General features: G+C 29.9%; 45 protein-coding genes, 1 tRNA gene and 1 rRNA gene. 33 read left to right on the top strand and 14 right to left on the bottom strand.

Features of this window, described 5'->3' with window-relative positions; genetic code table 11:
• From G594_RS0118020 to G594_RS0117990, 7 genes are all read left to right on the top strand, one after another.
• Window positions 1-281 (top strand): 23S ribosomal RNA (locus G594_RS0118020); the annotation flags it as partial.
• Window positions 282-337: 56 nt separating this feature from the next.
• Window positions 338-412, top strand: a tRNA-Asn gene (locus G594_RS0118015).
• 258 nt (window positions 413-670) lie between these two features.
• Window positions 671-1,363, top strand: a complete 693-nt coding sequence (locus tag G594_RS0118010) for a response regulator transcription factor (protein ID WP_027099820.1) — start codon at window positions 671-673, stop codon at window positions 1,361-1,363.
• Between the two features lie 3 nt (window positions 1,364-1,366).
• The gene (locus G594_RS0118005) at window positions 1,367-2,779 is read left to right on the top strand and encodes a sensor histidine kinase (protein WP_027099819.1); all 1,413 of its coding nucleotides are present in this window, start codon (window positions 1,367-1,369) and stop codon (window positions 2,777-2,779) included.
• Window positions 2,763-4,253, top strand: a complete 1,491-nt coding sequence (locus G594_RS0118000) for a hypothetical protein (RefSeq protein ID WP_027099818.1) — start codon at window positions 2,763-2,765, stop codon at window positions 4,251-4,253. The genes G594_RS0118005 and G594_RS0118000 overlap by 17 nt, the downstream gene beginning before the upstream one ends.
• 10 nt (window positions 4,254-4,263) lie before the next feature.
• Window positions 4,264-5,646, top strand: coding sequence for a TldD/PmbA family protein (locus tag G594_RS0117995; protein WP_027099817.1), 1,383 nt, complete (start codon window positions 4,264-4,266; stop codon window positions 5,644-5,646).
• A 9-nt stretch (window positions 5,647-5,655) separates the two neighbouring features.
• Complete coding sequence (locus G594_RS0117990) at window positions 5,656-6,999, top strand: TldD/PmbA family protein (RefSeq protein ID WP_027099816.1); 1,344 nt, start codon at window positions 5,656-5,658, stop codon at window positions 6,997-6,999.
• Between the two features lie 41 nt (window positions 7,000-7,040).
• Here G594_RS0117990 and G594_RS0117985 read toward each other — a convergent pair whose 3' ends face one another.
• Complete coding sequence (locus tag G594_RS0117985; protein WP_027099815.1) at window positions 7,041-8,906, bottom strand: LTA synthase family protein; 1,866 nt, start codon at window positions 8,904-8,906, stop codon at window positions 7,041-7,043.
• Window positions 8,907-9,065: 159 nt separating this feature from the next.
• Here G594_RS0117985 and yedF point away from each other — a divergent pair, with 159 nt between their 5' ends.
• The gene (gene yedF / locus G594_RS0117980) at window positions 9,066-9,638 is read left to right on the top strand and encodes a sulfurtransferase-like selenium metabolism protein YedF (RefSeq protein WP_027099814.1); all 573 of its coding nucleotides are present in this window, start codon (window positions 9,066-9,068) and stop codon (window positions 9,636-9,638) included.
• A gap of 12 nt (window positions 9,639-9,650) precedes the next feature.
• Here yedF and G594_RS0117975 read toward each other — a convergent pair whose 3' ends face one another.
• Window positions 9,651-10,451, bottom strand: a complete 801-nt coding sequence (locus tag G594_RS0117975) for a hypothetical protein (RefSeq protein WP_027099813.1) — start codon at window positions 10,449-10,451, stop codon at window positions 9,651-9,653.
• A 112-nt stretch (window positions 10,452-10,563) separates the two neighbouring features.
• On the opposite strand from G594_RS0117975, the gene G594_RS0117970 reads away from it, so the two are divergent.
• Window positions 10,564-11,523 carry an NAD(P)/FAD-dependent oxidoreductase gene (locus G594_RS0117970; protein WP_027099812.1) on the top strand — a complete coding sequence of 320 codons (960 nt, stop codon included), beginning with the start codon at window positions 10,564-10,566 and terminating at the stop codon, window positions 11,521-11,523.
• Here the strand turns inward: G594_RS0117970 and G594_RS0117965 are convergent.
• Window positions 11,504-12,082, bottom strand: a complete 579-nt coding sequence (locus G594_RS0117965; RefSeq protein WP_027099811.1) for a GDSL-type esterase/lipase family protein — start codon at window positions 12,080-12,082, stop codon at window positions 11,504-11,506. The two genes, G594_RS0117970 and G594_RS0117965, sit on opposite strands and share 20 nt — an antisense overlap.
• 16 nt (window positions 12,083-12,098) lie before the next feature.
• The gene (locus G594_RS0117960; protein ID WP_027099810.1) at window positions 12,099-12,719 is read right to left on the bottom strand and encodes a RusA family crossover junction endodeoxyribonuclease; all 621 of its coding nucleotides are present in this window, start codon (window positions 12,717-12,719) and stop codon (window positions 12,099-12,101) included.
• 219 nt (window positions 12,720-12,938) lie between these two features.
• On the opposite strand from G594_RS0117960, the gene tsaD reads away from it, so the two are divergent.
• The 13 genes from tsaD to G594_RS20610 all read left to right on the top strand — a co-directional run bounded on the left by tsaD (window position 12,939) and on the right by G594_RS20610 (window position 27,477).
• Complete coding sequence (gene tsaD, locus G594_RS0117955) at window positions 12,939-13,958, top strand: tRNA (adenosine(37)-N6)-threonylcarbamoyltransferase complex transferase subunit TsaD (RefSeq protein WP_027099809.1); 1,020 nt, start codon at window positions 12,939-12,941, stop codon at window positions 13,956-13,958.
• A gap of 9 nt (window positions 13,959-13,967) precedes the next feature.
• The gene (locus G594_RS0117950; protein WP_027099808.1) at window positions 13,968-14,987 is read left to right on the top strand and encodes an alpha/beta hydrolase; all 1,020 of its coding nucleotides are present in this window, start codon (window positions 13,968-13,970) and stop codon (window positions 14,985-14,987) included.
• Between the two features lie 309 nt (window positions 14,988-15,296).
• Window positions 15,297-16,496 carry a S1C family serine protease gene (locus tag G594_RS0117945; protein WP_027099807.1) on the top strand — a complete coding sequence of 400 codons (1,200 nt, stop codon included), beginning with the start codon at window positions 15,297-15,299 and terminating at the stop codon, window positions 16,494-16,496.
• A 66-nt stretch (window positions 16,497-16,562) separates the two neighbouring features.
• Window positions 16,563-19,292: a sigma-54-dependent transcriptional regulator gene (locus tag G594_RS0117940; RefSeq protein WP_027099806.1), complete on the top strand. Its 2,730-nt coding sequence runs from the start codon at window positions 16,563-16,565 to the stop codon at window positions 19,290-19,292.
• Between the two features lie 234 nt (window positions 19,293-19,526).
• Complete coding sequence (locus G594_RS0117935) at window positions 19,527-19,835, top strand: PTS sugar transporter subunit IIB (RefSeq protein ID WP_027099805.1); 309 nt, start codon at window positions 19,527-19,529, stop codon at window positions 19,833-19,835.
• Between the two features lie 82 nt (window positions 19,836-19,917).
• Window positions 19,918-20,214: a PTS sugar transporter subunit IIA gene (locus tag G594_RS0117930; RefSeq protein WP_027099804.1), complete on the top strand. Its 297-nt coding sequence runs from the start codon at window positions 19,918-19,920 to the stop codon at window positions 20,212-20,214.
• A gap of 130 nt (window positions 20,215-20,344) precedes the next feature.
• Window positions 20,345-21,238: an N-acetylglucosamine kinase gene (locus G594_RS0117925; RefSeq protein ID WP_027099803.1), complete on the top strand. Its 894-nt coding sequence runs from the start codon at window positions 20,345-20,347 to the stop codon at window positions 21,236-21,238.
• Window positions 21,239-21,257: 19 nt separating this feature from the next.
• Window positions 21,258-22,346 (top strand): DUF871 domain-containing protein, encoded by a 1,089-nt coding sequence (locus tag G594_RS0117920; protein WP_027099802.1) that lies wholly within the window; start codon window positions 21,258-21,260, stop codon window positions 22,344-22,346.
• A gap of 261 nt (window positions 22,347-22,607) precedes the next feature.
• Window positions 22,608-23,966, top strand: coding sequence for an MATE family efflux transporter (locus tag G594_RS0117915; protein WP_027099801.1), 1,359 nt, complete (start codon window positions 22,608-22,610; stop codon window positions 23,964-23,966).
• 85 nt (window positions 23,967-24,051) lie between these two features.
• Window positions 24,052-24,453 carry a carboxypeptidase-like regulatory domain-containing protein gene (locus G594_RS19405; protein ID WP_051196090.1) on the top strand — a complete coding sequence of 134 codons (402 nt, stop codon included), beginning with the start codon at window positions 24,052-24,054 and terminating at the stop codon, window positions 24,451-24,453.
• Between the two features lie 113 nt (window positions 24,454-24,566).
• Window positions 24,567-25,673, top strand: coding sequence for an ethanolamine utilization protein EutH (gene eutH / locus G594_RS0117905; protein WP_027099800.1), 1,107 nt, complete (start codon window positions 24,567-24,569; stop codon window positions 25,671-25,673).
• Window positions 25,670-27,037 carry an MATE family efflux transporter gene (locus G594_RS0117900; protein WP_027099799.1) on the top strand — a complete coding sequence of 456 codons (1,368 nt, stop codon included), beginning with the start codon at window positions 25,670-25,672 and terminating at the stop codon, window positions 27,035-27,037. The genes eutH and G594_RS0117900 overlap by 4 nt, the downstream gene beginning before the upstream one ends.
• 92 nt (window positions 27,038-27,129) lie before the next feature.
• Window positions 27,130-27,477, top strand: a complete 348-nt coding sequence (locus G594_RS20610) for a hypothetical protein (RefSeq protein ID WP_242829749.1) — start codon at window positions 27,130-27,132, stop codon at window positions 27,475-27,477.
• 210 nt (window positions 27,478-27,687) lie between these two features.
• Here the strand turns inward: G594_RS20610 and fba are convergent, their stop codons facing one another.
• The 8 genes from fba to G594_RS0117855 all read right to left on the bottom strand — a co-directional run bounded on the left by fba (window position 27,688) and on the right by G594_RS0117855 (window position 36,623).
• The gene (fba, locus tag G594_RS0117890) at window positions 27,688-28,551 is read right to left on the bottom strand and encodes a class II fructose-1,6-bisphosphate aldolase (protein WP_027099797.1); all 864 of its coding nucleotides are present in this window, start codon (window positions 28,549-28,551) and stop codon (window positions 27,688-27,690) included.
• A 161-nt stretch (window positions 28,552-28,712) separates the two neighbouring features.
• Window positions 28,713-29,636 carry an ornithine carbamoyltransferase gene (gene argF / locus G594_RS0117885; protein WP_027099796.1) on the bottom strand — a complete coding sequence of 308 codons (924 nt, stop codon included), beginning with the start codon at window positions 29,634-29,636 and terminating at the stop codon, window positions 28,713-28,715.
• A 52-nt stretch (window positions 29,637-29,688) separates the two neighbouring features.
• Complete coding sequence (locus tag G594_RS0117880; protein ID WP_034867266.1) at window positions 29,689-30,837, bottom strand: aspartate aminotransferase family protein; 1,149 nt, start codon at window positions 30,835-30,837, stop codon at window positions 29,689-29,691.
• A gap of 11 nt (window positions 30,838-30,848) precedes the next feature.
• Window positions 30,849-31,703 (bottom strand): acetylglutamate kinase, encoded by an 855-nt coding sequence (argB, locus tag G594_RS0117875; RefSeq protein WP_027099794.1) that lies wholly within the window; start codon window positions 31,701-31,703, stop codon window positions 30,849-30,851.
• Window positions 31,704-31,722: 19 nt separating this feature from the next.
• Complete coding sequence (gene argJ / locus G594_RS0117870; RefSeq protein WP_027099793.1) at window positions 31,723-32,946, bottom strand: bifunctional glutamate N-acetyltransferase/amino-acid acetyltransferase ArgJ; 1,224 nt, start codon at window positions 32,944-32,946, stop codon at window positions 31,723-31,725.
• A 25-nt stretch (window positions 32,947-32,971) separates the two neighbouring features.
• Window positions 32,972-34,006, bottom strand: coding sequence for an N-acetyl-gamma-glutamyl-phosphate reductase (argC, locus tag G594_RS0117865; RefSeq protein ID WP_027099792.1), 1,035 nt, complete (start codon window positions 34,004-34,006; stop codon window positions 32,972-32,974).
• A gap of 1 nt (window position 34,007) precedes the next feature.
• The gene (argH, locus tag G594_RS0117860; RefSeq protein ID WP_027099791.1) at window positions 34,008-35,396 is read right to left on the bottom strand and encodes an argininosuccinate lyase; all 1,389 of its coding nucleotides are present in this window, start codon (window positions 35,394-35,396) and stop codon (window positions 34,008-34,010) included.
• Complete coding sequence (locus G594_RS0117855) at window positions 35,397-36,623, bottom strand: argininosuccinate synthase (RefSeq protein ID WP_027099790.1); 1,227 nt, start codon at window positions 36,621-36,623, stop codon at window positions 35,397-35,399.
• Window positions 36,624-36,879: 256 nt separating this feature from the next.
• On the opposite strand from G594_RS0117855, the gene G594_RS0117850 reads away from it, so the two are divergent.
• The 3 genes from G594_RS0117850 to G594_RS0117840 all read left to right on the top strand — a co-directional run bounded on the left by G594_RS0117850 (window position 36,880) and on the right by G594_RS0117840 (window position 38,301).
• Entirely contained in the window at window positions 36,880-37,308 is a 429-nt protein-coding gene (locus G594_RS0117850; protein WP_027099789.1) for a hypothetical protein, read from the top strand.
• Between the two features lie 86 nt (window positions 37,309-37,394).
• A complete protein-coding gene (lepB, locus tag G594_RS0117845; protein ID WP_034867264.1) occupies window positions 37,395-37,919 on the top strand; it encodes a signal peptidase I in 525 nt (174 codons plus the stop codon).
• A 70-nt stretch (window positions 37,920-37,989) separates the two neighbouring features.
• Window positions 37,990-38,301, top strand: coding sequence for a DUF1540 domain-containing protein (locus tag G594_RS0117840; RefSeq protein WP_027099787.1), 312 nt, complete (start codon window positions 37,990-37,992; stop codon window positions 38,299-38,301).
• A gap of 180 nt (window positions 38,302-38,481) precedes the next feature.
• Here G594_RS0117840 and G594_RS0117835 read toward each other — a convergent pair whose 3' ends face one another.
• Both G594_RS0117835 and G594_RS0117830 read right to left on the bottom strand, forming a co-directional pair.
• A complete protein-coding gene (locus tag G594_RS0117835) occupies window positions 38,482-38,862 on the bottom strand; it encodes a DUF4363 family protein (RefSeq protein WP_027099786.1) in 381 nt (126 codons plus the stop codon).
• Window positions 38,847-39,605, bottom strand: coding sequence for a YetF domain-containing protein (locus tag G594_RS0117830; RefSeq protein WP_027099785.1), 759 nt, complete (start codon window positions 39,603-39,605; stop codon window positions 38,847-38,849). The genes G594_RS0117835 and G594_RS0117830 overlap by 16 nt, the downstream gene beginning before the upstream one ends.
• Window positions 39,606-39,914: 309 nt before the next feature.
• Here G594_RS0117830 and G594_RS0117825 point away from each other — a divergent pair, with 309 nt between their 5' ends.
• From G594_RS0117825 to G594_RS0117790, 8 genes are all read left to right on the top strand, one after another.
• Complete coding sequence (locus G594_RS0117825; protein WP_027099784.1) at window positions 39,915-40,283, top strand: hypothetical protein; 369 nt, start codon at window positions 39,915-39,917, stop codon at window positions 40,281-40,283.
• An 11-nt stretch (window positions 40,284-40,294) separates the two neighbouring features.
• Complete coding sequence (locus tag G594_RS20410; RefSeq protein WP_165438821.1) at window positions 40,295-40,450, top strand: DUF6906 family protein; 156 nt, start codon at window positions 40,295-40,297, stop codon at window positions 40,448-40,450.
• 55 nt (window positions 40,451-40,505) lie between these two features.
• The gene (locus G594_RS19810) at window positions 40,506-41,591 is read left to right on the top strand and encodes a hypothetical protein (RefSeq protein ID WP_051196089.1); all 1,086 of its coding nucleotides are present in this window, start codon (window positions 40,506-40,508) and stop codon (window positions 41,589-41,591) included.
• 20 nt (window positions 41,592-41,611) lie between these two features.
• A complete protein-coding gene (locus tag G594_RS0117810; protein ID WP_027099783.1) occupies window positions 41,612-41,953 on the top strand; it encodes a type II toxin-antitoxin system PemK/MazF family toxin in 342 nt (113 codons plus the stop codon).
• A 1-nt stretch (window position 41,954) separates the two neighbouring features.
• Entirely contained in the window at window positions 41,955-42,206 is a 252-nt protein-coding gene (locus G594_RS0117805) for a hypothetical protein (protein WP_027099782.1), read from the top strand.
• A gap of 40 nt (window positions 42,207-42,246) precedes the next feature.
• Window positions 42,247-42,954: a DUF2786 domain-containing protein gene (locus tag G594_RS0117800; protein ID WP_167539573.1), complete on the top strand. Its 708-nt coding sequence runs from the start codon at window positions 42,247-42,249 to the stop codon at window positions 42,952-42,954.
• A 121-nt stretch (window positions 42,955-43,075) separates the two neighbouring features.
• Window positions 43,076-43,375 carry a TIGR04104 family putative zinc finger protein gene (locus tag G594_RS0117795; protein ID WP_027099780.1) on the top strand — a complete coding sequence of 100 codons (300 nt, stop codon included), beginning with the start codon at window positions 43,076-43,078 and terminating at the stop codon, window positions 43,373-43,375.
• Between the two features lie 83 nt (window positions 43,376-43,458).
• Window positions 43,459-43,638: a hypothetical protein gene (locus G594_RS0117790; protein ID WP_027099779.1), complete on the top strand. Its 180-nt coding sequence runs from the start codon at window positions 43,459-43,461 to the stop codon at window positions 43,636-43,638.
• Window positions 43,639-43,761 lie beyond the last annotated feature (123 nt).

The raw sequence follows: 43,761 nt of genomic DNA, 5'->3' as shown, positions 1-43,761 counted from the left end.
TCGCGGGCGTAGGAAATTTGAGAGGAGCTGTCCTTAGTACGAGAGGACCGGGATGGACTGACCTCTGGTGCACCAGTTGTTCCGCCAGGAGCACAGCTGGGTAGCTAAGTCGGGAAGGGATAAACGCTGAAAGCATCTAAGCGTGAAGCCCACCTCAAGATGAGATTTCCCATAGCATAAGCTAGTAAGACCCCTTGAAGAACACGAGGTTGATAGGTCAGAGGTGTAAGTGCAGTAATGTATGTAGCTGACTGATACTAATAGGTCGAGGGCTTGACCAAGTTAAAGATATTTCAATGATTATGTGCAATTTTCAGAGAACAGCTCTGATTAATATTCCGCGGTAGCTCAATGGTGGAGCACTCGGCTGTTAACCGATAGGTTGGAGGTTCGAGCCCTCTCCGCGGAGCCATTTAGAATTTTAAGCGATGGATTACCATCGCTTTTTTTGACGTGTAAAAAAATATAAAATTTTAATTTGTTATAAATAATTGGAGCTTTGTGACGGAACAAGCAAAATAAATATCCCCACCCATTTTTGCACATATAAATATGTTAATTAAATTGTAACTACCTTGAATAATATTTATATTATAATAAAAATTAATAGTATGATATAAAATGAGGTAATTATTAATAATATAAGAGAAAATAGTATTGAGGTGTTATTATGACAAAGATTTTATTAGTAGAAGATGAAGAAAGTATAAGAGGGTTTTTAAAGATAAATTTAGAACGAAACTCATTTGAAGTTATAGAGGCGGAAACTGGAGAAGAAGGAATTGAAAAAGCTTTAAGGGAAAAACCCGAAATAATAATCTTAGATGTTATGCTTCCTGGAATTGATGGATTCCAAGTTTGCAGTAGACTAAGAAAAGAGTTCCCTAATGTAGGTATAATTATGCTAACAGCAAAAGGGCAAGATATGGATAAAATTATGGGATTAGAGTTTGGTGCTGATGATTATATAATAAAGCCATTCAATCCTTTAGAAGTTGTGCTAAGGGTAAAAGCTATTTTAAGACGTATAGGGATAAGTGAAGATGAAAGTAGTAATAATAAAAATAAGTTAATGGGTGGTCCATTTATAATTGATTTGTACTCTCAAAAATTATTAAAGAATAATAAAGAGATTGATGTAACTCCTAAGGAATACATGTTAATGAAGCTATTCATTGAAAATCCTAATAAAGCATTTACTAGAGATGAATTATTAAATTTAATATGGGGATATAACTTTTTTGGAGACCCTAAAATAATAGATGTTAATATAAGAAGGTTAAGATCAAAGATAGAGGATGATTCATCAAATCCACAGTATATAGAAACTGTATGGGGAATAGGTTATAGATGGAAGGGATAAATTATGAGAACAATAAAAAGTAGGTTAGTTAAGAGTTTCTCTATAGTAATATTTATAACTATTTTAGTACTAGATATATTGCTTATTACTTTTGTAAGAAAGTACTATTATGATAATATGAATGATTTATTAAAAAATCAGTTACAAGTAACAACTAACTTTTATAAAAAATACTTTAATTTATATTCTTTAGAGGAAAACATTTATGATAGTTTAGATTCATTTTGGGAACAAACTGATGCACAAATACAGATATATGATAATACTGGTTCAATGTTAATGGATTCTATAGGAGTGGTAGAAGATAATGTTAAATATATAGATGTGCAAAAGTCACTACAAGGAGAAAAAAATAATAGGTGGATTGGAAATGTAAGTTATTATGACTATAAAGTAATGGCATTATCAACACCAATAGAGTCTGATGGAAAAGTTATAGGAGTAATGAGATTAGTTGTTTCTCTTGAAGCTGTAGATAAAGGAATAAGTAATATAATAGTATTTTTCTTAATTATATCTATAACTGTTCTGATTTTTTCAATTTTAGTTAGTACAATTTTAGCAAAAAATATAGTAGTGCCAATAAAGAAACTTACTATAGTAGCAGAGGAAATGGCTGGGGGAGATTTAGGAGTAAGAAGTGATACTAATTCAAGGGATGAGATAGGTAAATTAGCTAAAACCTTGGATTACATGGCAGAAGAAATACAAAAGAGAGAACAATTAAAAAATGAATTTATTTCATCCATTTCACATGAATTAAGAACTCCATTAACTGCTATAAAGGGATGGGTAATAACATTAGATGATTCGCAAACAGATAAAGATACTTTAAAAATGGGATTGAATATAATTGAAAAAGAAACTGATAGATTAGTTAATATGGTAGAGGAACTTTTGGATTTTTCTAGATTATCAAGTGGTAAAATGACTTTAAATAAGAAAGAAGTCTCAATAAAAGCTATATCTGATTATATTGATGTATATATGTCAGCTAGAGCTAGGCGTGAAAATAAAAGGCTTAATATAAATTTAGATTCTGAGAATAAAAAAATATATGTAGATATTGATAGAATAAAGCAAGTATTAATAAATCTTTTAGATAATGCTTTCAAGTTTACAGAAGCAGAAGGTACTATAAGCATAAGTTTTACCGCTGTTGAAGGTTCTTTAAAAATAGTTGTCCAGGATGATGGGTCTGGAATAACAAAGGAAGATTTGCCAAGGGTAAAAGAAAAATTTTATAAGGGTAAGAATGCAAAATCTAAAAATGGTATAGGTTTGTCTATATGTGATGAAATAGTTAAATTACATAATGGAGAGATTTTTATTGAAAGTGAAGAGGGCAAAGGGACATCAGTAACCGTAATTTTGCCAGTAATTAAGGAGGAAGAAGCTAATGAAAAGACTTTTTAGTAGTGTTATATGTATTTTTTTATGTATCTTTCTTCTAATGGGGTGTTCTTTTGTTCAACAAGAAAGTAGCTCAGTAATAGTACCTCCACGTAATATGAACTTAAAAATAAAAGGAGGATGGAATGCAGAGGTATATAAGATATTAGAACCTAATGTACTATCTGATGAGGATATAAAAAATATAACCTCAAATCCTATAAAAATAAGAAGCAATGGAATTAGCCTATCTGGAGAAGATATTAAGAAAATAAAATATACAGTAAAGGTTGTAAAGCCTAATTATACAATTTCTTATGAGAATAAATATAAAATGTCAAACTTATTAGGAAATGAGATAGAGAGTATAGATGTATATTCTATAATATATCAGAACAAAGTATTAGCAGAATTTTTTTATAATACAGAAGAAGAATCCTATTTATATTACCAAGGTATAATTTTTAAACTTAAGTTAAATAAAGATATAGATATAAGTGAAGAGCAAAAGTATGCTGATTATGAAGGTTCAGTTGTTAAAGATGAATCAGGGATTTCAGAAGGACTATATATAACTTTGAAGAAGCCTTCTGAAGCAGAAGGAATGCCAGAAACATATAGAACCTTATGGATTAGTACAAAAGATGGAAGCCTTCAAGATGTTAAAGAAAGAGAGAACATTATATTTCCAAGACTTAAAGGTATATGGTACTTAGAGCCAAAGTTGTATGAGGATAAGGAAAGAAAGATAAGGTACGAGTATTTTGAATCAGCTCCAATTGATATAGCTACAGTTGAGTATAATAACAAGTTGGTTGAAGAAATAAAAGGTAATATTGAAGATGGAACAACCTTATTAAGGAATATAAATTTTATAAGTAATGATTATATAGCAACAGAAGTAGTAAGTAATAATAGCAAATATGAATCTGATTATTATGAAGTACTACCAATAGATAATATGAATACATCAACTGGAATATCTATAAGCGATTTATATACAACTAAAGATTCCTATACTGATTATACGGATGCCTATAATGAAACTTATAATACACTTAATAATGAAATTAAATCATCATTATCACAATATATAGATTATAGTAATTTTACTTTAGTAAGGGATAATGGAAAATGGGTTATTCAGGGGAGGATGTCGTCTTTAAAAAATGATAAATATATTAACTTTCCAACAAGATTAAAGCCTATTAAAAAGTTATTAAATTATGATACACTATTAATATCATGGAAACTTTTAAAAGGAGTTAACCCATATATGATAGATGCGTATACATCGCCATATAAATCTCTAGCAGTTATAATTCTTAAGGATGAGATGCTTATTTACAGAATTGTAGATGGTACCTTATCAGACGAACCTCTAAAAAGGATACAGCTTGAAGAGGGAGAAACTGTTATAATGGCTGAATGGTGTAGTTCAAATTATATTGACAAGTGGGCAAGTGCTTTTAAAGAAAACAGTAGAACAATAAAATAGGAGGATTGAAATGATTTCAAGAGAGGTAGCATCAAAGGTTTTATCTAAGTGTCTAATTACCGGTGGTGATTTTGCAGAAATATTTGAAGAAGATAGTATAAATAATTCTATTGGTATTTTAGACAATAAAGTTGAAAACGCCTTAGGGGGTAGAAGTTATGGCGTTGGTATTCGAATCTTTAAAGGATTAAAAAGCGTTTATGCATATACAAATGATAGCAGTAAGGAAGGTCTTTTAGATACTGCATATAAAGCAGCCTTAGCCTTAGGGGATTTAAGGGAAGAAAGAACTATTGTAATAAATAATAGAACTATAATAAATGATAGACATAACATTGAAGTATTTCCTAATGTTGTTGATTATAATAAAAAAGTTGGTGTAATGAAAATAGCATATAAAAGTGCCAAGGAATATCATTCAGATATAGCTCAAGTAAGTGTATCATATATAGATAAAGATCAAAAAGTACTTATAGCAAATACAGAAGGGCTTTACGTTGAAGATAGAAGAATTAGAACAAGATTAGCAATAAATGCTGTAGCATCTAAGGATGGTGAAAATCAAACAGGATTTGAGGGGCCAGGAAGATATAAAGGCTTTGAAATGTTTAATGAGATTGATCCAGAATATTACGGTAAGGAAGCAGCACGTTCTGCATATGTAATGTTAAATGCACGCAACTGTCCAGCAGGTAGAATGATGGCTGCTATTGACAACGGATTTGGAGGAGTTATATTCCATGAAGCTTGTGGACATTCATTAGAAGCTACATCAGTAGCAAAGGGTAACTCTGTATTCTCTGATTGTTTAGGTAAACAAATAGCATCTTCAAAAGTAACTGCAATTGATGATGGTACATTACCAAACCATTGGGGTTCAATTAATGTTGATGATGAGGGGACACCTGGAAGAAAAAATGTTCTTATAGAAAATGGAATATTAAAGTCATATATGATAGATAAGCTAAATGGTAGAAGGATGGGAATGGATCCAACAGGAAATGCTCGTAGACAGAGCTATAAGTTTGCTCCAACATCTAGAATGACTAACACTTATATTGCAGCAGGAGAAGATGATCCAAAGGATATAATTGCATCAATTCCAGAGGGGTTATACGCTAAGAAACTTGGTGGAGGTTCTGTTAATCCTGTAACTGGTGAGTTCAATTTTGCTGTAGCAGAGGGGTATCTTGTTAAGAATGGTGAAATTCAAGAGCCTGTTAGAGGAGCAAGTTTAATAGGTAAGGGTAGCGAAGTATTGATGAATATTGATATGGTTGGAACTAATTTAGCACAAGCTCAAGGAATGTGTGGTTCTTCATCTGGTAGCGTTCCTGTTAATGTTGGGCAACCTATGATTAGAGTAAAAGAAATTACTGTAGGTGGAAGATAGGAGGTTAACATGGAATTTAGAGAATTTAAGGAAAAATTATTTAATAGAGCTAAAAATGAAGGCTTTCAAGAGTGTGAGATATACTTTACAAATAGAGAAAGCTTAAATATAACGGTTTACGAAGAAGAGGTTGAAAAATATAATTTAAATAAAACTTTTGGTTTATCTTTTAGAGGAAAAATTCAAGAGAAAATGGGATATTCATACACAGAAATTATGGATGAAGAAGCAATTGAAATGTTAGTAAAGAATGCTAAAGATGGAGCTAAAACTGTTGAGAGCGAAGATATACAGTTTATTTATGAAGGGGATAAAGAATATGAGGAAGTGAAGACTTATTCTGAAGACCTAGAATCAGTAAAACCTAGCGAATTAATAGATATTGCTTTAAATATGGAAAAGGAAGCTAAACAGTTATCTGATAAAGTAGTTAATCTTGGAGGATGTAGTGTAGGATATGGAACATCTAGTTATGGAATATATAATACAAAAGGGCTAGAGCTTAGTAATAAGACTAATCTGCTAACAGCATATGTAGTACCTATAGTTGAAGAATCAGGGGAAAAATATGATGGAACTGGTTATGTAACAGCAAACTCATTAAAAGAAGTAAATCCAAGAAAGATAGCTAAACAAGGTATTGAAGAGGCGTTATCAAGAATAAATGGTAAAAGCATTAAGTCAGGTAAGTATAAGACATTAATATATAATGAAGCTATGGTTTCTTTATTATCAACATTTGCCGGAGTATTTAGTGGAGATGCAGCACAAAAAGGTCTTTCTTTATTAAAGGACAGAGAAGGAGAAATAATTGCATCATCAATAGTAACTTTGGTTGATAATCCACTATTAGAAGATGGGTTAGCTTCTACTCCATTTGATGATGAAGGGGTAGCAACATATAAAAAAGAAATTATATCTAAAGGAAAGTTAGAAACTTTACTTCATAATTTAAAGACTGCAAATAAAGCAGGTATAAAAACTACAGGAAATGGATTTAAAGCTTCATATGCATCTACAGTTGGAATATCTCAAACTAACTTCTATATAGAGAAGGGAAGTAAATCTATAGATGAATTATATGAAGAAGTAGGGGAAGGGCTAATGATAACTGAGCTTGCAGGAATGCATTCAGGAGCAAATTCTATTACTGGAGATTTCTCATTAGCAGCAAAAGGATTCTATATAGAGAATGGAAAGAAATCATTTCCTGTTGAACAAATAACTATAGCTGGTAACTTCTTTGACTTATTGAAAGAAATTAAAGTTATAGGGGAAGACTTAAAGTTCCCAATGAGTAGTGTGGGATCACCATCTGTTATTATTAATGAATTATCTGTTGCAGGAAAATAGTAAAATAATAAGACACGCTGTAAATAGCGTGTCTTATTGCTTTAATTAACTTTTTTGAAATAATTAGCTCTTATCATTTTATCTGAAAGGTCTAAAGAAGATTTTATTATTTCCTCATCTTCTGTCGATAAGTTTTCTCCCTTAATTGTTCCATTAGTTAATATAGCATAGCTCCTATTAGTATTTAATAAATTTCTCCCTAGTGCTGTATTTTCATATAATGATTTATCTATTCCAAGTAAATACAACATAGTAGGCATTATATCAATTTGACCGCCAATAGTTTCTAAAGTCTTTGGTTCTTTAATATCTTTATCATAGATTATTAAAGGAACAATAGGATTACCATCGTCTAAATACCAAGCTTCTTTTTGAGAAAGTTGGTTTATTCCATGATTATAGTATTTATGAACTCCAGTATGATCCCCAACTATAACAACTAATGAGTTATCAAGAATTCCTTCTTTATCAAGTAACTCTAAGAAGTATCCAATTTGCTCATCTGTATAATGAACACTTTCAAAGTAACCCCCAAGCTCACTTTTATCTAACTCTTCATCTAATCCTAGTTTTCTATATTCTTGAGGAATATCGAAAGGACCATGATTAGTTAAAGTTATAGTATGAGCAAAGAATGGCGAATTTAAATTCTTTAGCATTGGTACAACTTGTTCGAAGTAGCTTCTATCACTTATACCCATACCTATTTGTTCATCATCATTAAATGAAAAGTAATCTATAAAGTTATCAAAATCAATACCACCTTTTAATGCATTTGCATAGTTCCAGAAAGAACCTTTATCAGGATGAATAGAAGAGGATGTGTATCCTGCATTTCTAAGAATTATAGGTAATGAATTATAGGTAGCATTTGGATATCTGAAGAATGTACTTCCTCTTCGTAATGGCAACATAGACGTATTTACCATTAAGTCAGAATCGGAGCTTGTCCCTTCGTTAACCTGTTCATATATGTTTGGAAAGTACAATCCTTTTTGTATTAGTTCATCCATTACAGGGGTAATTTTCTTACCGTTAATTTCTTTGCCTAAAACAAATGATTCAAGAGATTCTACTTGGATAACAATTAAATTTTTATTTTTTGAAATTCCCGCATATTCATTATCAGGTAGATTTTCATTTTTCCAATTATAATATTGATTAATTTGGTCATTTTCTTCTTCTGTTAGTTCATAAGGCTTGGAATCCTTATATACATTTATTATATCCATTATGTGATAACCAACAGGTGTAAAATATTTTACTGTATTAGTTGGATCATATCCATCAAAAAGATATGCATTCTTAACATTTTCGTTATTTAATACAAAAAGATTAAAAGGAACATATAATATAAAAGCTAAAGGAATAATAAATGTAGCTAAAAATGTTTTTATAGCTCTTTTAGGATTAATTGAGTAAGTTTTCCTAGTAAAGAAAACATAAACTCCTAAAATGATAAAGTCTAAGAAGAATATGAAATCATATGAGCTAAGCATGGACATTACTGATCCACCAAGATTATCTAAATTAGCAGTTTGAGTTAATATAAGGATTGAAGGTACTGTTAAAAATCCTCTAAAATACATAACATCTAATAATGTTAATGCAGTAATTAGGGAATCTATAACAAATAGATATATTATTCTACCTTTACCTTTGAATAATAAGCTAAAACTTAAAAATACTAAGGTATAAGCAAAATAATAATTTATACAAGGAGATGCATTGGAAAATCCAAGAGATATATTAAAGTCATATGGATTTTGATTTTGTATAAATCCTTGTAGAAATATAGATTTTAAAACTATTCCTAAAAGAGGAATAAGGAATAATCCTATTTTTATTAATTTATTTTTATCAAAATTTTTTAGATAGTTCTTAATTTGTTCTAATAAGTTACTCATTTCTTCACCTCTCAACAGTAATCATAATCAATTATAGTATAATATGATATGGCAAATCAAATTAAAGAAAGAGTATTTATTAAATCTTAATAAATGATATAATTTAAATATAACCATTTTTATAAATAAATAGCTTTAATTACAGTATGAGGTGATGGTATGAAGAGGATTGACTGTAGAGGTATAGAAGGTCCAAAGGTGATAAAGAAAGTTAAAAAATATTTTGATTCTATTGGTGAAGGTGAAGCAACTGTACGTGTAGATAATGATATTGCAAATAGTAATATAACAAAATATGCAATGACTCAAGGATATCATGTTGATTCACAAGAGGTTGGTGATGAGTTTAATCTAACTATTGAAAAAAGAGGATGCTTAGAGGTATTAGAAGAAGATAAAAATTATGTTGTTATAATTTCAACTGATATGTTAGGAAAAGGTGATGAGGAATTAGGAAAGAAATTAATGATTTCTTATTTGGATACAATAAGTGAAGAATTTAGATTACCTAAGAAGATTATCTTTTTAAATAGTGGTGTAAAGTTGCTATCTGAAGAGTCTAAAGTTATTGAAGGAATAAAACTACTAATTGAAAAAGGTGTTAAAATATACTCATCATCAATGTGCATAGATCATTATGATCTAAGAAATAAAGTTTTAGTTGGCATAAAGATAGATATGAATGAAATTGTTGATATTATGAATGAAGCAGACCAATTAATAAAGATATAAAGTAGATTAAATTTAATCTACTTTATATCTTTTATTATTTTCAAATAGAGTAAGAGTGTATAAGTTCTTTTCATTATCACCGAAGAAATCAGCATAGGCATCATTAAAACTATTAGACTTATTATCTATAAAATATACTAAAAAGCCTTTACAGTATTTGTAGGTATAGATTTCTTTTAATTCTCTACAAATATTATTTAAAGTATCCCGATCTGAAGAGTTTGCAATAACTTCAATTCTTAAGTAATTTCCACCATAGGCTAAGGTTTTTATTTTATATGAACTTTCACTATTTGAAGATACTGTTTCAAACTTTCCATTAAAAGAATATTCAATATTTGATACACTCTTATCAATTTGAATATTTGATTTAGTAGATGTATTTGGCATCAAGTTTTTAACTGTTAGATTTAAGGGTGAAACAGTAGAATTATTTTGGTCTAAAAACTTCAAGTGTACTATCCCTGTAAATTGCAGAGATGAATTATTATCAATTGATATATATGCATTTTTATTATTAGATAAATTAGGGTTACTAAACCTATATATAAATGATAAATCTTTATAAGAAGCTATGGATAATTCTGAGGTATTTATTTTAGTTTTATTTACAGAATTAAAACTATTATTTTTTAGGTTTATAAGACCTAATATTGTTCCTGAACTTAAAAGCACAAACGATACTGCTATTAGAATCAAAGTTATAGAGTTATAGATTTTTCGTTTTTTATGTATTTTAAGTCCTAAAATCACTATAGAAGAGCTAATGCCTAATAAACCTAAAATATATAAAACTATAAAAAAAGAATTCATATTAAATCACCTTATTTATTTTCGAAATTTAATAGTAAAAGTTAATATGTTATAATCAACTTATATTAAGAAATTTGAGCGATGTAAGGCAGTCTAAGGAGGAAGTTTCTTTATGATTCAATATGATTTGATAGTTGTTGGTGGTGGGATTAGTGGCATGACAGCTGCCCTAAGTGCCTTAGAAAATGGAGTGAAAAATGTAATTATTATAGAAAGAGAAGATTCATTAGGAGGAGTAGTGAATCAGTGTATTCATAGTGGATTTGGTAGCAGCATTTTAAATGTGGAAGTTACAGGTCCTGAATATGTTAATTTTATTAGAAACAGATTACTTAATCATGAAGTCTATATAAAGTTAGAAACAGAAGTAATAGATTTATCTAAAGATAAAGTTATAACATATGTAAATTCTTTAGAGGGAGTTACAGAAATAAAAGGAAGCTCAATAATTTTTGCTACGGGATGTAGAGAAAAGTTTACTGGAAGTATAAATATAGCAACTAATACTTATACAGGAATTAATAGTATAGGAAATGCTCATAGAGTAGTAAATTTAGAGGGATACTTATTAGGAAAAGAACCTGTTATAGTAGCAAGTAATAAGTGGGCTTTAATAGTAGCACGAAGATTATACATAGAAGGTGCTGATATAAAAGGTATTTTAATAAAGGAAAATGAAAACTTCATATTTGATGATGAAAACAAAGATATAATAGAAGGATTTAATATACCTGTATACATTGATTCAAAGGTAATAGAGATATTTGGAGATGAAAGAGTTACAGGAGTGAAAATTGGTTCTCTTATGGATAAAAAAGAGATTATTTTAGGCTGTGATTCATTGTTATTATCTGTAGAATATTTTCCTGAGAATAGTTTGTTAAAGAATGTAAAAGTCGAAATGGACAAAGAAACACTTGCACCAATTGTTAATGAGTATGAGACTGGAATTAAAGGGGTTTTTGCTTGTGGAAATTTAATATATGGTACAAAAGCATTAACTCAAAAGGATATTAATGGAGGAGAAGCAGGAAAAAGGGCAGCAGAATATATTAGAAATTATTATTATTAATTATTCTTAATGCCTCATCCTTCATAAGCTCATTACCAAGAGAATTAAGATGAATACCATCAATAAAAATATTTTTATCTATATTCTTAAGTGATAGATTATAAAAATCTACATATTCTATATTGTGTTTTTTGCAAACTTTTATTAAGGAAGTACGTAGATTTGGAAGAGATGAAAAACAATAATCATATAATTGAGATGGCATAAATAATTCTTCTGCCATCTCCTTTATTATAATAGGTGGAATTCCAATTACTACATTAGAGTTATTAGATAAAGTTTCTAAAATCATTTCTTCAATATTGTCTACTATATTAAAAAGTTTTCTGCCACATAGAAGATCATTTGTCCCACCCATTATAAAAGTTATGTCAGGTTTGTGTTTTATAAGATTTTCATATAATCTATTTAACATTGATGGAGTTGTATCTCCATTTATTCCTTTATTAATAATTTTTATATCTAAACAGTTTCCTAATAGATTAGCCCAAGTTTTATCCTTAGCCAATCCATATCCGTATGTTAGACTATCACCAATACATAATATCTTGTTTATCATAATTAGGTTATCCTCTCTAGAAAAGTTTTTTAAAACAGTTTTTACAAATCAATGTTTTACCTTTATCAGCAGTAATAAAATCATTACAAGTAATTGATTTCTTACACATACTACATATCTTATCAGATTTAATAGTCTTTTCATTTAAATTAGCAACACTTTTTTCATGGAAGTTCTTTCGTAGAGGCTTATATTCATTTTTTTGTGTTGAAGTTTCCTTAGGGATAACTGAATAGGTAAGAGAGTATTCACTTTCTCCAAATAATTCAAGTTCAAACCTAGGGTTTTCCTTATCGTAAAATTCTTCTATTACTATTCTTCTTACTTGAGCATCATTAACTATTAATCCACTTTTTTCTACACCGTCAAAAATACTTTTACAAATATTTATAGTATCTGGATGTCTTTTTTCGCTTTTATAGTATACCTTAAGAATTGCTATTAAACTTTCAGTTAAAACAATTTCTGGATTTTGAGAACGAGCAATATATGCTATTTCTTGTTCATATAGTGCATATCTATCGTGATATTGTCCAGAATTATAAGGTAATATAGCACGCCCATTAACATTATGTAGTTTAAAGTTAGATTTAGTTATAGGAGATCCATTTACTATAACTTTTGCATAAGATGACATAATATTTACTCCTTTATTTTAAGTAAAACTTAATTTTCCATAAATTCTATAACAAAATAGCTGAAATATTGACCATTAACGATTATAATTAAAATAGAATTTCAATTTTAAATTTACAGTATTATTCTTATTAATACAAGATATAAAAAATATACATAATGTTTAATGAAGTATTATACAATATAGTTTTAATAAATATAAAGTACGAGGGATAACGAAATGGAAAAGAAATTAATATTATCTATTGAATCTAGCTGTGACGAGACATCTGCTGCAGTTATTGAAAATGGAAGAATAGTATTATCAAATATAATAGCTACACAAATAGATACACATAAAAAATTTGGAGGAGTAGTGCCAGAAGTAGCATCAAGAATGCATATAGAGGTAATAGATAAAGTTGTAAAGGAAGCTTTGGATGAGGCAAATGTAACCTTAGAAGATATTGATGCAATTGGAGTTACTTATGGACCAGGACTAGTTGGAGCATTATTAGTTGGTCTTCAGTATGCTAAAGGCTTAGCATATGCAGCTAATAAACCTTTAATTGGAGTAAATCATATAGAAGGACATATATGTGCTAATTTTATTCAACATAAGGATTTAAAGCCACCTTTTGTATCTTTAGTAGTATCAGGAGGTCATACTTTTATTGTTCATGTTAAGGATTATGGCAAATATGAAGTATTAGGTCAAACAAGAGATGATGCTGCTGGAGAAGCTTACGACAAAGTGGCAAGAGCTTTAGGGTTAGGATATCCAGGTGGTCCAAAGATAGATAAGCTTGCAAAGGAAGGAAACCCAAATGCAATAGAGTTTCCTAGAGCTAGGTTCCATGAAGAAACTTTAGACTTTTCTTTTAGTGGTTTAAAATCTGCAGTATTAAACTACTTAAATAAATGTAGTATGCAAAATATTGAAGTTAATAAAGCTGATGTTGCAGCATCTTTCCAAAAAGCTGTGGTAGAAGTTTTGAGAGATAATGTATTTTTAACAATTAAAAATAAGGAATTAGATAACATTGCTATAGCTGGAGGTGTAGCAGCTAACTCAGCTTTAAGAGATGCATTAATTAGTGAAGGTGAGAAAGTTGGCGTTCAAATATTATTCCCAGAGCTAAAGTTATGTACAGATAATGCAGCTATGATAGGTTCAGCAGCATATTTTAGATTTATAAATAGTAAATCGTCTTCCCTAGATTTAAATGCAAAACCAAATTTAAAATTAAATGAAGGATAGGTGAAAAGTTTGAATCTTATACCTGAATCGAATGGACTTCATAGAGTTAATATGAGAGAAAAATTATCTATATTGCAATGGGTAAAAAAAATTAGTATTGTCTTAGCAGTAATTTTGCTATGTGGATTTATATTTCAAAGCTTAAGTAATTTTGTAGGAAATGAGCAAGTAAGGCAAAGATTAAACTATGTAAAGATTGATGATAATAAGATAGAATATAAAAGTAGTGGAAGCGGAAGCTACACAATTGTTTTTGATGGAGCTTTAGGAACTAATCTTTATGCTTGGAATGATGTGTGTAAAAGTGTTGAAAAAGAATTAGGTGTTAGAACACTAGTATATAATAGAGATGGATATGGCTTTAATACTATTAGGGATAAAAAAGATATAGCATCTCAAACAGAAGAACTTAGAGAGTTAATAAAAAAATTAGGTCTAACTGATAACTTAATTCTTGTAGGCGAAGAGTATGGTAGTTTAATTATGACTAATTTTGCAAAAGAGTATCCAGAGTTGGTATCTGGTATGGTATTAATAAGGCCATTATCAGAAGAAGCTTTAAAAAGTAAAGAGTTTAAGAAGAGTATAAGATGGAAGTATTATAAAAGTAAAGTTGAAGCAGTAGGAGCCTCTTTTGGATTAACTACATTAATAGACAAGTTAGGCCTTACTTATTCTATAGATGGGTTTGAAGAAAACCTTCCAAAAGGAGCAGATGAAGAATTTGCAGTACATAAAACTAAAAAGAACTATAGAAAAGCAGTGAGTAATGAATTAGAAAACTTATATAAATATAACGGAGAAACACAAATAGACAATATGTTTGTAGACAAGCCTTTATATATAATAACCGATAATGAAAATGACCCTGTTGCAAAAATTGGTACAAGCAAATTGACAACTATATATCATACAGAATCTGAAGCAGGTATAATTTCAAGTACAAATAATACTTCTATTGAATCTGGAATATCAATTGTATTAAAGGAAGCCAAAAAAATAGAAAAACTAGCAAGTAAGAGTAAATAGGGATTTGTTGGTGCAGAATATAAATATATTCTGCACTAATTTTTTCGATCTAGGAAAATATAAAATTTTAATTAGTTATAAATAAAAGGTATTATTATTAAATATAAAATCAAGAATAATAATTTTATAATTTCCTTACCTTTAGTGCTAGTGGAGGAGATATTTGTTTCCATGTAACTTGTAGTTTGCGATGGAACGATCAAAATAGATATTTATCCATCCTTTTTTGAAATTTTATGCCATATAGTTGTCACAAATAAAATATATACTCAAATTAAAGAAAATAAAGTGCATATAGGAGGTTTTAACATGGATAACGAAAACAATAATGAACAAGGATTTGTTTTTTATCATGAGCCTGATAAATTTGAAGAACATAATAATTTTGAAGATAATAAGAAACCAAAGAATAAAAAGGGATTAAAAATATTTGGTACAATAGCAATAACACTTGCAATAGCATTGTCTGGAGGACTAATAGGTGGCTTAGTAACTTATAAGACAATAACAAGTAAGTTAGAAGGCAAGACAGTAAACTTGGCTCCAGTTAATTTTACTCAAAGTGATGAAAAGGCTCTTTCAGCACAGGAAGTATATCAAAAGGTAAGTCCAGCAGTTGTTACTATCTCAACTAAAGGAACTGAGTATAAAGGATTTTTTGCTCAAAATGTTGAGGGGATAGGATCTGGATTTATAATAAATGAGGATGGCTACATCTTAACAAACTATCATGTTGTTGAATTAGCTATTTCTAATAATACAAAGGATGTAACAGTAATATTAAGTAATGGAGAAGAGGTGGCTGCAAAGGTTGTTAACTATGATCAAAATAGAGATATTGCAATGGTTAAGTTAGCAGATGGAACTAAGGTGCCAGCTGTAGCAGAGTTGGGAGATTCTGATGGATTATATGTAGGGCAAGAAGTTGTTGCTATAGGCACACCACTTGGAAAGAATTTTGCACAGACTTTAACAAAAGGAATTGTTAGTGGAGTAAATAGAAATCTAACAACTGAAGGTGGAAATACTGGTGATTATATTCAAACTGATGCAGCAATAAATTCAGGTAATAGTGGAGGACCTTTAATAAATACTAAAGGTGAAGTAATTGGAATTAATACAGCAAAATTATCAGGTCAATCAGAAACAACTATAGAAGGTATGGGATTTGCAATTCCAATTAATGATGCAAAAGATAGAATAGAAAGCCTATCTAAGCCAATCCTAAATTTAGGAATAACTGTTAGAGAAGTGAATTCAGAATTAGCAAAACAAAATAATCTTCCTAAAGAAGGCTTATGGGTAGTTGGAGTTACTGAAAATTCACCAGCAGCAAAAGCTGGAATACAGCCATCTGATTTAATTATAAAGTTTGATGGAAAAGAAGTAAAAACTTTTGATGAGTTAAGTAAATTAAAGAGTAATAAAAATGCAGGAGATAAGGTGGAAGTAGTTGTATATAGAAATGGAAAAAATGTATCTTTAAGTATGCAATTAGCTGAAAGTTAGTTATTAATATAGTATAATTAAAGTTAGGTACTTAATAGTACCTAACTATTTTTTTAGGGGGCAAATATGAGTAAATTAGATGAAGTTTATAACTCATTATTACAACTAGAAAATAAAGGCCGCAAAGGTATATCAGCAATAGAATTAAGTAATTTTATGGATTTAGATAGAGCTAATATTTCTAGATATTTAAACACTTTATATAAAGAAGGAAAGCTGGAAAAAATAGAAGGTAGACCTGTATTATATTCTGTTATAAAAAAGAATAGCCTTTATAAAAGTAAAGGTTCAACTATAGATTTAAATAACAAAAATAGCTTAGATAAAATGGTTGGGGCAGAACAAAGTCTGCAGATACCTATACAGCAGGCAAAAGCAGCTATGCTTTACCCCCCAAGAGGCTTACATACATTAATATTAGGAGAAACAGGTGTAGGTAAATCAATGTTTGCTGAATTAATGTATGAATTTGCAAGAGAGTCAGGTGTTATATCTGAAAATGCTCCATTCATAAGATTTAATTGCGCTGACTATGTAGATAACCCTCAATTAGTCATGGCACAAATTTTTGGAGTGAAAAAAGGAGCATATACTGGTGCTGATTGCGATAAAGATGGACTTTTAAAAAAGGCTGATGGTGGAATTATATTTTTAGATGAAATACATAGGTTATCACCTCAAGGTCAAGAAATGTTATTTACATATATAGATAAAGGTTATTTTAGACCATTAGGTGATACTGAAAATCCTATTAATGTAGAAGCTCAAATAATTACGGCTACTACTGAAGAACCCCAATCATTTATGTTAAAGACATTTACTAGGAGAATACCTATGACTATAACATTACCATCATTAAAAGAGCGTAGTGTTCAAGAGAGGTATTACCTATTAGAAGAATTTATAAAAGAAGAGTCTGTAAGACTAGGAAAGAGTATATATTTTAATAAAAATGCGTTAATTTCATTTTTATTATATGATTGTCCTAATAATATAGGTCAATTAAAAAGTGATATACAATTAGCTTGTGCTAAAGCATTTCTTAATTATAAGGCAAATGGAAGAGATTATATTCTTGTAGAACAAAGTGATCTACATCAAAGAGTTAATAAGGGATTAATGAAGTTACAAGAATTTAGAGGTGAAGTAGATGAGCTTTTAAGAAATATGGGGGATGTTCTTAGATTCTCCTATAAAGATAATGAAAATACATTTAATATGGTGGATTTTAAAGAGGAAAGTAAAATAACAGGTGAGTATTTTTATGATATTATAGAAAATAAATTAGAGGATCTTAAAAAAAAAGGATTAGAAGAAAAAGAAATAAATGATATTTTAAATATAGATATAGAAAGATATTTTCAAAAGTATATAAGAGACTTACCTAAAGAATTTAGAAGAGATGAAATAACTAAAATAGTAGATAGTGAAATAGTAGATATTGTTGCAGAGATTTTAGATATAGCTTCATCTAAATTAGGCAGACAGTATGATGAAAAAGTATATTTTGGATTAGCGTTACATCTTCAAGGGAGTTTAGAAAGAATAAAGCAAGGGAATAAAATATATCATCCTAAATTAAATTTCATACGTTCACACTATTCTAAAGAATTTCTCATAGCTATGGAAGTTGCGCAGAAGATAGATAATAAGTTTGATGTTGAAGTTCCACTAGATGAAATAGGATATCTTACTATGTTTATAGCAGCTAGACCTTACGAAATAGATGAGAAGAAAGATGGTAAGGTTGGTGTACTTGTTATAATGCATGGGCATTCAACAGCTAGTAGCATGGTGGAAGTAGCTAATTCCTTGATAGGAGAAAATTATTCTAGAGCATTAGATATGCCTTTAACCATGAAGGCAGAACAAATGTATGAAATAGCTAAACGAAAAGTAATTGAAATGAATAGTGGTAAAGGTGTTCTATTACTAGTTGATATGGGATCTTTGACCAACTTCGGAAGTATGATTAAAGAGGAAACAGGAATTGATGTAAGAGCAATTGATATGGTAAGTACATTATTAGTAATAGAAGCTGGAAGGAAGGCTATTAACGGAAGAGATATAAATGAAATATACAAATCTTGTTTAGAAATAAGCAGATACGGTATACAAGGAGTAAGGAATAATACTGAATTAAAAGAAAATCTAATCATTACTGCTTGCTTTACAGGAGAAGGATCTGCGGAAAAGTTAAGACAAATACTATTGCAAAGACTATCTAATAGGGATAAAGTAAAGATTATTTCACTAAATATATTAGATAAATCTGATTTTATCGATAAGATAGATAGTTTGAAGTTAGAGTATGGAATATTAGCTGTTGTAGGCACAGTATCATTAAATATAGAAGGAATTCCGTTCATTCCTGCACCTGATATATTGGCGGAAGATGGTATAGATAGAATTGATGAGTTTATTAGTAGGGAAGAAGACTTTAAGAGAATTACAAAGTCTATAGATGCTCAAATTGAAAATATAGATGGTATTGAATTAGTTCAACTTGTAAGAGAAGCTATGGAACGAACAGAAGAAAACTTGGGTATAATGATATCTCATGAAGTTAAAGTTGGAATAATAATACATCTATGTTTTCTAATTGAGAAGACTATTAGTGGTGGTAAAGGAAAGAGTTTTGATAAACTTAATGAATATAGAGATAAGCATAGTAAGGAGTTTATTTTAGTTAAGCAAAGCTTAAGAAGAATTGAGTTGACTTATAATATTAATATATCTGATAATGAACTTGCATTTATAGTTAGAATGGTAACAGAAAATGATATATCTGTGTAATAGTTAAAGAGAGTGTGTAAAAAAAGTAGTGTGTAAAATTGTGTGTAAGATAACTGTGTATTTAAAATACATAGTTATCTTTTGTTTTACCTTTAGAAAACTTAGGTATAGAGTCATTTGAAAAAAAGTAAAAAAAGATAAATAGTTGGCATACAAATTGCTTATAATATATAGTGCAAAAGTAAATAATTTAAAATTAAAAAATTATAAATATAATTTGAGGGGGAATCAACCATGTTAAAAATTTTATTATGTTGTTCAGCTGGTATGTCAACTAGCTTATTAGTAACTAAGATGCAAGCTGCTGCTAAAGAGCAAGGAATTGAATGTTCAATCCAAGCTATGGCAGAAGGTGAAGTTAAGAATCACGAAGACGAAATGGACGTATTATTATTAGGACCACAAGTTAGATTCTTATTAAAGAAGATGAAGGAAAAATATGAACCAAAGGGAATTCCAGTAGACATAATCCCAACAGTTGATTATGGAACAATGAATGGTGCAAAAGTTTTAGCTTTAGCATTAAAGATGGCTGGAAAGTAATTTAGCTTATAAAAAGGGGAGAATACTGGGGGGTATTTATATCGGCATATAAGCTAAAGTCAAATGAAAGGATGTATAAGTAATGGAAGAAATCATAATGAATTTAATTATGCACAGTGGAGAAGCTAGAAGCTACTCTATGGAGGCTATTCAAGCAGCAAAAGAAAATAACATAGAAGAAGCTAAAAGTTTAATAGAAAAAGCTGATGAAGAATTAGGACATGCACATAATGCACAAACAAGCTTAATTCAAGCAGAAGCAGGTGGAGATAAGGCAGAGTTTTCATTATTACTTTGTCACGCACAAGACCACTTCATGACTACAATGACATTAAAAGATGTAGCTATAGAAATAATTGATATATACACAAGATTATAGTATCAATTTAATATGAACTCTAATGTTTTACATTAGAGTTCATTAACTATAATTCTATTGTTTCAACGCTGATGAACGGATTATTTTAATACAGAATTAGATGAGAAATAATTAATAAAGGGGAATAGTTATGGATTATATAATTGGAGTAGATGGAGGAGGCACTAAAACTGAAGCTGTTGCTTATGACTTAAGTGGGGAAGTTTTAGCAAGAGCGCTAACTGGTTTTGGTAACCTTGTTAATGGAAAAGAAGAAGCTTTAAATAACATAACTACTTCAATAGAAGAGTTAATTATAAAGCTTGGACAAGATGGGTTAAAGGGAATATACTTGGGGATTGCAGGAAGTGAAGTTGGGGAAAACGCTAAATTAATTTATAATGAAGTAAAGAATAAGTTTTCTTTAGAACCAGTGGTTATGAATGATGGTGACTTGGCTTTAAAGGCATTATTAGAAGGTGAAGATGGAATTCTAGTAATAGCAGGAACGGGGTCAACAGCATTTGGTGTTAAAGAAGATAAACAGGCACGTTGTGGTGGATGGGGCCACCTACTTGGAGACGAAGGAAGTGCCTATAAGATTTCTATAGAAGCTTTCAAAAGAATGATTCATGAAGAGGATTATGGAATTGATAGAAGTGAACTTTCACAGGCTATTTTAGATAAATTGAACATGACTACTGTAGATGAAATTGTTGGGTTTATCTATTCTGCAACAAAAGATGAGATTGCTGCGATGGCCAGCTTAGTATCTATTTATGCTGAAAAAGGTGATGACTATGCTAAAAATATATTAATAAATGAAGGTATAGAAATTGCAAAGTCAGCAGAGAGGGTATTTAAGAAATTAAACTTTGATAAATGTAGAATAGGATTAGTAGGGGGCGTTATTAGAAAATCTAAAGATTTAAGAAAAGCCTTCGAAAATTATCTGAAAGAAAATATTAATGTAGTTGCTTATGTTGATAACGATGTTTCAGCTGCAAAAGGAGCATACTATATTTATCAAAAAACAAACAACTGATTTTATTGGAGGGCACATAATGAAAAGATTAGGGATTTCAGTTTATCCAAGTCATAGTTCTATGGATGAAATAATTGAGTATGTAGAGTTAGCTGCAAAATATGGCTTTAAGAGAATTTTTACTTGTCTACTTTCTGTAGAAGGAAAAACTACTGAAGAAGTAGTTGCAGAATTCAAAAGAATGTTAGATGTAGCAAACAAGCATGGAATGGAAGTAATAGCAGATTTAGATCCAACAGTATTTAAGAACTTAGGAGCATCTATAACAGATTTATCTGTATTTAAAGAAATGGGATTAAGCGGAATTAGATTTGATGAAGGTTTTGCTGGAAATGAAGAATCTATAATGTCATTTAATCCATATGATTTAAAAGTTGAATTAAATATGAGTAATGGTACAAAGTATGTAGACAACATATTATCATTTAGACCAAATGTAAACAACATATATGGATGCCATAACTTCTATCCACATGTTTATACTGGACTTTCATTAGAACATTATATGAAATGTACAGAACAATTTAAGGAATTAGGAATTAATACAGCTGCCTTTGTAAATTCTCCAACAGCTAAGTTTGGACCATGGCCTGTATCAGAAGGGTTATGTACTTTAGAAATGCATAGAGATATGCCAATAGATGTTCAAGCGAAACATTTATTTGCAACAGGTATTGATGATGTTATAATAGCTAACTGTTATGCATCTGAAGAAGAATTAAAGGCTTTAAGTGAAATTAATAAAGAAATGCTTGAGTTCACAGTTGAATTAGTTGATGGAATTCCTGAAATAGAAAGAAAAATCGTTCTTGAAGAATTCCACTTCAACAGAGGAGATAATTCAGAATACATGGCTAGATCAACTCAATCTAGAGTTAAGTATAAAGGTGAGAAGTTCCCACCATTTAACACTCCAGATATAAAAAGAGGAGATATAATTGTAGAATCTGATTTATATACTAGATATGCTGGAGAGCTACAAGTAGCACTTAAGGATATGAAGAACAGTGGAAAGAGTAATGTAGTTGCTAGAATAGTAGAAGAAGAATTATTCTTATTAGATTACATTGAGCCATGGACTAAGTTCTCATTCAAATTAAAGAAATAGTTAGTTATGCCGTAGATATTTATCTACGGCTTTTTTCTTTATATTTAGTAGGCGTGGGTGAGATATTTGTTTCCATTTGACTTGGAGCTTAGCCGCGGAACAATCAAAATAAATATCCATGCTACTTTTTTTATGTTAATAATTGACATTGTAAATTTTCCTTGATAGAATATCTAAAGATAATTAACCAACAAATAGTGAGAAGCAACCACTTTAACTCTTCTAAAGTGCTTGCTTCATTTTTATTATTAAGGGGGACATATGAAAGCAATTTTAGAAAGAGACAAAACATTTTATAAAAAAATATTTGTAATAGCATTACCAATTATAATTCAAAACTTTATTACCTCATCATTAAATATAGTGGATACAATTATGATTGGAAAATTAGGTGAAGTAGAAATAGCCTCAGTAGGAATAGGAAATCAGTATTTTTTCTTATTTAATATTTTAATTATGGGAATGTTTAGTGGGATGGCCGTATATACTTCGCAGTATTGGGGAAGAAAAGATATAGCAAGTATAAAAAAAGTAGTAGGTTTAGGAAGCTTATTAGCAGTAATTATAGGATTAATATTTACAGTGGTTGCACTAATATCTCCTAGTTTTATTGTTTCTATATTTAATAAAAGTACAGATGTTATACGATTAGGCTCAGAATATCTAGGAGTTGTATGTTTAAGCTATGTATTTACTGCATTAACATTTAATTTTGCAACTGCATTAAGGTGTATTGAAAAAACATCTATTCCAATGTTAGTAAGTGCAGTAGCATTATTAACTAATACATTTTTAAACTGGGTATTTATATTTGGAAATTTAGGGGCTCCTGCTATGGGAGTAAAAGGAGCTGCTATAGCAACATTAATAGCAAGGGTATTAGAAACGACTATATTGATAGCATATATTTATATTTCTAAGAGTGTATTGGCTGGTAATATGAAAGAATTATTTTCATTTTCTAGAGATTTTGTAAAGATGATATTTATAACTATGATTCCTGTTTTATTAAATGAAGGATGCTGGGGGCTAGGATCAGTAATGTATAATGTTATTTATGGAAGAATAGGTACCCAAGCTATAGCCTCAGTTCAGATTGCAACTACAGTATATAACCTGTTTATGGTAGTCATTTTTGGAATAGGATCAGCATCTCTTGTTATAGTTGGAAATGAAATTGGTAGGGGAGATAAGGACAAGGGATATAAATATGGCAAGAAGTGTGTGATGTTAGGGTGTATAGTAGGAATAATTTTATCTTTAGGGCTAATATTATTATCTAATCAAATAGTAACTTTATATGATGTATCTGAGCAAGTGAGGATATGGGCAAGAAATATTTTATATGTAATAGCATTTATAATGGTAATTAGAGTTTATAACATTATAATAATTGTGGGTGTTTTAAGAGGTGGAGGAGATGCAAAGGTATCATTAGCTATTGAAGCATCAACAATGTGGCTTATAGGAGTTCCTGTAGCCTTTATGGGTGCTTTTATACTTAAGCTACCTGTATATCAAGTTTATGCTTTATGTACTTTAGAAGAGATTGTAAAAGGGGTATTTTGCTTAAGAAGATTTAAATCTAAAAAGTGGATTAATAACTTAGTAGAGCAATAATGATAAATTTTAACAGAATAATAGCACATTTCTTTTTCTCAAACATATTTTATAAGTATAAAGAACAACTACGGAGGTAAAAGTTATGAGCGGAAAATGTGCTGTATGTTCAGTATGTCCAAGAGAAAATCAACAAATAGAGGCTGTTATTAAATTACCAGTTGAGAAGAGATCAGTTATTCATGGTACAGTTTTAGATGCTAATGGATGCCCAGTAGCAGATGCTGTTGTTAAACTACTTCAAGTAGTAGATGGTTGCAAATTACCATGTCCATTGACTCACACATTTACAGATCAATATGGACAATTCTTACTAGGACCTTTATGCCCAAATAGAAAATATATGTTAAAGGTTTATAAAGATAATATCCAAGTTAAGTATATGCCATTAGATGTTTCTTGCTACGATGGTAAATGCATTGGTGTTAATCCAGCAAGTGGTTGTGGATGCAAAGGTAATTCAGACAATAATAGCTGCGGTTGCTAGAAATAACTAAAGTAATTTACAAAAAGCCCTTTTTAAGGGCTTTTTATTCTTTTATAGATATTATATACTAATAAGGTTAAAATATTTAAGATTTTGTATAGTGGGAGAAAAGGATGGAAAGTATAGTGCTTTATATTATAACTTTATTTTTTATATTGGGAGCTATAGATTATGTGCTAGGAAATAAGTTTTCTATTGGAGAAGAATTTGAAAGTGGTATAAAAACTATGGGACCTCTAGCTATATCTATGGTTGGAATACTATCAATAACATCATTACTATCATCTATAATAGAAATAGTTGTAGGTCCAATTGCAAAGAACTTTAATATAGACCCATCTATATTTTCTTCAAGCTTTATTGCTATTGATATGGGAGGGTATAATATTGCTTCTAATATTGCAAATTCAAGTGAATTTGTTATTTTTTCAGGTATATTAATGGCATCAATTTTAGGGTGCACTTTAAGTTTTACATTACCTTTAGCATTAGGGCTAGTGAAAGAAAAGTATATGGATTCTCTTACAAAAGGATTTTTATGTGGAATAATAACAGTACCTATTGGATTGTTTATAGGTGGACTAGCATTGAAAATAGATTTAAGAAGCTTATTTATAAATCTTTTTCCTATAATACTTTTATCCGTAATTCTTTCTATAGGAATTATTTTTAAGCCAAAGTTATGTATATTTATATTTAATTTTATTGGCAAATTTATAGTATGTATAAGCGTATTAGGATTAGTAATACAAGGAATATATTCAATAATAGGAATAAAAATAGTAGAAAATATAATGCCATTACAAGATACTCTTTGCATAGTAGGAAAAATATCTATTTTTCTTGGTGGAGCATATGTAATGCTTAAATTTATTAAAAAAATATTTGGTAAGCAATTTAATAAGCTGGAGAGAATATTTGGTGTAAATAGTAATACACTTTCTGCTTTTATTGGTTCATTTGCATCTGCAATAATTGTTTTTGATAATTTTCATAAGTTAGATGAAAAGGGAAGAGTTATATGTTCTGCATTTTCAGTGTCAGGGGCTTATGTTCTTGGTGGACAGTTAGGTTATGTAGCAAGTGTAGAAAAGGAATATATGATACTATATATTTTTGTAAAGATATTATCAGGAATATTAGCAATTATATTTGCATTGTTTATTTTGAGAAGAGAAGATAAAAATAGAAAAGTTATAAATACTGAGGAGGCATCATGAAGAAACAAGTTGATTTAGTATCAGGAAAAATATTAGAACCATTAATTAAGTTATCTTTACCTATTTTGGGAACGTCATTTATTCAAATGGCATATAACATGACAGATATGATTTGGATAGGTAGAGTAGGAAGTTCGGCAGTTGCAGCAGTAGGTACAGCAGGATTTTTTCCATGGCTTGGTATGGCACTAGTTTACATATCAAAAGTAGGTGTTGAAGTTGGAGTATCTCAGGCCATAGGTAAGAGGGATAACGTAGAAAGAGACAAATACATAGCAAATAGTATATTTATTAATATAGCTCTTGCAATTATATATACATTAATAATTTTAATGTTTAGAACATCCCTTGTTAACTTCTTTAATTTAGGGGATAGTGAAGTAATTAGAATGGCTCATGAGTATTTAATAATAGTTATTCTAGGTACTGTATTTACTTTTATTAATCCTATTTTCACAAGTATATTTACTGCATCAGGTAATAGTAAAACACCATTTATTATCAATACTATAGGATTAATATTTAACATGGTATTTGATCCAGTATTAATATTTGGTGTAGGATTTATTCCTCCATTAGGAGTTGTAGGTGCGGCATTAGCAACAGTGTGTGCACAAGTTGTAGTAACATTAATATTTATACTAGCTTATATAAAAAATCATTATGTAACAGGAAGAAAAGCAATTAAGTATTTAGATAAAAAGGTAATGTTAAATATAACTAAACTTGGGATGCCAGCTTGCTTAGAAAATGGATTATTCACAATTTTTTCTATGATTATTGGTAGAATAATTGCACAGTGGGGAGCAAGAGCTATAGCAGTTCAAAAAGTCGGTTCTCAGATAGAAGCTATATCTTGGATGACTGCTGGTGGATTTGCAACTGCTCTTACAACATTTATTGGACAAAATTATGGCGCAAAAAAGCCTGAAAGAATAAAAAAGGGATTTAAATCAACATTAGGAGTTTCTGTATTTGTTGGACTTATAGCATCTATAATATTAATAGGCTTTGGTAGAGCTGTATTTAGTTTATTTATACCAGAAGAAGAGGCAATTGTAGGTGGGATAGAATATTTAAGAATACTTGGTTATTCTCAAATATTTATGTGTATAGAAATAACTACTGCAGGTGCATTTAGAGGATTAGGCGAAACTATTTTGCCATCATTTGTTAGTATAGTATTTTCTGGCATTAGAATACCTATGGCTATATTTTTAGCATCTACTTTGGGACTAGGAGTTAATGGAGTTTGGTGGAGTATAACAATATCCTCTATAATAAAAGGAATATTAATGATATCATCATACTATTATAAGTTTGGAAGACAAAATAAGCTTGAAGCAAAGGTATTACCAGAATAATAATAAGGGAAAGTATCAAAATTAATGATACTTTCCCTTTAATTTTTTATTTAAGCATAAATTCATATAAGCAGAATTGTAATAGGTAGAATATGATAGCATATTTTATATCGCTTCCCCCAGATTTTGAAATTAGGTCTAATATTTCATGCTCTGATTTTGATGGATTATTAGCCTTAATTTTAGAGATTTCTCTTTCTGCATTAAGTAAATATATATTCGTGCCAAAAAAGCCTAAGAAAAGCAATAGAGCAGTTGATAATATACCACTGAATGGAATAGGAATAATTAAAATCAATGCTAAGTTGGCAATAAAAATAGCTAGGGCAGGAATGATAGATTTTCTAAACATTAGCCAATACATGTTAAGGAAAAAGCATGGCCAATTCCAATTTAATGATGAAGGATTATCTATAAACCTGTCTAGTGTTTTGCTATAAAAAGGTGAGTAAGCATTACTACCTATATATGCTTCTAATTGGTTTCTAGTTATAGAATCGTTTCGTTTAAATATTTTCATAAGTATTCCTCCTAATCTTCATTATAATTATGATTATACGAAATGAATATTCATAGGTCAACGTTTGTGAATTATTATTCATATGGAAATAAAAAGAAACTCAAAGGAATACTTTGAGTTTCTTGAAATATTAAGCTTGGTTTACTGAACCGAAAAGTTCCATCTTTTCTTTAACAGTAGCCTTTATAGCTTCGAATCCTGGTGCAAGAAGTTTTCTTGGGTCAAATCCCTTACCTTCTAAGTCCTTACCAGCTTCGATATATTTTCTTGTAGCTTCTGCGAAAGCTAATTGACATTCAGTGTTAACGTTGATCTTAGCAACTCCTAATGATATAGCTTTCTTTATCATATCTTCAGGGATACCAGTACCACCGTGAAGAACTAATGGCATATCTCCAACAGCTTCCTTAATTTTAGCTAGAGCATTAAAATCTAATCCAGCCCAGTTTGCAGGATACTTTCCGTGGATGTTACCAATACCAGCAGCTAACATAGTAGTTCCTAAATCAGCTATTTGCTTACATTCTGCAGGGTCAGCGATTTCACCAGCACCTACAACACCGTCTTCTTCTCCACCAATTGATCCAACTTCACATTCTACAGAAATTCCCTTAGCATTAGCGTCTGCTATTAATTTAGTAGACTTTTCTATGTTTTCTTCAATTGCATAGTGAGAACCATCGAACATTACTGAAGAGAATCCAGCTTCGATGCACTTATAAGCACCTTCAAAGCTACCGTGGTCTAAGTGTAATGCAACAGGAACAGTTATGTTTAAACCTTTGATTAAACCGTTAACCATACCAACGATTGCATCGTATCCACCCATATATTTACCAGCACCTTCAGAAACACCTAAGATTACAGGTGAGTTGTTTTCTTGTGCAGTTAATAGAATAGCTTTTGTCCATTCTAAGTTATTGATGTTAAATTGACCAACAGCATATTTACCGTCTCTAGCCTTATTTAACATTTCTTTAGCTGAAACTAACATAATGTGACCTCCAAATATTTTGTAAATTTTTTTGAATTTTGAGTAATAAATATACAAATATATTTTACCCTACTAAGGGTTATTATAACTTTTATTTGTCAAAAAGGAAACAATTTATCTTAAAAATTTATGTTATAAGTGTAAATTTAGAAGGTATAGTATTAATTTTTCATTAATTTAACAAGCACTGCTTTTTGTGCATGCATTCTATTTTCAGATTCATCAAATATTTCTGAAGCATGAGCTTCTAATACCTCTTCAGTAATTTCTTCTTCTCTATGAGCTGGTAAGCAGTGTAAAACAATAGCATTAGGTTTTGCTAAATCCATAAGTTCGCTATTAACTTGGTAATCTTTAAATGCTTTAATTCTATTTTTAGCTTCAGTTTCATGTCCCATACTTGCCCAAACATCAGTAATTACAACATCAGCATTTTTTATAGCTTCAGAAGGAGAGTGAGTTATAGTAAACTTTGTACATTCTAGTTTAGATAACTCTTTTCCTCTAAGTAGATAATTTTCATCAGGCATGTATTCTTTAGGGGAAGCTAAAGAAAAATTCATACCAGTTTTTAGGCATCCTACTATTAAAGAATTTGCCATGTTATTTCCATCACCTATATAAGCTACATTTAATCCTTCAAGAGTATTTTTATATTCTCTGATTGTCATTAAGTCAGCAAGCACTTGACAAGGATGTTCAGAGTCCGTTAAACCATTTATTATAGGAATAGAAGAATACTTTGCTAAAGTTTCTACTTCTTCCTGAGAGAAAGTCCTAATCATGATTCCTTGAAGAAACCTGGATATAACTCTAGCAGTATCTTTAATTGGTTCTCCACGGCCAATTTGTAAATCTCTGCTGCTTAAAAACAAAGCATTACCTCCAAGCTGATACATACCGGCTTCAAAGGATACTCTTGTTCTTGTTGAACTTTTTTCAAAAATCATACCTAAGCTTTTTCCTTTTAAGTGTTCATGTGGAATGGCATGTTTAAATTCATATTTTAATTGATCTGCAAGGTTTAATATATCCAAAATCTCTTCTTTTGATAGATCGTCCATTTTTAATAGATGCTTTTTCATAGAAATCCCCCTTTTTAATAAATAACGGGGACTAAATCCCCGTTGAATAAATTTATAGGCAGCTAATTAAAGTATTAATTCCATCACTTAGTTCATCTTCACTAATTATAAGTGGAGGAAGTAATCTGATAACATTAGGTCCAGCTGTAAGAACTAGCAATCCTTTTTCAACAGCTTTCTTTTGAACCTCAGAAGAACTTCCTTCAATTTCTATTCCTAAGATTAAACCTTTGCCCCTTATTTCTTTAATCTTAGATGATGAAGAATTATTTAATAGTGTTTTAACTAATTCTCCTTTTTTTTCAACAGATGCATATGTCTTGCTATTACATATTTCATCAAGAACAACAATTGCACCAGCACAAGAAACTGGATTTCCTCCAAAGGTTGAACCATGGTCTCCAGGATTAAATACTGATGAAGTTTTTTTGTTACACAATATTGCACCTATAGGTAGCCCAGCACCAAGCCCTTTAGCAAGGGTTACTATATCTGGATTAACATCAAAATGATTATATCCAAATAACTTTCCAGTTCTAGCAATGCCACATTGTACTTCATCAAATATTACTAATACATCTTTTTCCTCACATAATGATGTTACAGTTTGAACAAATTCTTTAGTAAGAGGGTGAACTCCACCTTCACCTTGAATTGATTCCATAATAATTGCACATACATCATTAGATAATTTTGATTTGAAATCTTCTATATTATTAGCTTCTACATAATCAAAGCCTTCTGGGAAAGGGAAGAAGTACTTATGAAATTTTTCTTGACCAGTTGCTTTTAATGTAGTTATAGTCCTTCCATGAAAAGATTGCTTTAAGGTTAATATTTTATTTCTTCCCTCGCCATATTTGTCAAAACTATATTTTCTTGCAAGTTTTATAGCTCCCTCATTAGCTTCTGCTCCTGAATTAGCAAAGAATACTTTTGACATAGAAGCAAGTTTTGTAAGCTTATTACTAAGTTCTATAGTAGTAGGATTTAAGAAAATATTTGAACAGTGTTGTAAATTATGAATTTGTTTTTCTATAGCACTTGTCCATTTAGAGTTATTATAGCCTAGAGAATTTACACCAATTCCACTAGTTAAATCTAAATACTTTTTTCCATTTGTATCGTAAAGATAAACACCTTCTCCTTTTTCCAAAACTGGAGATAGGGGAGAGTAGGTATTCATAAGAGAATGTTCCATATTTATACCTCCTAATAAATCATAGTTCCTATACCATCGTTAGAGAAAAGTTCAAGGAGTAATGAATGAGGGACTCTGCCATCAATTATATGTGCTCTTTCTACACCCATACGAACAGATTCAACACAACATTGAATTTTTGGTATCATACCTCCCTTTATAACTCCTTGAAGAGTAAGTTTTGGTATTTCGTGTAATCTTAAAACGGAAAGTAGGGAAGTTGGGTCTTTAGGATCCTTAAGAACTCCAGCAACATCAGTTAATAAGATTAGTTTTTCTGCCTTTAAGGCTGATGCAATTTTTGCAGCACATGTATCAGCGTTAATGTTATATAAGTCATTACCATCTTCACCAATAGCCATGCTGCCTATAACTGGAATGTAACCAGCATCAAGAGCCATCGTAATAGCTTCTGTATTTACTGAAGTTACTTCTCCTACATAACCTAAATCAACTTCACTTTCTAGTTTTTTAGCCTTTAGTAGAGAACCATCAAGACCACATAGCCCTATTGATTTTCCACCAGCTTTTTCAATAAGAGTAACAAGGTCTTTATTTACCTTACCACCTAATACCATTTGAACTACTTCCATAGTTTTTTTATCTGTATAACGTAATCCATTAATGAATTCGCTTTTTTCTCCTAGTTTATCTAGAAATGATGAAATATAAGGACCACCACCATGTACAACTATAGGCTTAAAGCCTATACATTTCATTAGAACAATATCATTAATTACTGTTTCTCTTAGTTCGTCGCTAATCATTGCATTGCCACCATATTTAACTACAATTATTTTTCCATTATAGTGTTGGATGTAAGGTAGTGATTGAACCAATATTTCAGCACGTTCATTAAGATCCATTTTTTATTCCTCCTAATAATTAGCTTCTGTAATCTCCATTTATTTTTACATAGTCATAAGTTAAATCACATCCATAAGCAGAAGCAGCTATATCTCCTATATTAAGATTTACTTCAATCAGTATTTCATCTTGTAATAAGATGTCTTTGGCTTTATTTTCATCAAACTCAATGGAGGATCCCTGTCCACATACCTTAATTGAGCCAGATGAACTTGTAAAATAAACATCTACCTTATATGGATCAAAATCAACATCAGAATATCCTAGGGCACATAAAATTCTACCCCAGTTGGCATCTGATCCAAATAAAGCAGTTTTTACAAGACTTGATTTAATAACACTTTTAGCTAACTTTACAGCATTAGATTCAGAGGTAGCACCAGTTACTTTACATTCTATAAGTTTCGTGGCACCCTCGCCATCCTTTGCAATTTTTTTTGCTAATACTACATTTAAGTAGTTAAGTGCTTCAATAAATTTATAATAATCTTCACCCTTTTCAGAGATTGTTGGATTTTCAGCTAATCCATTTGCTAGTATTAATACCATGTCATTAGTGCTTGTATCTCCATCAACACTTACTCTGTTATAACTTATATTTACACTAGACTTTAAGGCTTCATCTAATAATTCTGGTGATATTGAAACATCAGTTGTAATAAATGAAAGCATAGTGCCCATATTTGGTTCAATCATTCCAGAACCTTTACAAGTAGCTCCAATTCTTACAGTTTTAGAGCCTATTTCAAGCTCTAATGCAATTTGTTTTTGAGAAGTGTCTGTTGTCATTATTGCTTCAGTTGCATCTTCATATCCTTCTATAGATAATTTTTTTGTAATTAGTGGAATTCCACCCTTTATTGCATCAATATTTAATGGAACACCAATAACTCCAGTAGAAGCTACTAATACTTCATCAGTTTTAATATTTAATGCTTTTGCTTGCAGTTGAGCCATCTTTTTAGCTTTTAATAAACCATCTTGTCCATTGCAGGTGTTGGCATTACCACTATTGCAAATTATAGCTCTAGCTTTTTTGTTAGAAAGATGCTCCTTTGTGATATATATTGGCGCTCCTTTCACCTTGTTTTTAGTATATACACCAGCACCGATACTAGGAACTTCTGAGTAGATTAATGCTAAATCTTTTTTTAAAGAATTTTTCTTTATTCCACAATGTATACCAGCAGCTAAAAAACCTTTTGGAGCGGTAACACTGCCATTTATTATTTTAAAATTCATTATAATAGCCCCCAATCATAAATTTTTAAAAGGCTGGTGAAATGAAGTTTAAGCCTTCTGTTTCATCAAAGCCTAAAATTATATTCATATTTTGTATAGCTTGTCCTGCAGCACCTTTAACCATATTATCAATAGCACTTACCACAATTAGTTGATCTTTACGATGATTTAAATGAAGTGATATATTACAGTAATTAGAGAAACGTACATTTTTGGTACAAGCTATTTCTCCAAGAGGAAGTATATTTACAAAAGGTTTATCTAAGAAGAAACTTTCATATAGTTTATGAATTTCTTCTAGATTAACATTTCCTTTTGGAGTGCAATAAATTGTTGATATTATGCCCCTATTAATAGGAAGTAGGTGAGGAGTAAAGGTTACAGAAACCTTTTCATTAGCCATAACCCCTAGGGTTTCTTCTATTTCAGGGGTATGCCTATGTGCACCAACTTTGTATGGAGCAAAGTTCTCATTTAATTCTGGGAAGTGGCTAGGTATTGTTAATCCACGGCCAGCCCCTGTAGCTCCTGATTTAGAATCACATATTATTCCTTTGGTTTCAATAAGTGAATTCAATAGGAGAGGCATAAGTCCTAATTCTATTGAAGTAGGATAGCAGCCAGGATTAGCTATAAGCTTTGAGTCTTTAATTTTTTCCTTATTTAATTCAGGTAATCCATATACACTTTTTTTATGTAATTCTGGATGTGAAAAACTTCTTTCATACCAGAACTTGTAATCTTCTTCATTAGAAAGTCTAAAATCTGCCCCAAGATCTATACAAATTTTATTACTGTCGATACAGTTAGCTGCAATATCCTCACTAAGACCATGAGGTAAAGCAGTGAAAATCACATCAGCTTTAGCTATAACTTCATCCATTGAACTACATACTAATGAAGTGTGATTGAAAAAGTTTTTGTATATGGACTCAAATTCTTGTCCTTCAAAAGAAACTGAGCTAATAGCTGAAATTTCAATTTTCTTATGATTTAACAAAATCCTCATAAGTTCTGCACCTACATACCCTGTAGCACCTATTATTCCTACCTTTATCATTTTAAAGTCCCCCTTTTATTTCTTTGATGAACTTAGCTAGTCTGTCTAATTGAATTTTTACTGACTTAGTAGAAGGTCCCCCAATCACTTGTCTTTCTTCCACACAAGTTAGCAAATCAATGGAATTATATATGTCCTCTTCAAAGATAGGAGAGAAGCTTTTTAGTTCATTTAATGATAGTTCATCAATTGCTTTGTTTTTATTTATACAGTAAATTACTATTTCACCCACTATTTCATGAGCATTTCTAAAAGCTATTCCATGCTTTACAAGGTAATCAGCAACATCTGTTGCATTTGTGAATCCGCCTGCAGCACCTTTTCTCATTACTTCCTTTTTAATCTTCATAGTATCTAACATTCCAGTAAAAGTTTTAAGAGAAAGAGTAACTGTATCTAAAGCATCAAATAAGGCTTCTTTATCCTCCTGCATATCTTTGTTGTATGCAAGAGGAATACCTTTCATTACTGTTAATAATGTAATTAAGTCCCCATAAACTCTTCCAGTCTTACCACGAACTAATTCGGCAACATCTGGATTTTTCTTTTGTGGCATAATTGAACTACCAGTAGAGTAGCCATCATCAAGCTCTATAAAATTAAACTCATTTGTGCACCAAAGAATTATTTCTTCAGAAAATCTTGAAAGGTGCATCATTATAATTGAAAGAGCAGATAAAGTTTCTATTACATAATCTCTGTCTGACACAGAATCTAAGCTGTTCCATGTTACATCTGAAAATTCAAGTTCCTTAGCTACAAATTCTCTATCTATTGGATAGGTAGATGTAGCTAATGCACCGGAACCTAATGGCATTTGATCAGTTCTTTTATAAGTATCTTGAAGCCTACCAATATCACGCCTTAACATTTCGCCATAAGCTAGTAGGTGATGAGCAAGAGTTATTGGCTGAGCTTTTTGCATATGAGTATATCCTGGCATTATGGTTTCCATATTTTCTGAAGCTTTTTTATGAATAACTTCTTCAAGTTCAATAACACAAGATACTATATTATCTAAAGCTTTCTTTAAATATAATCTTAAATCTAGGGTTACTTGATCATTTCTACTTCTGCCAGTGTGAATCATTTTTCCACAAGCCCCTATATAATAGGTGAGAGTTCCTTCAACAAAACTGTGGATATCTTCAGAAGTAGGATCAACTTCAATAACTCCGTTATCTAGTCTTTTTAATATTTCATTTAATCCATCTTCAATTTTTTTACTTGATTTATTTGGTATGATTTCTTGTTTTCCTAGCATTTTTACGTGAGCAAGGCTTCCTTCTATATCTTCTTTGTACAATCTAGAGTCAACATTTATTGAAGAATTAAAATCATTTACTAAAGTATCAGTTCCTTTTTTGAACCTTCCACCCCAAAGTTTCATTTATTTTTCCTCACTTTTAATTTTTGCAGCCATTTTAGCTTGTACTGTAATTGGAAGACCAAATAAATTAATAAATCCAGCAGAATCTTTTTGATTATAAACTGCATCTTCACCAAATGTTGCATATTCTTCGCTATATAATGAATAAGGAGATGTCATACCTGCATTAACAATATTACCTTTATATAGTTTAAGTTTTACTTCACCAGTTACTGTTTCTTGAGTTTTATCTACAAAAGCAGAAAGTGCTTCTCTTAGTGGAGTAAACCATTGTCCGTTATATACTATATCTGCAAACTTTAAAGCAATTTGTTCTTTATAATGAGAAGTTTCTTTATCTAAACATAATTCTTCTAAATCCTTATGGGCTTTATATAAAATAGATCCACCAGGAGTTTCATAAACACCTCTTGATTTCATACCAACAAGTCTGTTTTCTACCATATCAGTGATACCAATAGCATTTTCTCCACCAATTTTATTTAATTCTTCAATTAATTTAACACCACTAACTTTTTTCCCATTTAATGCAACTGCAACGCCTTTTTCAAATGTAAGAGTTATATAAGTTGGAACATCAGGCGCTTGTTCAAGTGTTTTAGATAATTCAAGAATTTTTTCATAATTAGGTTCATTAGCTGGATCTTCAAGATCAAGCCCCTCATGGCTTAAATGCCATAAGTTCATATCTTTACTATAGTTAGTTTCATAAGTGATTTTTATAGGAATTTCTCTTTTTAGAGCATATTCAATTTCTTCTTCTCTAGATTTTATATTCCATATTCTCCAAGGAGCTATTATTGGCATTTCTGGTGCAAAGGCTTTAACAGCAAGTTCGAATCTAACTTGGTCATTACCCTTTCCAGTACAACCATGACATATAGCATCTGCCCCCTCAGCTTTTGCTATTTCAACTAGTCTTTTACCTATTAGAGGTCTTGCAAAAGAAGTACCAAGTAGATATTTTCCTTCATAAACTGCCCCAGCCTTTATTGTTGGAAATATATAATCATTTACGAATTCCTCTGTTAAGTCTTCTATATATATTTTTGAAGCACCTGTTTTAAGTGCTTTTTCTTCTAAACCTTCCAATTCTGATTTTTGCCCCACATTTCCTACAACTGCTATAACTTCACATCCATATGTTTCTTTCAACCATGGAATAATTATTGAAGTGTCTAGTCCTCCTGAATAAGCTAGTACAACCTTGTTAAATGTTTTTTTCATAAATAATAGCCCCCTTAATTTATAATAATTTCTATATTTTACTAAGTGTTTATAATTATACACTTATATATACTATTATGCAATATTTATTCAAGAAAATATTAAAAATATTCATTTTAAGTGCATAAATAATAAAAAACAATGCATAAAGCTAAAGTAAATGTTTACAAAAATAGTGTTTAAATAAACCTTTAAAATATAAAATAGGAATGTATAATATAATTAAATAAAAGTTACTACAAGGAAGGTGTTAATAATGAAATATGAATTAACAATATATGAATTAGGTAAAGCATTAAAAAAGATAGAAGATAAATATAATTTATCAGTTATGATAAAAAAAGAGCTAAGTGGCGGATGGATGACTATAATGGGATCAGCTAAGATGGAAGTGTTACCTTGCATAGGTGGAGGATGCCATGGAAAGAACATAAATATTTTAGAGATAAGAGTAAGTTCTGACGAGAATTCTGGAAGCCTAGTTAAATTGACAGGTGCTAAGAATAAAAAGTTTAATGTAGATGTAGCTTCAGCTAGATATAAAGAGATATCTACAAATTCTTTAACATTAGATCAAATTAAAGTTAATGAGAATGAAACTAAACTTAGAATTGATGAAGATATTATATTTACAATTAAGTGTAGAGCAGAAAATATTGATAAAATAATTAAATCTGCTTTATAGGAAAAAAGGTATGATGGTAAAAATCACATCATACCTTTTTATTTTATTTAGTAAGTGGTAAAATATTGAAAAGGAGATTAGTGATTATGAGCGATAAGGTAAAAGAGAAAAGTAATTTTTTTAAAGATTGGATTATGCCAATTATTGTAGCTATTATAATATGTTTTTTTATAACTAAATATCTATTATTTTGTTCAGTAATAAGTTCTGGCTCTATGATGCCTACACTAAATAAGAATGATAGAGTCTTAGTTACTAGAGTATACAATACTGATAAGATAAGAGATGGAGATATAATTGTTTTCTCAAGAGAAGATGAGGAAGATCCAGTGGTTAAAAGAGTAATTGGTGTTGGCGGAGATAAAATTTCTATAAAGAATGGTGATGTTTATAGGAATGGAGAGTTAATTGATGAACCTTATGTGGAATATAAAGATGATTATACAGGAGATTTTGAAGTTCCTAAAGATAAATTTTTCTTTCTTGGAGATAATAGAAACAATTCAAAAGATTCAACTGTTTGGGATTATCCGTATATAGATAAGGATGATATTATAGGAAAAATGCAAATAAAGCTATATCCATTTAAAGATTTTGGAAGTGTTAAATAAGTAGTAAAAAGAATAATAAAGCTTAAGTAAACAAATACTATTTCTGTTAATAAAAATTAGGAGGGATAGTATGACAAAATTAAATTGTTGTGTTGAATCATGTGCTTTTAACAAAAGTGAATGTTGTTGTCTTAATAACATAGAAGTAGGGGGGCATAAAGCTGAAGCACCTACTAATACATGTTGCCAAAGCTTTGAAGAAAAATCAGAAGCTTTTACAAATGATGCAATGGAACCTGAAATGCATTTAGAAGTTGCATGTGAAGCTAAGAATTGCGTATATAATAGTCAAGGAATGTGTGATGCTGAACATATAGATATAGCAGGAATTTCTGCAAGTGCTATTGGAGAAACACTTTGTGCAACATTTCATTGTGAATAATAAAAAGAAGCTATCTTACAAAATTAGATAGCTTCTTTTTATTATTTAAGAAAGCATAGAAATTTAATTGTCTGTAAATAAAAGGAGTTATTACGATTTCATAACCTTAAGTAAGAAGGGGATAGATATTTTGGAGCTTGCGACGGAACAAGCAAAATAAATATCCATCCCATTTTTTTATTAAAATATATTTTGTATATTAGGAATATTAATATCTATAATATTTTCAGCTAAATTTTCCACAATTTCATTTGAGACTAAGCTTTCAGTTATATCTTGAGATTTTATGTAAGTACATAATCTTGTAGCTTCACTTAGAATATTGTCTACCTCGCAATGATTAACATATACAGCAGCTATCTTCTTACTTTCTTCTATTTCTTCAATGACATTTAATGCAGTAAGATATGCAGTATCCCAGTCCTTATTTTCTATGCACACTCTTATTTCATCATTAGATTCTATAATATCATAACATAATTCATTTAAGGAATTATTAGCATAAAATACAAAGCCGAATAAACCTAAGAAAGCAATAACAGATATTATTGTATTTCGCATTTACTACACTCCTTTTCATAATCATCATATAGTTGATATTGAAATTTCCCCTTTGTATCATATAGGGCTAGTAGAACATCTTTAATTGAATGAATGTTATGATTTCTAAGTACTTTTTTTACCCATTCTTCATCTTTCCCCAATGTAGTAAGGGCGTTTTTATTTACCTTACCATCCATAACTAATATTTTAGGTAACATTGGTTCTTGATGTGATGAAGAACTACTGCTATCTTTTTTTGCAGGCGTTGATACAGAAGCATCACTATCACTTTTTTGAGTGCCACCACCGCTAGATGATTGGCTAGTAGGTAATATAGAAAGTTGACCGTTATTTTCTAATATAGCGTATTGAATTTCATTTAAATCAAAGTATCCTGATAAACGAATTTCTTCCATTAGTTCATCAATATTAATTTGCTGCTTTTTAATACCTAAAAAATTAATCTTACCTTTAAATATAAGTATTGTTGGTTCACCATCTATTATCTTTCTAGCAAATTGGCTTTTTAGCTGAAGTTGAGATAATAAAGTTTTCATAAGTAGTAATGTAATTATTGGAATTATTCCAAGAAGTAAAGGGAATTTAGTATCCTGCATTGGAAGAGCAGCTAAATCTGAAATCATAATAGTAATAACAAATTCATAAGGTTGAAGTTCTCCAATTTGTCTTTTGCCCATAAGCCTCATCACAATTACTACTAGTGAATAAAGAATTGCGGTTCTTATAAATACTATGAACATAATAAACACCTCTCGCACATACTATTTGTAAAAACAATATTAAATATTCACGAAAATAATGACTTTTTTGAACAATATGTAGAGAGAACACCTAACATGAATAAATAAAGAGTTTGTTTTGAACCAATATTAATGATAATCTCTTAATCAATAGAGGAATTAAGGGATAAATTGTTAATATTGTTTTTTTTCTTGTGTATTTAAGAAAATAGAAATATTAAATTTATGTTAAAAGATTATTTGGTAATAAAGAGTGTCCCACTCTATGGGTTGGGGTGAACTATATTCTTTTTTAGGAGGGTATGAACTTTGAGATTAGACAAGCAACAAATTGAGAGATTATATTTAAAAGGTTATAACTATATTGAAATTGCAAAAACTTTTAATTGGAAACCTGAAAGTGTTCGTAAGTGTATACAACGTAACTTTAAAGATTTGAAGTCTAATCATGAAGCAGAAAGAGAAAGAAGAAAAGCTATTGATAAAGCCTTAAATCGTGAAGTTAATAGTTTTATGAGTGGAAGGTCTTTTGTTAAAACTAATCCATCTGTATATAAACAGAATAGTAAGGGTGATTTAGTATTAAAAAAAGGAACTGTTTGTTATACCAACGACACACCGAAAGTTTTGAGAAATGAAGAGTTAAGAGAATATGAAAAAACATTTTTGGTATATTAGGAGGGGTATAGATGAAGAATCCAAAGAATCCAACTATGAATCAAAAGAAACGTATAAGAGAGAAAAGGTTAAATCCGAATAACTGGCAAGTTATAAAAGATAATTCAGAAATATTTGAAATAATACATAGAGTTACTAAGAAGATAAAAACATATAAAGTTAGTTAAGAATGTAGAAGAGTAAATCTTCTACATTAATTTTTCTTAAATATGGGAGGCTAGTATGGAAATTTACATGAAAATGAAAGATATATCCTTAGAAGGGAATTTAATAGATAGTGGTTGGATAGAAAATTTAAAATATGAAAATGGAAAGACAAATTTAAATGCGGTAATGATTTTATCTGAAATAGTATATTGGTATCGACCTGTAGAGATAAGAGATGAATCTACTGGAGCAGTATTAGGATATAAAAAGAAATTTAAAAAAGATAAGCTTCAAAAAACATATGAAGCATTAGGAGAAAGATTTGGACTAAGTAAAAGACAAGCAAAATTAGCTTGTGATTATTTGAAAGAAAAAGGAATTATTACAGTAGAGTTTAGAACAATACAAACTAGTGAAGGAAGATTGCCTAATGTTATGTTTCTTGAACCAGTTATTGAAGAGTTAAAGAAAATAACTGGAGTAAACAGAAGCGTGAATGTAGGGTATCCTACAATAGAATGTAATACCCCTAATAATTCAAGTGGAGAACCAAAGAAAGATAAAGAAGAAGATTCAAAGAAAGCTAGTAAACATGAGGGTTTAAGCAATAGCGATACAGAAGAATGTAATATATCTGACAATAGAGTAGAGGGTATCCTACAACAGAATGTAACATACCCTACATCAGAGTGTGATACAAATACAAAGATTATCTTGGAGAATACTAACAAAGATTACATGGATATTATTTCTACTAGAGAAAATATACATAACGATAAATGTGAGAAGGAGGACAGTCTGGAAGAAGAATTGATTAATGAGAATGTTGAATATGTAGAAGAAATGTTGGAGATTAAGTTAAATACAAAGCAAAAAAAGATAATTAATGCTTTGGATATAGACAAGCTTAAAAGGTCAGTATTATTAACAAGTACATATGAAAATAAGAGCAGTATTGAGCTATATAAAATATTAATTGCTATATACAACAATCCTAATAATCATAATCTAGATATTAAATTTAAAGGTATTAATAATGGAATGACAAGCAATAATAAATATCAGAATGGATTTAATAATTTTGAACCAAGGGATTATGTAACTGGATTTGCAGGAATGACACATAAAAGTTTAGAAAAAAAGTTGTTAGGATGGGAATAGTATTGAAAGGAGAGAATGCAATGGAAGTATACAGAGGAGATATTTTCTATGGAAGAATACCTAAAGAAGATGGGTCAGTACAAGGTGGTACAAGACCAGTTGTAGTATTACAAAATGATATTGGAAATAAATATAGTCCAACAGTTATTATTGCTAAAATAACATCTCAAATCAATAAAGCCAATATACCAACTCATGTGAAAATAAAGAAAGATGGACTAAAGAATGAATCAGTTATAATGCTTGAGCAGATAGCAACTTTAGATAAAAAGGATTTATTAACTAAAGTTGATAGCTTAGATTTTAGAGAATTAAGAGCAGTAGAGAAAGCATTAAAAATAAGCATGGGTTTAGTAAGTTAGTATGGTAGATATGTTTTGGTTAATAGGAGAAATAATATTTGTTCCATTAATAGGAGTTATATTTATAATGTTTTTAAGTTTACCGTCTTTTATTTACTATAAATTAAAAAAGTTAATTTTAGAAAATAGAGAAGAAGAAAGTAAATTACTAAAAATATTAATATTAATTCCACCAATTATACTTGGAGGATTAAATTTATTAATTATATATAGTGTGTTTGGAAAGTTTATAGTAAATTGGATGGATTCATAAGTTTAAGATATATGAAATATTGAGATAAAGAGGTGATATGGTGGAAGATATAATTTTAAAGATACAGAAGTTATTAGCATTAAGTAAAAGTTCTAATGAGAATGAAGCACAAAATGCAATGCTAAAGGCTCAACAACTTTTAATAAAACATAAGTTATCATTGAAAGATGTTGAATTATATTCAAGTGAAAATATTAAAGTTGATAGCTTCAATACAGAACAACGTTTTAGAGGACAGAGTTGGAAATCTAATTTAGCACAAGTAATTGCGGATAATTTTAGTTGTTATATGTATTTACAAACAAATTGTAATTATAGAAGTAGGGTACGCAGTATTTGCTTTTATGGCAAAGAAGATGATGTTGTTATCTGTAACATAATGTTTTCATATGCTTCAAAGTGCATTAATACAGAAGGGGACAAGCTTGTTAAAAGAATGAAACAAGATAGAAGAAGAAAATACTTTAAAGGAATTAAAGATGATTATGCACTAGGTTTTATTGCTGGATTAAAGGAAAGATTTAATGAACAGATTAGAAATAATAGTGAATGGGGCTTAGTGATACAGAAGGATGAAATAGTAATAGATAAATATAAAGAGTTCTCAAAGGATTTTGGAACAGTTAATGTAAGTAAAAAGTTTTATAAACATTCAAATGCTTTTAAATTAGGACAAGAAGATGGAAGGAAATTTGATATATCAAATAAGATTCAAAATGAAGAAGAGCCTTTGATATCTAATTTTTAAGTCATAAAGTGTAGAAAGTGCGACAGAAATGTTATTTGAAAATTGAATAGTATGGTATTAGCTCAATATGCTATAATTAACTCGTAATTGATATAAATTGTTCATATTGAGGAGGGAGATTATGAAAAGTTGTATTGAATGTAATCATGAGTTCACATTTAAGGAGAGATTAAAAAGTTTATTAAGTTTTAAGGGATATTTAAAGTGTCAAGAATGCAACTCTGTTTATAAGCCCGAACCCACTATATATAGAGGAATATATAGTGGATTAGTTGTTTTTATATCTATTGTTGGATTTCATTATATTCCATTGAGAAATTTCACATTAAAATTTATATTGGATATTTTTACTTTAGTTTTTCTTTTAGCTTTGTTTTATATTTTACCTCATAGGTGGCATAAATATACAAAGATTAATTAAATATTAAATTAACTATAATACCGTATTATTCAAAAAAGAATATGCGGTATTTTTTACTTCGCAATTCTAAGAAAGGATAAGCTATGGTGATTTATTCTATAACAATAGGATTAGGGTTATTAGCAGTTATGATACTGGGTATTATATTTCTTTTATCAAATGATGAATCTAACAAAAGTAATGCAATAATGGGAGTAATGAAAATACTAGGTATTCTAGGAATTATGTTTCTATCTTATTTTATATGTAATAGTATATTTTAAATACTTAAATTAAATAAAAATGCTATCAATCAAACAAGGAGGTGCAAGGCATGAAGTGTAATTTCAGATGCAGGGATATATCTAATTGCGAGAAGGATAAAACAAAATGTGAATTTTGTTCAG

Source organism: Clostridium paraputrificum AGR2156 (assembly GCF_000424025.1).
Lineage (GTDB): Bacteria > Bacillota > Clostridia > Clostridiales > Clostridiaceae > Clostridium > Clostridium paraputrificum.
Note: the sequence above shows the minus strand (reverse complement) of the source record. Positions and strands in the feature narration are given on the sequence as shown.

What these genes read in the sequence shown, in the direction of transcription:
- G594_RS0118010 (WP_027099820.1), top strand. Translation starts at nt 671, where the DNA reads ATGACAAAGATTTTATTAGTAGAAGATGAAGAAAGTATAAGAGGGTTT.
- G594_RS0118005 (WP_027099819.1), top strand. Translation starts at nt 1,367, where the DNA reads ATGAGAACAATAAAAAGTAGGTTAGTTAAGAGTTTCTCTATAGTAATA.
- G594_RS0118000 (WP_027099818.1), top strand. Translation starts at nt 2,763, where the DNA reads ATGAAAAGACTTTTTAGTAGTGTTATATGTATTTTTTTATGTATCTTT.
- G594_RS0117995 (WP_027099817.1), top strand. Translation starts at nt 4,264, where the DNA reads ATGATTTCAAGAGAGGTAGCATCAAAGGTTTTATCTAAGTGTCTAATT.
- G594_RS0117990 (WP_027099816.1), top strand. Translation starts at nt 5,656, where the DNA reads ATGGAATTTAGAGAATTTAAGGAAAAATTATTTAATAGAGCTAAAAAT.
- G594_RS0117985 (WP_027099815.1), bottom strand. Translation starts at nt 8,906, where the DNA reads ATGAGTAACTTATTAGAACAAATTAAGAACTATCTAAAAAATTTTGAT.
- yedF (WP_027099814.1), top strand. Translation starts at nt 9,066, where the DNA reads ATGAAGAGGATTGACTGTAGAGGTATAGAAGGTCCAAAGGTGATAAAG.
- G594_RS0117975 (WP_027099813.1), bottom strand. Translation starts at nt 10,451, where the DNA reads ATGAATTCTTTTTTTATAGTTTTATATATTTTAGGTTTATTAGGCATT.
- G594_RS0117970 (WP_027099812.1), top strand. Translation starts at nt 10,564, where the DNA reads ATGATTCAATATGATTTGATAGTTGTTGGTGGTGGGATTAGTGGCATG.
- G594_RS0117965 (WP_027099811.1), bottom strand. Translation starts at nt 12,082, where the DNA reads ATGATAAACAAGATATTATGTATTGGTGATAGTCTAACATACGGATAT.
- G594_RS0117960 (WP_027099810.1), bottom strand. Translation starts at nt 12,719, where the DNA reads ATGTCATCTTATGCAAAAGTTATAGTAAATGGATCTCCTATAACTAAA.
- tsaD (WP_027099809.1), top strand. Translation starts at nt 12,939, where the DNA reads ATGGAAAAGAAATTAATATTATCTATTGAATCTAGCTGTGACGAGACA.
- G594_RS0117945 (WP_027099807.1), top strand. Translation starts at nt 15,297, where the DNA reads ATGGATAACGAAAACAATAATGAACAAGGATTTGTTTTTTATCATGAG.
- G594_RS0117940 (WP_027099806.1), top strand. Translation starts at nt 16,563, where the DNA reads ATGAGTAAATTAGATGAAGTTTATAACTCATTATTACAACTAGAAAAT.
- G594_RS0117935 (WP_027099805.1), top strand. Translation starts at nt 19,527, where the DNA reads ATGTTAAAAATTTTATTATGTTGTTCAGCTGGTATGTCAACTAGCTTA.
- G594_RS0117930 (WP_027099804.1), top strand. Translation starts at nt 19,918, where the DNA reads ATGGAAGAAATCATAATGAATTTAATTATGCACAGTGGAGAAGCTAGA.
- G594_RS0117925 (WP_027099803.1), top strand. Translation starts at nt 20,345, where the DNA reads ATGGATTATATAATTGGAGTAGATGGAGGAGGCACTAAAACTGAAGCT.
- G594_RS0117920 (WP_027099802.1), top strand. Translation starts at nt 21,258, where the DNA reads ATGAAAAGATTAGGGATTTCAGTTTATCCAAGTCATAGTTCTATGGAT.
- G594_RS0117915 (WP_027099801.1), top strand. Translation starts at nt 22,608, where the DNA reads ATGAAAGCAATTTTAGAAAGAGACAAAACATTTTATAAAAAAATATTT.
- G594_RS19405 (WP_051196090.1), top strand. Translation starts at nt 24,052, where the DNA reads ATGAGCGGAAAATGTGCTGTATGTTCAGTATGTCCAAGAGAAAATCAA.
- eutH (WP_027099800.1), top strand. Translation starts at nt 24,567, where the DNA reads ATGGAAAGTATAGTGCTTTATATTATAACTTTATTTTTTATATTGGGA.
- G594_RS0117900 (WP_027099799.1), top strand. Translation starts at nt 25,670, where the DNA reads ATGAAGAAACAAGTTGATTTAGTATCAGGAAAAATATTAGAACCATTA.
- G594_RS20610 (WP_242829749.1), top strand. Translation starts at nt 27,130, where the DNA reads ATGATAGCATATTTTATATCGCTTCCCCCAGATTTTGAAATTAGGTCT.
- fba (WP_027099797.1), bottom strand. Translation starts at nt 28,551, where the DNA reads ATGTTAGTTTCAGCTAAAGAAATGTTAAATAAGGCTAGAGACGGTAAA.
- argF (WP_027099796.1), bottom strand. Translation starts at nt 29,636, where the DNA reads ATGAAAAAGCATCTATTAAAAATGGACGATCTATCAAAAGAAGAGATT.
- G594_RS0117880 (WP_034867266.1), bottom strand. Translation starts at nt 30,837, where the DNA reads ATGGAACATTCTCTTATGAATACCTACTCTCCCCTATCTCCAGTTTTG.
- argB (WP_027099794.1), bottom strand. Translation starts at nt 31,703, where the DNA reads ATGGATCTTAATGAACGTGCTGAAATATTGGTTCAATCACTACCTTAC.
- argJ (WP_027099793.1), bottom strand. Translation starts at nt 32,946, where the DNA reads ATGAATTTTAAAATAATAAATGGCAGTGTTACCGCTCCAAAAGGTTTT.
- argC (WP_027099792.1), bottom strand. Translation starts at nt 34,006, where the DNA reads ATGATAAAGGTAGGAATAATAGGTGCTACAGGGTATGTAGGTGCAGAA.
- argH (WP_027099791.1), bottom strand. Translation starts at nt 35,396, where the DNA reads ATGAAACTTTGGGGTGGAAGGTTCAAAAAAGGAACTGATACTTTAGTA.
- G594_RS0117855 (WP_027099790.1), bottom strand. Translation starts at nt 36,623, where the DNA reads ATGAAAAAAACATTTAACAAGGTTGTACTAGCTTATTCAGGAGGACTA.
- G594_RS0117850 (WP_027099789.1), top strand. Translation starts at nt 36,880, where the DNA reads ATGAAATATGAATTAACAATATATGAATTAGGTAAAGCATTAAAAAAG.
- lepB (WP_034867264.1), top strand. Translation starts at nt 37,395, where the DNA reads ATGAGCGATAAGGTAAAAGAGAAAAGTAATTTTTTTAAAGATTGGATT.
- G594_RS0117840 (WP_027099787.1), top strand. Translation starts at nt 37,990, where the DNA reads ATGACAAAATTAAATTGTTGTGTTGAATCATGTGCTTTTAACAAAAGT.
- G594_RS0117835 (WP_027099786.1), bottom strand. Translation starts at nt 38,862, where the DNA reads ATGCGAAATACAATAATATCTGTTATTGCTTTCTTAGGTTTATTCGGC.
- G594_RS0117830 (WP_027099785.1), bottom strand. Translation starts at nt 39,605, where the DNA reads ATGTTCATAGTATTTATAAGAACCGCAATTCTTTATTCACTAGTAGTA.
- G594_RS20410 (WP_165438821.1), top strand. Translation starts at nt 40,295, where the DNA reads ATGAAGAATCCAAAGAATCCAACTATGAATCAAAAGAAACGTATAAGA.
- G594_RS19810 (WP_051196089.1), top strand. Translation starts at nt 40,506, where the DNA reads ATGGAAATTTACATGAAAATGAAAGATATATCCTTAGAAGGGAATTTA.
- G594_RS0117810 (WP_027099783.1), top strand. Translation starts at nt 41,612, where the DNA reads ATGGAAGTATACAGAGGAGATATTTTCTATGGAAGAATACCTAAAGAA.
- G594_RS0117805 (WP_027099782.1), top strand. Translation starts at nt 41,955, where the DNA reads ATGGTAGATATGTTTTGGTTAATAGGAGAAATAATATTTGTTCCATTA.
- G594_RS0117795 (WP_027099780.1), top strand. Translation starts at nt 43,076, where the DNA reads ATGAAAAGTTGTATTGAATGTAATCATGAGTTCACATTTAAGGAGAGA.
- G594_RS0117790 (WP_027099779.1), top strand. Translation starts at nt 43,459, where the DNA reads ATGGTGATTTATTCTATAACAATAGGATTAGGGTTATTAGCAGTTATG.